General features: G+C 39.6%; 70 protein-coding genes and 1 tRNA gene (2 of these 71 cut by a window edge). 19 read left to right on the top strand and 52 right to left on the bottom strand.

Going from position 1 to position 56134, the window contains the following annotated elements; genetic code table 11:
• Both T491_RS15650 and T491_RS16935 read right to left on the bottom strand, forming a co-directional pair.
• Positions 1–142 carry the start of a 5-fold beta-flower protein gene (locus T491_RS15650; RefSeq protein WP_051522959.1) on the bottom strand. 170 nt of this gene lie to the left of the window's left edge, so 142 of the gene's 312 nt are visible here — the first part of the coding sequence; its start codon is at positions 140–142; the stop codon falls past the left edge of the window.
• A 1-nt stretch (position 143) separates the two neighbouring features.
• The gene (locus T491_RS16935) at positions 144–989 is read right to left on the bottom strand and encodes a hypothetical protein (protein ID WP_051522958.1); all 846 of its coding nucleotides are present in this window, start codon (positions 987–989) and stop codon (positions 144–146) included.
• Between the two features lie 155 nt (positions 990–1144).
• Here T491_RS16935 and T491_RS0104225 point away from each other — a divergent pair, with 155 nt between their 5' ends.
• Positions 1145–1525 (top strand): hypothetical protein, encoded by a 381-nt coding sequence (locus T491_RS0104225; RefSeq protein ID WP_028902780.1) that lies wholly within the window; start codon positions 1145–1147, stop codon positions 1523–1525.
• A gap of 137 nt (positions 1526–1662) precedes the next feature.
• On the opposite strand, the gene T491_RS0104220 is transcribed toward T491_RS0104225, so the two are convergent.
• From T491_RS0104220 to T491_RS0104170, 10 genes are all read right to left on the bottom strand, one after another.
• Positions 1663–1989 (bottom strand): hypothetical protein, encoded by a 327-nt coding sequence (locus T491_RS0104220; RefSeq protein WP_028902779.1) that lies wholly within the window; start codon positions 1987–1989, stop codon positions 1663–1665.
• Positions 1990–2014: 25 nt separating this feature from the next.
• Entirely contained in the window at positions 2015–2455 is a 441-nt protein-coding gene (locus T491_RS0104215; RefSeq protein ID WP_028902778.1) for a zinc-ribbon domain-containing protein, read from the bottom strand.
• Between the two features lie 7 nt (positions 2456–2462).
• Positions 2463–3407 carry an RDD family protein gene (locus T491_RS0104210; RefSeq protein WP_028902777.1) on the bottom strand — a complete coding sequence of 315 codons (945 nt, stop codon included), beginning with the start codon at positions 3405–3407 and terminating at the stop codon, positions 2463–2465.
• A gap of 8 nt (positions 3408–3415) precedes the next feature.
• Entirely contained in the window at positions 3416–4702 is a 1287-nt protein-coding gene (locus T491_RS0104205; protein WP_155950027.1) for a zinc ribbon domain-containing protein, read from the bottom strand.
• Positions 4703–4733: 31 nt separating this feature from the next.
• The gene (locus T491_RS0104195; protein WP_155950026.1) at positions 4734–5180 is read right to left on the bottom strand and encodes a hypothetical protein; all 447 of its coding nucleotides are present in this window, start codon (positions 5178–5180) and stop codon (positions 4734–4736) included.
• A gap of 19 nt (positions 5181–5199) precedes the next feature.
• Entirely contained in the window at positions 5200–5685 is a 486-nt protein-coding gene (locus T491_RS0104190) for a hypothetical protein (protein WP_028902773.1), read from the bottom strand.
• Positions 5682–6782, bottom strand: coding sequence for an RDD family protein (locus T491_RS0104185; protein WP_028902772.1), 1101 nt, complete (start codon positions 6780–6782; stop codon positions 5682–5684). The genes T491_RS0104190 and T491_RS0104185 overlap by 4 nt, the downstream gene beginning before the upstream one ends.
• A gap of 85 nt (positions 6783–6867) precedes the next feature.
• Positions 6868–7914: a hypothetical protein gene (locus T491_RS0104180; protein WP_028902771.1), complete on the bottom strand. Its 1047-nt coding sequence runs from the start codon at positions 7912–7914 to the stop codon at positions 6868–6870.
• A 4-nt stretch (positions 7915–7918) separates the two neighbouring features.
• Positions 7919–8551 carry a hypothetical protein gene (locus T491_RS0104175; RefSeq protein ID WP_155950025.1) on the bottom strand — a complete coding sequence of 211 codons (633 nt, stop codon included), beginning with the start codon at positions 8549–8551 and terminating at the stop codon, positions 7919–7921.
• A gap of 41 nt (positions 8552–8592) precedes the next feature.
• Positions 8593–9126: a hypothetical protein gene (locus tag T491_RS0104170; protein ID WP_028902769.1), complete on the bottom strand. Its 534-nt coding sequence runs from the start codon at positions 9124–9126 to the stop codon at positions 8593–8595.
• A gap of 1099 nt (positions 9127–10225) precedes the next feature.
• Between T491_RS0104170 and T491_RS0104155 the strand changes: the two genes are divergently transcribed.
• Positions 10226–10549 (top strand): hypothetical protein, encoded by a 324-nt coding sequence (locus T491_RS0104155; RefSeq protein ID WP_028902766.1) that lies wholly within the window; start codon positions 10226–10228, stop codon positions 10547–10549.
• 371 nt (positions 10550–10920) lie between these two features.
• Here the strand turns inward: T491_RS0104155 and T491_RS0104150 are convergent, their stop codons facing one another.
• From T491_RS0104150 to T491_RS0104105, 10 genes are all read right to left on the bottom strand, one after another.
• The gene (locus T491_RS0104150; protein ID WP_028902765.1) at positions 10921–11250 is read right to left on the bottom strand and encodes a hypothetical protein; all 330 of its coding nucleotides are present in this window, start codon (positions 11248–11250) and stop codon (positions 10921–10923) included.
• Positions 11251–11374: 124 nt separating this feature from the next.
• Complete coding sequence (locus T491_RS0104145; RefSeq protein WP_028902764.1) at positions 11375–12487, bottom strand: phospholipase D-like domain-containing protein; 1113 nt, start codon at positions 12485–12487, stop codon at positions 11375–11377.
• A 49-nt stretch (positions 12488–12536) separates the two neighbouring features.
• The gene (locus T491_RS0104140; RefSeq protein WP_028902763.1) at positions 12537–13133 is read right to left on the bottom strand and encodes a hypothetical protein; all 597 of its coding nucleotides are present in this window, start codon (positions 13131–13133) and stop codon (positions 12537–12539) included.
• Between the two features lie 22 nt (positions 13134–13155).
• Positions 13156–13536, bottom strand: coding sequence for a hypothetical protein (locus T491_RS0104135; RefSeq protein WP_155950024.1), 381 nt, complete (start codon positions 13534–13536; stop codon positions 13156–13158).
• Positions 13537–13669: 133 nt separating this feature from the next.
• Entirely contained in the window at positions 13670–14452 is a 783-nt protein-coding gene (locus tag T491_RS0104130) for a WYL domain-containing protein (RefSeq protein WP_028902761.1), read from the bottom strand.
• Positions 14453–14475: 23 nt separating this feature from the next.
• A complete protein-coding gene (locus T491_RS0104125; RefSeq protein ID WP_231480175.1) occupies positions 14476–15825 on the bottom strand; it encodes an ADP-ribosylglycohydrolase family protein in 1350 nt (449 codons plus the stop codon).
• Between the two features lie 21 nt (positions 15826–15846).
• The gene (locus T491_RS15640; protein WP_197018792.1) at positions 15847–17049 is read right to left on the bottom strand and encodes an exodeoxyribonuclease VII large subunit; all 1203 of its coding nucleotides are present in this window, start codon (positions 17047–17049) and stop codon (positions 15847–15849) included.
• A gap of 186 nt (positions 17050–17235) precedes the next feature.
• Entirely contained in the window at positions 17236–18189 is a 954-nt protein-coding gene (locus T491_RS0104115; RefSeq protein WP_028902759.1) for a hypothetical protein, read from the bottom strand.
• A 53-nt stretch (positions 18190–18242) separates the two neighbouring features.
• Positions 18243–20072, bottom strand: coding sequence for a hypothetical protein (locus tag T491_RS0104110; RefSeq protein ID WP_028902758.1), 1830 nt, complete (start codon positions 20070–20072; stop codon positions 18243–18245).
• Between the two features lie 36 nt (positions 20073–20108).
• Positions 20109–20999 (bottom strand): hypothetical protein, encoded by an 891-nt coding sequence (locus tag T491_RS0104105; protein ID WP_028902757.1) that lies wholly within the window; start codon positions 20997–20999, stop codon positions 20109–20111.
• 178 nt (positions 21000–21177) lie between these two features.
• Here T491_RS0104105 and T491_RS0104100 point away from each other — a divergent pair, with 178 nt between their 5' ends.
• Entirely contained in the window at positions 21178–21468 is a 291-nt protein-coding gene (locus tag T491_RS0104100) for a hypothetical protein (RefSeq protein WP_028902756.1), read from the top strand.
• A gap of 74 nt (positions 21469–21542) precedes the next feature.
• Here T491_RS0104100 and T491_RS17610 read toward each other — a convergent pair whose 3' ends face one another.
• Complete coding sequence (locus T491_RS17610; RefSeq protein ID WP_155950023.1) at positions 21543–21812, bottom strand: hypothetical protein; 270 nt, start codon at positions 21810–21812, stop codon at positions 21543–21545.
• A 240-nt stretch (positions 21813–22052) separates the two neighbouring features.
• Positions 22053–22496 (bottom strand): very short patch repair endonuclease, encoded by a 444-nt coding sequence (locus T491_RS15635; protein WP_051522956.1) that lies wholly within the window; start codon positions 22494–22496, stop codon positions 22053–22055.
• A 139-nt stretch (positions 22497–22635) separates the two neighbouring features.
• On the opposite strand from T491_RS15635, the gene T491_RS0104085 reads away from it, so the two are divergent.
• From T491_RS0104085 to T491_RS0104060, 6 genes are all read left to right on the top strand, one after another.
• The gene (locus T491_RS0104085; RefSeq protein ID WP_028902754.1) at positions 22636–23706 is read left to right on the top strand and encodes a DNA cytosine methyltransferase; all 1071 of its coding nucleotides are present in this window, start codon (positions 22636–22638) and stop codon (positions 23704–23706) included.
• A gap of 2 nt (positions 23707–23708) precedes the next feature.
• Entirely contained in the window at positions 23709–24941 is a 1233-nt protein-coding gene (locus tag T491_RS0104080; RefSeq protein ID WP_028902753.1) for a DNA cytosine methyltransferase, read from the top strand.
• Between the two features lie 142 nt (positions 24942–25083).
• Positions 25084–25989 carry an HNH endonuclease gene (locus tag T491_RS15630; protein WP_197018791.1) on the top strand — a complete coding sequence of 302 codons (906 nt, stop codon included), beginning with the start codon at positions 25084–25086 and terminating at the stop codon, positions 25987–25989.
• Between the two features lie 2 nt (positions 25990–25991).
• Positions 25992–26789: a GIY-YIG nuclease family protein gene (locus tag T491_RS16930; protein WP_051522954.1), complete on the top strand. Its 798-nt coding sequence runs from the start codon at positions 25992–25994 to the stop codon at positions 26787–26789.
• Between the two features lie 319 nt (positions 26790–27108).
• Positions 27109–27300 (top strand): helix-turn-helix transcriptional regulator, encoded by a 192-nt coding sequence (locus tag T491_RS0104065; protein WP_028902752.1) that lies wholly within the window; start codon positions 27109–27111, stop codon positions 27298–27300.
• Positions 27301–27331: 31 nt separating this feature from the next.
• Positions 27332–27553, top strand: coding sequence for a hypothetical protein (locus tag T491_RS0104060; protein ID WP_155950022.1), 222 nt, complete (start codon positions 27332–27334; stop codon positions 27551–27553).
• A gap of 31 nt (positions 27554–27584) precedes the next feature.
• Here the strand turns inward: T491_RS0104060 and T491_RS0104055 are convergent, their stop codons facing one another.
• The 7 genes from T491_RS0104055 to T491_RS0104025 all read right to left on the bottom strand — a co-directional run bounded on the left by T491_RS0104055 (position 27585) and on the right by T491_RS0104025 (position 30485).
• A complete protein-coding gene (locus T491_RS0104055; protein WP_028902750.1) occupies positions 27585–27860 on the bottom strand; it encodes a hypothetical protein in 276 nt (91 codons plus the stop codon).
• A 40-nt stretch (positions 27861–27900) separates the two neighbouring features.
• Complete coding sequence (locus T491_RS0104050) at positions 27901–28254, bottom strand: hypothetical protein (protein WP_028902749.1); 354 nt, start codon at positions 28252–28254, stop codon at positions 27901–27903.
• A gap of 11 nt (positions 28255–28265) precedes the next feature.
• On the bottom strand, positions 28266–28559 hold the full coding sequence (locus tag T491_RS0104045; RefSeq protein WP_028902748.1) for a hypothetical protein: 294 nt from the start codon (positions 28557–28559) through the stop codon (positions 28266–28268).
• A gap of 41 nt (positions 28560–28600) precedes the next feature.
• On the bottom strand, positions 28601–29272 hold the full coding sequence (locus tag T491_RS0104040; RefSeq protein ID WP_028902747.1) for a recombinase family protein: 672 nt from the start codon (positions 29270–29272) through the stop codon (positions 28601–28603).
• 182 nt (positions 29273–29454) lie between these two features.
• Positions 29455–29718 (bottom strand): hypothetical protein, encoded by a 264-nt coding sequence (locus T491_RS0104035; protein ID WP_155950021.1) that lies wholly within the window; start codon positions 29716–29718, stop codon positions 29455–29457.
• Between the two features lie 62 nt (positions 29719–29780).
• Positions 29781–30098 carry a hypothetical protein gene (locus tag T491_RS0104030; RefSeq protein WP_155950020.1) on the bottom strand — a complete coding sequence of 106 codons (318 nt, stop codon included), beginning with the start codon at positions 30096–30098 and terminating at the stop codon, positions 29781–29783.
• Positions 30099–30122: 24 nt separating this feature from the next.
• Positions 30123–30485, bottom strand: coding sequence for an SH3 beta-barrel fold-containing protein (locus T491_RS0104025; protein ID WP_155950019.1), 363 nt, complete (start codon positions 30483–30485; stop codon positions 30123–30125).
• A gap of 269 nt (positions 30486–30754) precedes the next feature.
• On the opposite strand from T491_RS0104025, the gene T491_RS0104015 reads away from it, so the two are divergent.
• Entirely contained in the window at positions 30755–31123 is a 369-nt protein-coding gene (locus T491_RS0104015) for a hypothetical protein (protein WP_028902743.1), read from the top strand.
• 82 nt (positions 31124–31205) lie between these two features.
• Here T491_RS0104015 and T491_RS0104010 read toward each other — a convergent pair whose 3' ends face one another.
• From T491_RS0104010 to T491_RS17605, 3 genes are all read right to left on the bottom strand, one after another.
• A complete protein-coding gene (locus tag T491_RS0104010; protein WP_028902742.1) occupies positions 31206–31442 on the bottom strand; it encodes a hypothetical protein in 237 nt (78 codons plus the stop codon).
• A 351-nt stretch (positions 31443–31793) separates the two neighbouring features.
• Positions 31794–32627, bottom strand: coding sequence for a hypothetical protein (locus T491_RS0104005; RefSeq protein ID WP_028902741.1), 834 nt, complete (start codon positions 32625–32627; stop codon positions 31794–31796).
• Between the two features lies 1 nt (position 32628).
• A complete protein-coding gene (locus tag T491_RS17605; RefSeq protein ID WP_155950018.1) occupies positions 32629–32826 on the bottom strand; it encodes a hypothetical protein in 198 nt (65 codons plus the stop codon).
• Here T491_RS17605 and T491_RS17850 point away from each other — a divergent pair, their 5' ends adjacent.
• Positions 32827–32985: a hypothetical protein gene (locus T491_RS17850; protein WP_197018790.1), complete on the top strand. Its 159-nt coding sequence runs from the start codon at positions 32827–32829 to the stop codon at positions 32983–32985.
• Between the two features lie 211 nt (positions 32986–33196).
• Here T491_RS17850 and T491_RS0104000 read toward each other — a convergent pair whose 3' ends face one another.
• Positions 33197–33664, bottom strand: coding sequence for a hypothetical protein (locus tag T491_RS0104000; RefSeq protein WP_155950017.1), 468 nt, complete (start codon positions 33662–33664; stop codon positions 33197–33199).
• 146 nt (positions 33665–33810) lie between these two features.
• Entirely contained in the window at positions 33811–34389 is a 579-nt protein-coding gene (locus T491_RS0103995; protein WP_028902739.1) for an HNH endonuclease signature motif containing protein, read from the bottom strand.
• Between the two features lie 297 nt (positions 34390–34686).
• On the opposite strand from T491_RS0103995, the gene T491_RS17845 reads away from it, so the two are divergent.
• From T491_RS17845 to T491_RS0103960, 7 genes are all read left to right on the top strand, one after another.
• Positions 34687–35550, top strand: a complete 864-nt coding sequence (locus T491_RS17845; protein ID WP_028902738.1) for a hypothetical protein — start codon at positions 34687–34689, stop codon at positions 35548–35550.
• 54 nt (positions 35551–35604) lie between these two features.
• Entirely contained in the window at positions 35605–36111 is a 507-nt protein-coding gene (locus tag T491_RS0103985; protein ID WP_028902737.1) for a hypothetical protein, read from the top strand.
• Positions 36112–36562: 451 nt separating this feature from the next.
• Complete coding sequence (locus tag T491_RS0103980; RefSeq protein ID WP_028902736.1) at positions 36563–36823, top strand: hypothetical protein; 261 nt, start codon at positions 36563–36565, stop codon at positions 36821–36823.
• A 32-nt stretch (positions 36824–36855) separates the two neighbouring features.
• On the top strand, positions 36856–37167 hold the full coding sequence (locus tag T491_RS0103975; RefSeq protein ID WP_155950016.1) for a hypothetical protein: 312 nt from the start codon (positions 36856–36858) through the stop codon (positions 37165–37167).
• Complete coding sequence (locus T491_RS0103970; RefSeq protein WP_028902734.1) at positions 37164–37472, top strand: hypothetical protein; 309 nt, start codon at positions 37164–37166, stop codon at positions 37470–37472. Before T491_RS0103975 ends, T491_RS0103970 begins: the two co-directional genes overlap by 4 nt.
• A 24-nt stretch (positions 37473–37496) precedes the next feature.
• Complete coding sequence (locus tag T491_RS0103965; protein ID WP_028902733.1) at positions 37497–37775, top strand: hypothetical protein; 279 nt, start codon at positions 37497–37499, stop codon at positions 37773–37775.
• Positions 37776–38100: 325 nt separating this feature from the next.
• Positions 38101–38382, top strand: coding sequence for a hypothetical protein (locus T491_RS0103960; RefSeq protein ID WP_028902732.1), 282 nt, complete (start codon positions 38101–38103; stop codon positions 38380–38382).
• A gap of 86 nt (positions 38383–38468) precedes the next feature.
• On the opposite strand, the gene T491_RS16925 is transcribed toward T491_RS0103960, so the two are convergent.
• The 12 genes from T491_RS16925 to prmC form a co-directional block, all read right to left on the bottom strand.
• On the bottom strand, positions 38469–40823 hold the full coding sequence (locus T491_RS16925; protein WP_081773230.1) for a recombinase family protein: 2355 nt from the start codon (positions 40821–40823) through the stop codon (positions 38469–38471).
• On the bottom strand, positions 40771–42048 hold the full coding sequence (locus tag T491_RS15615) for a YifB family Mg chelatase-like AAA ATPase (protein WP_231480174.1): 1278 nt from the start codon (positions 42046–42048) through the stop codon (positions 40771–40773). Before T491_RS15615 ends, T491_RS16925 begins: the two co-directional genes overlap by 53 nt.
• Before the next feature lie 4 nt (positions 42049–42052).
• A complete protein-coding gene (locus tag T491_RS0103945; RefSeq protein WP_028902731.1) occupies positions 42053–43054 on the bottom strand; it encodes a DUF4369 domain-containing protein in 1002 nt (333 codons plus the stop codon).
• Between the two features lie 4 nt (positions 43055–43058).
• Positions 43059–44720, bottom strand: coding sequence for a tetratricopeptide repeat protein (locus T491_RS0103940; RefSeq protein WP_028902730.1), 1662 nt, complete (start codon positions 44718–44720; stop codon positions 43059–43061).
• A 23-nt stretch (positions 44721–44743) separates the two neighbouring features.
• A tRNA-Leu gene (locus T491_RS0103935) sits at positions 44744–44829 on the bottom strand.
• Positions 44830–44910: 81 nt separating this feature from the next.
• Positions 44911–45459, bottom strand: a complete 549-nt coding sequence (locus T491_RS16920) for a hypothetical protein (RefSeq protein WP_155950015.1) — start codon at positions 45457–45459, stop codon at positions 44911–44913.
• The gene (argH, locus tag T491_RS0103925; protein ID WP_028902729.1) at positions 45456–46787 is read right to left on the bottom strand and encodes an argininosuccinate lyase; all 1332 of its coding nucleotides are present in this window, start codon (positions 46785–46787) and stop codon (positions 45456–45458) included. Before argH ends, T491_RS16920 begins: the two co-directional genes overlap by 4 nt.
• 42 nt (positions 46788–46829) lie before the next feature.
• Entirely contained in the window at positions 46830–47261 is a 432-nt protein-coding gene (locus T491_RS0103920) for a polyketide cyclase (protein WP_033147425.1), read from the bottom strand.
• A gap of 34 nt (positions 47262–47295) precedes the next feature.
• Positions 47296–47928 (bottom strand): orotate phosphoribosyltransferase, encoded by a 633-nt coding sequence (pyrE, locus tag T491_RS0103915; RefSeq protein WP_028902727.1) that lies wholly within the window; start codon positions 47926–47928, stop codon positions 47296–47298.
• Positions 47929–48002: 74 nt separating this feature from the next.
• The gene (locus T491_RS0103910) at positions 48003–48542 is read right to left on the bottom strand and encodes a ComF family protein (protein ID WP_369699737.1); all 540 of its coding nucleotides are present in this window, start codon (positions 48540–48542) and stop codon (positions 48003–48005) included.
• A gap of 148 nt (positions 48543–48690) precedes the next feature.
• Positions 48691–49182, bottom strand: a complete 492-nt coding sequence (locus T491_RS0103905; RefSeq protein ID WP_028902725.1) for a regulatory protein RecX — start codon at positions 49180–49182, stop codon at positions 48691–48693.
• Positions 49179–50042 carry a peptide chain release factor N(5)-glutamine methyltransferase gene (gene prmC / locus T491_RS0103900; RefSeq protein WP_028902724.1) on the bottom strand — a complete coding sequence of 288 codons (864 nt, stop codon included), beginning with the start codon at positions 50040–50042 and terminating at the stop codon, positions 49179–49181. The genes T491_RS0103905 and prmC overlap by 4 nt, the downstream gene beginning before the upstream one ends.
• 54 nt (positions 50043–50096) lie before the next feature.
• Between prmC and ribD the strand changes: the two genes are divergently transcribed.
• A complete protein-coding gene (ribD, locus tag T491_RS0103895) occupies positions 50097–51008 on the top strand; it encodes a bifunctional diaminohydroxyphosphoribosylaminopyrimidine deaminase/5-amino-6-(5-phosphoribosylamino)uracil reductase RibD (protein ID WP_036915239.1) in 912 nt (303 codons plus the stop codon).
• Between the two features lie 67 nt (positions 51009–51075).
• On the opposite strand, the gene T491_RS0103890 is transcribed toward ribD, so the two are convergent.
• The 4 genes from T491_RS0103890 to argS form a co-directional block, all read right to left on the bottom strand.
• On the bottom strand, positions 51076–51876 hold the full coding sequence (locus tag T491_RS0103890) for a hypothetical protein (RefSeq protein WP_028902722.1): 801 nt from the start codon (positions 51874–51876) through the stop codon (positions 51076–51078).
• A gap of 30 nt (positions 51877–51906) precedes the next feature.
• Positions 51907–54816 (bottom strand): ATP-binding cassette domain-containing protein, encoded by a 2910-nt coding sequence (locus T491_RS0103885; protein ID WP_028902721.1) that lies wholly within the window; start codon positions 54814–54816, stop codon positions 51907–51909.
• A 115-nt stretch (positions 54817–54931) separates the two neighbouring features.
• Positions 54932–55399 (bottom strand): reverse transcriptase-like protein, encoded by a 468-nt coding sequence (locus T491_RS0103880; RefSeq protein WP_028902720.1) that lies wholly within the window; start codon positions 55397–55399, stop codon positions 54932–54934.
• 2 nt (positions 55400–55401) lie between these two features.
• A protein-coding gene (gene argS / locus T491_RS0103875) for an arginine--tRNA ligase (RefSeq protein ID WP_028902719.1) crosses the window boundary here: on the bottom strand, positions 55402–56134 show its 3' end. 1052 nt of this gene lie beyond the right edge of the window; 733 of the gene's 1785 nt are visible here — the last part of the coding sequence; its start codon lies beyond the right edge, outside the window; it ends in the stop codon at positions 55402–55404.

Below are 56134 nucleotides of genomic sequence, written 5' to 3'. Positions count from 1 at the left end.
TCATGTTTGAGGCATTACGTACAATTCCATCGGATTCTATCTTTCCAATGGTCATATTATTCTTGTCTCTGCATGTCTGAGCAAGGCTAACAGTAGCCATACACAGAACCATGAGGAAAAACAATATTAACCGCTTCATCATTTCATTTCACGATTTTAACGTTATCAATGACAGTGACCCCTAGCATATCACTGTAATACTTGTTATGCTCTGACAATGTGCCACCAAGTACCAATATGCTTGAATTAGATGCCTCAGAACGATGAACCTTGTCCTCTGCATCCATGATAGCCTTGTATTTGACACATTGAAATATTCCACGTAAAATGTCTGCCTCTGTTGATTTGTGAGACTTCACTTCAACAGCGACACATGAACCATCAGCCAACTTAAACCATACATCAATGCGGTCTGCCGACAATAAGATACGCTCTGTTCCTTTCTCTGTGTATTCCTCGATTCCTATGACATTGGGATTGTTAAAGATGTATTCTTTAAGCTCTTTGTGAGAATCACCCTCACCGCCATAGCCAAAGGATTGACCAGAACGTATCTGTTCTTCAACCTTATCACCGCAAACCTTAACATGGGTAGAACCATTGAATACGGTTTCTATATAGGCAAACATTTCTGGCTTGTTGTATAGAGGACGCCTTTTGCTTTGACCTCCTTTAAAACCGTACCGTCTTAAATCTTCTTCGGACAACTTATCACCAAAGTATTCTTTCCTTAATTCAAGTCTGTAGGTAGGAAATGAATCTATATTATTCTTATCAACCCAATAATCACCATCTTTACGCTTACAGTTTTGGGCAACAACCTCAGTCTTAAACTTTATACCATCTTCATTTGTGGGATAGATATAAACAATGTCACCGACTGAAAAGTTGTTATACTCCATAGTCCAATCTATAAAGTGCAGCTTTTCTAGTGCTTCTCTGTGATGGCACTTTTCCCTTCTAGCAAAAACCAACCAATTCTTTTTCATCAAGTCACATCTTTATTTGGGTACAAAAATACTCATTTTCCCTCATATTCATTTCAAGTGGTTGATTTTTTTATGCTTATTTGTGAATCCAGTTGCAGGATTCATTCTTTTCTAGTAACTTTGCGCCATCATTAATATAATAATGTACGTGCGCAATGAATGTGATTTTATCCATCCGACCAACCTTCTGTCAATCCATATTTGAAAGCAAGAAGGTGTATGAGTACCGCAAAAGGGTATTCAAGCGCACTGACATAGACAAGGTGTATATCTACGCCTCGAAGCCAATTTGCAAGGTTATCGGCTACTTTACCGTCAAACGTATCATAAATGATACCCCATCGATGATATGGAATCAGACCCATGAGCATGGTGGCATCACCAAGAAACTGTACCAAGAGTATTTTAAGGGGCATACAAAGGCTTATGCCATCGAGATTGATAAAGTGGTTAAGATTGACCCAATCGACCCCAAGAAAGCCCTACAAGGCTTCACAGCACCGCAGAACTTCATGTACCTTGATGAAGACCTATAAAACTTTCATTTAGCTTCACCCATAAAGGTAAGAAACATATCCGTCAGGATTTGATATATAGGAAATCGTCTGAAATGCTAATAAATAAAGGCACTCCAGACGATTTTATAAATTTCACTTCTGTACTAAGTGAACGTTTAAACGTGATATACAAATAAACAATATAAACGAATAATAGCTGTAATGACAAAGCAGATTACAAAGAAGAAGAATGTATCGAATTTGAACAAATCTTTGAAGTCTGGTTCACTTTTACGCTTTATCGCTTCAAAAATTAAGAAGGAAATAAAATATAGTGACACAATGAATATTACAACTTTTGCTATAATACCGAAAACTTCTCCAACAATAATGGCAGCAACTGGCAACAACACAAATAAGACGTATTTAAATACATCCCAAATTAGACTAATTATATACCCAAGAGTTTCCCTTAGTCTTCTATACTTCTTCTCTTTCTCCATCCATTTAAATGTGTTATGTAATCTATTACTTCTTATTGCCTTTAATTTTTCTAATTAATGGCTTATGGCAATATTGGAAGTAAAAATACATAGCAAGAGGTATTAGTAAGACATACACCAAGAATTCTGTGCTATCATAATAATCTACGTCAAAATAGTTATTATCATAACTGTTCTGCGTAAAAGGATAGAATTTTGATTGAGGAGAGAACCCAAAAGCACCAGGTTTAAAAGGAAGACCAAACATCCAACAAACACAATGAAGTATAGTCCAGATAGCGTACAGTACCACATATTTCTTCTTTTCCTTACTCAATAATGTCGAAGAACTATCAGCATTATTGTTAGACGTGTTTTTAACGACATCTCTATCTTCAATTGCTGATGGGGCATCTTGCTTACCACCACAAAACTGACAAAAGAGTGAATCGTCAGTTATTTGCTTACCACAATGCTTGCAATACATAATCTTATTATTCTTTTGATTGTTTCTTCTTAACTAAAATATCTGGCTCACCATACTTACCCTTCAAATCCTTTTTGGTAATTACATCGGCATACCTTGTTCCTGTACAAATATCGATGAAAGAACGCTTATTCACGAACAAAGTGTAATCCATGATAATGAAGAAAAAGGCTGTTACAGAGTAATAACTCAGGTCACATCCATAACGGAATAACAACACCAAGAGATAAGCTAACACACCCAATATAATACTTCTAAAGGGGACTCTCCATAAACTAAGCTTATTACTATTTTTATCAAGCAATTTTCCACCTAGCATCGCCTTTCCAGGCGATGAACGCAACGTCAATTCAAACAAAATGAAGTAGATGACATTAACGATAATGAAGATTGAGCACATTCTCATATCAAAATCTTTAGTATATCCTATATAGGGAACATCACTTTCTTCTCTAGCCTTCATTTGGTATTCAATGTCTATCCCAGAATAAACATTACCATAAGAGTCAATTTCAATTTTATCAATATATTCGAAATTGCTTGGCTTCGCATTCATTAATCCAATAAAACTTCCAATATCCCCAGGACCAGCATAGGGTTTACATGCGATATATCCAAGCACCGCTATTATAAGGATAAACACCTTGTCAATCAAGCTTCCAAAGAATCTACGGACCAAAGGTAGTTCCCCATTTTTGATAGGTTCGGACATCTCTTCTACAATAGCTTCCTTTTCTACTATTGGTTCAGAACTAACAGAATGCTCAGTATTATCAGACACCACCTTTATCACGTTATCATTGGAAGATTCAACCGTCTCTGCTTTGGTTTCAATACTTTGAGAGACATTGGGGGTGTCTTCTACAAGACTTACATCAACAAGATTTGTCCCACAATACCTACAGAATTTGGAGTCATCTGCAATTACTTTTCCACAATGTTTACAATACATACGCTATTCTATTTATTATATTCATCTTGACTACATGTTTGAGAAGCGCAAGCCCATTTTTGCCATCTTTTATATGTTATATACATAAAAAGTGGAAGCGAATAAATAATAATAATAAAAGCTCCAAAAGGTAATAAAGAAAGAATCATCATAGGATAACACACCCACTTAATAAAACTTCTTTTTGATTTATTACCCAACATATTATTGTAAAAGTCGCTTTTTAAAAAGGAGGGGACTAAATAATAGCTATCCCATTTCATTTTAGATGCTCTAAAATAAAAAGTACTCAAATAAAGTGATGACAAAATGGCTGTTATGTCTGCACCAATCAGAATGATTATTTGCCATGTATAGGAAACCATGTCATCAAGTTTGTTTGAAATTACAATTGCAATAATAGCATTAATGACTATAGAACATACACTCACAATAAATAAGCTGAACGCATATCTGTTTAAAATAGGCAATTTAATATATTTGTTCGTATTTACTGCAAAAAATAAAATACATAAGATACCAATCAGACATCCCAAAATCAAGAAAATGGTTATATAAGACTTAATATTTGGATAATAGGTAAAGTCAAATAAAGAGAATAACCAATCTGAACGATATTCAAGGTTCTTTTCAGATTGAGCCGCAATTATGTAGAGTCTTTCGTTTGCACAAAGACCTAAATACTTTGTTGGGACACTACCCTTTCCATACCATGTTATTGCCTTAATATTGCCATTTGTTATTGAGATTTCCTTAGCATTTGTTATTTGTGCCAACCGAGACAAACACCGTTCGTATACTTTGTCATTATTCCCCAAAATAGATGTAAGATTACTAATATCATATGTATTAATATAACATTGATAATAATACATGTAAGTGTAATCTATAACTTTATCTTGAAAACCCAATGTTGATATATAACTCCCAAATATGTTACTCGAAATCATTAATTCTTTTACCTCACTAGATTCCTCATAACTTGACAAATTGTAACCACATCCAGCAAAGCGCTCAATATCATGATATATAGGACTATAATTATGCTGTCCAACTGTATAATAGTTCTTGTAATTTGCATAAGAAATTGAATAATGAACATGCATAGAGATAAGAATAACAAATATAATAAAGAAGACCATATTAAGTTTGTTACTTCTTTGACCATTTTCATTACTTGATTGCGTTTGTTCATGCCTTTTGGCATTTGCAGAACCCAAATCTTGACTTGCTCCACAACTAGAACAAAAAATGGAATCATCGGCAATTTGCTCACCACAGTACTTGCAATACATATTATATATCTTTTTTGAGTTAATACTAATTCTAGACCGTTTCTTCACTATCTGCCTTTGACTTCTTATACAGCAGCATAATCGGATTGTATAGCGGAACCAAAATCCACCATGCCCTAATCCCCATGTTCTTGCACCGCTTGTAACAAAAGTAATGATGCAAAAGAATTACTAGAGCTAAGACCAATGGTAAAAGGTCATATACCCAGAATGAAATATCAAAACCAATCCTCTCTGCTACAAATTCTGATGCGTAATCTTTAATCCATAGAGACTTGTCATGGAAATAAAGCCACAACTCTCTACCTTTCCATCCTAATATCATGCAAACCAATGCAATGCCAAATATATTTGAAAACATCACAGCCATGATGACCATTGATAATATCAAATCAATGAAGCTATAGTGGCTATAAGCTAGTGGCCACTGCAAGAGAGAGAATATGGCGAACCATATCGCAAAGTTCCTTCTAGTCATAACCTACTTGTATTATCGATTAATCACTTCCTTTCACCAAATACAGCCCACTTTTCTTATCTTCTAGGTAGTAGTGGGTTCTATTACATCTATAATGTATTGTTCCATTGAACACATTGCCATCCCATCCGTCATCCGCAACCATTGTAACTACTCTAGCCTTGTTTACATCGGCTTCACCGATTTTGAACGTACCCTTCTTTACCACATCAATGATGGTGGTGTCATTCTCAACAATGTAGTATTTGAACTCAAATCTGCCGTTCTTATGAAAGAATATGTTCACATCACATGCCTCATGTGGTTTGAACCAATAGCCGTACAAGATGGAATCATCGTATATCTCTGTAGAATCAAGTTCCTCAAGCAGTTGATGGTATATTGGACTGCTTACAATATCAGCGGAATCCACTTCCACTTCTTGAGACACGACATTCTGTGTCCCATTCTTGCAAGCAGTGAGAGAAAGAACTGCGATTATTATATGAAATAGTTTTCTTATCACTGATTTGAGGTATTTCGAGGGTTAAATAACAGATATAGTTTTATCATAGCAAACAAAACCAAGGGAACTGCTATAGTATAAACTATGAACTCAGAAAAATCATAGTTATTAACATAATAGCTTTCAAATGGAAAAAAGGAACTTGTATCTTTATGAGGTACGCGGACTGTTTCAAACCAATCACCCATGGTTGTGGTATAATAACAGTGTGGGTTTGCCAAAGCATAAACTAATGCTGTAATGTTTACTGCAAGCCAAATTAGATAAATATAAATTAGAGCTTTCTTCACTTTGGAGTAGTCTCTTGTCCTTGAAAATGAGAAAAAAGGGATATTAAAAGTTAACTTTGACCTTTTCTTAATGTCATTAGCTGTCTCTAGCATCTTTTCTTGTAGAGTAGGAAGGTCTTTTCCAAACTCTTTTACCACAATGCTTTCATTAACGACTTCCCCATCAGTAACCTTACTTGATTGCTTTTCTAATCCCACGTAAGTTACTTTAGAAAGTATATCAATGAGAGACCTACGCTTGAAGAATATAGGGATGTCAATAATGAGGAAAAACGCCACTATAACTATCGTATAACTTACATCAAAAACAAAACGTAGCCAGACAGCCAAGAACATCAAAAGACCCAATATTATTGCTCTCTTAAATGCATCTGTAACTGTTATCCTTTCACCAAGCAAAGCTTCTACAGCACGGCCTTTCATTATATATTTTCCTACCGATGCACTAAGAAATATTTCAAAAAGAAGATAATATAGGATATTCAAGACAATAAATGAGGATGTTATTGTCAAATCGAATGACCTAACCATCCCAACATAATCAGTATTCGAATACCTTTCTAGAAGCTCTTGTTCTGACTTAGAACTATATTTAACAGGAAAGCCAATGTCGATTATGTATAAGCAGTCTAAGGTCGCATATTCATACATAGATGGAGAATTGTTCCCTATTGAAAGATATGTCAGACCTCTATCTATACTTTTATTTCCTTCTATTGCCGCAAAGCCCAGGAGAAAGATGATAAGTATTAATAACTTATCTATTAAGCCTCCGATAAAACGTCTGAATAATGACATTGATTTCATATCTTATATTGTTTTAAGTTTCTAATCTGCTGCAAATTTAGAGATTATTCTCCAAAAGTCCAAGAGGATAAACAAAAAACATGGGTTATCCATGCTCAATGCACTTCAAACCCATGCGATTAGTGAGGGATGCTTGCTGTTTATTTGATACTATTATGAGGATAATAAGGAATATGCCCCATATAATACCAAGACCACCACACACTATTATGCCGTATTCTTTTATAGATTCTCTCTCCTTTTTTATGTATTCATCCTTTAGGTAGTTCACATGCTCTTCTTGTAACACAAGCTCATATTTTTTTATTCCTAAAGCCCTAATAAAGACGTAAGAAAACTCATCAATAATATAGTGAGAGTAGGCTGGACTCTCTGTAATTGTTGTTCTTGGGATAAATTGGTCTACTTTTTTCGGCAATAAACAATAGTAATCGTTATGTATAAGTGGCTCATATACAAAGTTGTTGATGTCAGGAACTATGTTCCCCTTAAAATCAGACTGAGGACTATCTGTGAGGAATTTGTATGCTGATTCCAACGAACTTTCTATAGTAAGATAATCACCCAAGATTCCATAGTTTTGCTTACGGAAAGAAACAGCGTAAGGGATAATGATATATTGTATAATACCATCCCCCCAACGCTCATTGACTCCCAAAGCCCAACCAGATTGCCAAATGCCTTTCCAATCAACTTGTATACCACCTTTCTTTTCTTTATTTGTGTTCTTTAATTTAATCTCCATCTTAATTCCCTCTACAATATCTTTCCCAATTCTATAACCAGGATTCTCAGGGGCAAAATGGTAAGTTGATATAATGTCTTTTGGCAATCTATCTTCGTATTTTGTGGGATAAAGGATTTCACGAAATGAAGTTCCTGAGTTTACCCATGGATTTCCTTCCACGTATCTTGGTTTACAATTGAAATATATAGGATAGATGTTGGTGTCTCCATTAACAAACAAGCTATCCACTTGTTTGTTGGCTAAAGAAAGCATTTCTTTCTTGTTATTCTCAAACAGTTTAGTAGCTTCATCTGGAATCTTATTGAAAAGATTCCTAAACACAATACCAACTGCTAGGATGGAAATCGTTAGAACGACAACTATGACAAGGGAGACTTTCTTCATATTATTATTTGTATTTGTTATAAAAGGTAAAGCTCTTAATTATATTGCTATGAATACTATTCCAAAGTTCACGTTCGGATTCTCGATAAGAAAACGTTAGTGTAACACTCTCGTACTTATTGAAGATTCTATAAACGTTTACTATCACAGGCGGTTGCTTCCCTTCCCATCCTTTACGCTTGTAAGAGAAATAAAGAGTGGGGAAGCCATTAATCGTTAGCGGCTCGACGGATATGACTTTAATAAGCGGAGTCTTTGATGCCTTACAGTTTGCTTCTGCTGCCTCGTTTACGGCATAGAGTACATCCTTGTTTACTACGACCTTATCCCCTATGCCATAAGTAGGGTCTTGTCTATCTTCCTCAAAATACTCAACAATGACACGCACGTACTTGTTATACGCCTCCTTTGTATTGCTGTTTAGTCCCTTTTGTTGGAAGGTTATGTGACCAGATAGGGTCTTTATGCCAACCTGTGAGGCTGCCAATCTCTTGACACTATTTAGTTCAGACGATTGTAGTTCAAGCTTATTGGGTAATGTTATCTTATACTTGCTGTTGCATGTGTATAGGGTATTCTGAGCAGCGCAATAAAATACTGCCATTAACATCCACAAAATGCTTATTAATCGCTTCATAACTAAGGGATTTGTATGTAGATAGCTTCAAATAATATCAGTTATAAATCATCGTAGTTCTTCATAAAAGACTTTTCCATTAGCTTTCTGTCAGTATATTCAATGGAAAACATATAATGTCCTTGATAATACCCCCTCCTTAACGAGATACTTACAGAAGAATCACTAAATTCCTTTGTGTCTTTATTACTCTTTGAACTCTTAAAATAGGAGCCGTACTTGCGTTTTAATGATAAAAACAAGCTGTTGAATTCTAAATCTATCTCTTCTTTTGTTATTGTAAGACCAGAACCACTCATTTTTGTATATATAACTTGAAAAACAATATTATTGTACAAGACGTAATCATTGAATTGCCATGAAACACCACCAAATGCTCTTCCATCTTTACTACTTACAGCATTGTAAGTACCAATTTTAGAAAATGAGTATGGAATCCCTTTATTTCTAAAATAATCAACCACCTCTTGTTTAGTCGTTTTACCCAATGTCACACCATCAAGATTTCTTCTAATCTGTCCGAACGAGATTAGAGGGAGTATGCTCAAAAGCAGAATACAAATATTCTTCTTCATAACTTATTAGTTTTAGTTCTTAATCTGCTGCAAATTTAGGAAATCCTTTTCAAAGTTCCAACAATAAACATGAAAAATACTATTTTAATCATCAAATCTTTGGCTAATCCACCTATTATGTCTACCTTTGCACCACTTATGGAGATTAAGGGTGTCCCCCATGCATCTGATGCATTCCTAGCTAGCAACATCCTTGTTCTCCTTTACCATAAGAGGATGCCCCATATCGTAAGACTGGGGAGAATAATAAGACGAAGCATTATGGTAACGTAATGTATTTGTACGAAATACCGCGACATCCTCTTTGTTATATGTGAGGGTATGCCATCAAGAGCATATCCTCATTTTTTGTGCCTTGAGAGCATGATACAAATTGATATGACCACACGTATCAAATCTTGACGGACTGCTTTGGTGCTTAGAATCGGTGCAAGTCGAGAAATTTTCACCGCTTATATTATGCACCATTTAAAGCTCTAATACACCTTGAACTGTTATGAATCCTTAAATCTTTACCCCTTCAAGCCTTAAAATTTGGGAATTAAAATAAATCGCTATATCTCTGCAATATGAGAGAAATTAATACTAAGACAAACATCCAAATTCATTAACTATATGTCAAACACAACATTTAAAGATTTTATCATTGCCTTTCAGAATCAAGCAAATGAAACACAGAAACGAAATCTGATAGAGACGCACAGAATGTTATTAGAATTCTACGTTAGCAACTACTTCTTCAAGAAGAAAGACGAATCTAGTAACCTACTTAAATTCCTCAATAACAACAATGTGTATCTTAATGAAACGGCAATAGGACTTGGTTATGGTGACAATGACGATTTCACCACAAGACTATGTAACGAACACAAGAAGCCTATGTCTGACTTAGACTTTTTATTAGCACCAAACGATAGAATATAGGACATGACACAAGAATTATTTCAAGAATGGATGTTGCTCAATATCCTTAGAAATCGATTAAACGATAGCGAGCTTAAACGCTTGCATAATTTGGAGAACAAAACGCCAATTAGACCTTTAATAATTGATTATAAGATAGTTGATAACTATCTGCCTTTTTAAACAAATTACAAATATGGTAGACTTTATTTATTTCGACATGGTGGCTGATTACCTAGCCCAAGCCTCAGAAGAGGAAAAGAGGAACTTTATTAATTCGCACCGTTCATTTGAGTATTTCTATCTCAAGAACGGTTATTTTGACCACAAAAAAGACTATCAGAACTCTGTGGGCGAATACCTAGCAGAGCTAAGTGGTAAGCTTAATGAAACGGCAAAGGAGGTCGGCTTAGAGGATGCCGAAACCTATTATCCAAGGATTACTGCGGAATTGAGTGCTAAACACAGAGAGCTTGAGGAAAGACAGAAGGTGGCAGAGGTGAACGTGCCCATTGGGTAAAAATGAAGGTGGAGATTGGTTTCTCCACCTTTTTTTGCTAAGACAGCAGAAGAGAAATCCACTGAATCATATCCACAATGTCGCTAGCATGCTCTAGCAGCCAATACAGTACCTCATAGTTCTCAACCATGAAGAACCTCACTCTTGTTATGAATGTAGAATTATCCATAACAATCGCTTAAAAATGCGTCTGAGGTTTACCAGAGTTTAGAAGGTGTTTTTGGCTAATCTATTGATAATGAAGTAATTAGCAAAAATGCCAATACTATGCATACCTATCCAAAGCATGCAGAGTTACAAATAATTAACTGAATTCACAGATTTTTAGAGATATGTTATCTGTTTTACGCTATAACCGAAACACTATCTTTTTACTCGTACATAGGTCTTGCGAAATAGATGGTGGTATCACCAAGCCATGCTGTATCAACTGTTATCACAATACGCAATGATGCACCCTTTATATTGTCAACGATGGGTTGGTACTTGTTATGCTGTTTTGCTCTAGGGTTTGCTTCAATGAAGCCATCGAACTTGGTTTTGAAGTTCTTAACACTGTCAATAGTTACCGATGGCAGAGTCTTGGACTCCACATAATAGGTCTCCATTATTGGGAACTCATCAACCAAGACTTGCTCACAAGATGGGAACAGAACACCGATTCCCATCATCAACAGTAGATATATAGCGGCTTTCTTCATAAGTTAATTAATTCTGGAGTGCAAAGGTAACGGAATCCACTGAAAACACCAAACGTTGAACGGAAAAATTGACATTATAAGTGTTTCTGTTATTTACTTCGTTATGTAATAGGATTCATACGATTCACTCTCTATTAAGATTCATCTGTATTCCAAAGGCATTCCAATGGTCTTTCTTCTTTTCACCATTTTTCCCTTCTATGAGGTCAATCATTCCGTTTATTAGTTCTGTATTATCCACGATAAAATAAACATCACATGTCAGAATACTGTTATTGGGAATATTGACATATTGTACAGGTAATGTATGGTAATTCTTGTCCATCCTCTGTCCTTCTTCACGGAAAATATAGATAGTACCTTTCTGAATTTCAGTAACAGCTATCTCACTGTTAATATAGACATCCCTAATTGCATAACACTCGGAAAACACGCTATTATCCTTGGTTGAGCGTATAAACCAAGCATTGACTGTACCTGGTGCCCACAACTCATTGCCATGTGATATTGTTGTCTTAAAAGTAACTACGACTCTATTGCCTCTGACTTCTATTTTGTCTATATAGTAGTAATCCTTCCATTGCTCATAGATAACATTCTTGATAACAAAATACTCGTTTCTCTCTTTGTTTGCAACAACTTCACTTCCCTTCTTCAACTCATATGGCTCAAAAGGTATTCTTGATTGACCATTGTGTTCGGATTGGATGGAAATGTCTTTAAGTGCATAATTGTTATATGAGAGCATATCAATGGCTGGTGGAAATACACTTAGGTATTCGTCTACATTCGTGACTTGGGGTTTCTTCTCTACCAATAGATTGAAATTGTCAGTATATGATTCAACGATGTCGCTATTCCCATCGATGCGCACAATGTTCTCTTCATTAAGTGTTTCGGCATAATATGTGTAGTTATAAGAGCCAGTAATCACTATGCTTGAGTCAACGACCATGTACTTGTTATGCATGGGAATATTCTTTTCTGCGAAATACAATACGCCACCAACAGAAACGAACCTATCAAAGTCTAGACCACCAATTCGATGGTTGATATTATCATTGATGATGATTAGCTTGGCTGTATAATCATGATTTTCATTCAATTTGTCAATAATTGCATCGTAGATTTTGTGGTTGGTAAACCAAGCCACTGCTATCAACAACTCTTTCTTTGATGCCTTTATGTCATTAATGATAACCTCTTCAATATCCTCAAAAAACGGTCTTATATCCATTACAAATACTTTTATTCATTATTACACATGATTCATCAAGTTGTATCACTTATATAAGAGCTTCCCCTTCTCGCAATCTCAACTTCTCAACCCTTATCTCCAACTCGTTCTGAGTCCTGAAGAGCATGCCAATCATGGCTCTGAGATATTCGTTAATCCTTGGAATATCAGAAGTGAATATGAAGTGCTTCCTAATATGAATGCCTCTTTCTTCTACATCTTTATACTCTTGATAGAAAAGGGCACAACCGCTTAAATCATTCAATTCATTAAGCACTCTGCGCACTCTCGAAAACTCTTCAATGTCAAGCAAAGAAACACGATGACACCAAGGCCAGATTATGCTTGCGAATCTACCTTCATTGGTAGCTTCTGCCAAGAACGTAACCCCTTGATATTGGAACCTTATCCTATCATCTTCATCTACTTCAGGCTGACAATCCATTTCCTCTAGAATTTTTATGAGCAAGGTTCTTGTGGGGATGTCCTTTATTTCTTCCTTCTCCTTTTTAATTTGGTCTTTTTCCTCTTGCAAAGTCTTTAACCTCTGCATTTCCTCATCCTTTTCCTTGCTCTCTTGCTGCTCCTTGTACAACTGATAAAGCAGAAAAAGGAAAATGAATCCAATGACTATTATAATCTCCATAACCTTGTGTTTATTGAGTCCCTTACCACATATAACGTATAAAAGTAGCCGTTCCCTTGTCAGGACGGATAATGAGAGAATCACTCAGCTCGCTCTCAGGGGCGATAGAGTTGAATATGTACTCTCCGCTTCTCTTCGTCCACTTGTCACTTGCATTGCATAAGCTGTCTAGAGTAGTTTTCATCGATTTGATGCTAGCATCCTCAAACACCATCTGATAGATGTCTCTGAAATCATCAGCTATAACATGCTCATTCTTGTACTCGGTTATCTCATAGGACGGTAACGTTATCTCAACTCCTATACGTTTCAAGCGGTTATCCATGTTGGAAGTGCTGTAGGTTTCATGGTGGATGGCAGCATAGACAAAGCCGATGAACGCTAGAGGGAGACCAATTGACATAAGTATTCTATACAGCAACTTTATCTTTCCCTTCAATATCCATTTGTTCACAATCCATAGAATCAGCAACAGAATTGGAACTGCCACAACAAGCAACATAATTGCTTGAACTGTAAAATATAACAACTGTATATCACTCATCGCCTAATATTTCTTCTATTAATCCCCTCTTTCTAGCCAAAGCCCAATGATTTGCATGGTTAAGCTCTGTATATTTTGAGCAGTAGTTGTATGCTAGAATATTGACGTTTTCACCCATTCTAAATTTGTCAAATGGTACATGGATAAAATCCATAGCATAATGAATTCCATTTACTGTCGTTTTATTCAGTAGATATTGCGTGGGGAAGTATTGTGTACTCATCCGAGTTTCCCAATCCAAGTCATCCCAATCATCTTCTACCTCTTGTCCCTCTATTGTGTATGCGAAAGTATATAAACCTCTCTTTACATCCTTATATTCTTTATCAAAAGGAATCCATATCTTATTATCCGCTTCCGTATAATAAGGGATATAGTGATAAGACAACAGATTATACTCGTAATAAGGGCTTTCTACACCATCTTCGTTTTTATATAAAGCAATCATGTCCTCTCCCTTATTGTATTTCCTTAGTTCATATTCCATGTGATTGTCACTTCTACAAGTCACAAGGTACACCCCATCTTGTTTTACAATATACTCTGGAGGTAACACATCAAGCCATTCTATATCCGCATCTATGATTTTGTCAATCTTAAAGGTAAGCTCTGAATCATATTCAGTGCTATAGCCAACTAGATAGTCATTACCATATTTCGGAGAGTATGACAGTCTAATCAAGTGGAACTCTCTAGGAATCCCTCCATCCTTTGAATAGGTAATAGTTATACTTCTATCATAATAAATCGCTTGGTCTATAAGTTCTCTTATCATAATGCTACTGTTATTTGAAGTCCTTAAAAATTCGAGATACCATCCGCAATTCTGTCTAGCACATCCCTATGAAGCAAGCCATCAATGTACTCTTGAGGGATGGCACTATAGCCGTATTTTGCTCCTAGAATGGCACAAGCCACTGCTGCATTGGTATCTGCATCACCGCCAGCATTAACCACTGCAAGCAACCCTTCCTTGAATGAAGATGTGTTCCAATAAGCCCATAAAGCCACAGAGAGGGTCTTAAGGGTATAACCCATCGATTGCTCGTCTTGTAGCTCCAACGCCTTTATATCAGCTTCTCTAGACAGTGAAATGTACCTCTTGATACGTTCATCATACCTATCCGCAATCTCAATCATCTGCTGATATGTAATGGGTTGTGAGTCGTATATGAGCGAATGTATAAGCTCTGAGACTATCACGCATGAACCAACACATCTAGGGTCATAATGTGTCAGTCTGCAAATGTCGGCTGCTGCCTTTTCCACTTTATTTGGCAAAGTTCCGACAATGGATGTACGCATCAAACCACCATTTGCAGCGGATTTCCCTCTGCTCATTTCCCAGACAAGCTTCGATACTTCTTGTGGCTTATCCACGTAGTCACCAATCATCAGTACCTTATAGGTATGCTGTCCGATACCCATTGGTTCGCCCTCTGCCCATTGCTTGAAGTTCCTAGCGATATGGGACAAATCAACCCCTTTATTCTCTATTAGTGCATTGGCGATACATAGCATCATATCCGTGTCATCCGTCCATTCTCCAACTTTCCATCTGCTCCTATGAGCATCTTGATAGATGTCGCTATAGTCACTTACTCCATTAGGACATTTTTGAGCCATTTCTGCATCATCCATGAACTCCGTTCCTAAACCAAGAGCATCTCCAATAGCTTGCCCAAATATAACCCCCTTGAGCTTATCAATTCTTTCATTCATATAGATTGTTCCATCAAGACAATCCAAAACAATTTCTTTCCAATTGTTATATAATAGGCTTTCTTTTATTTGTTCTTCCTTTTGTTTCATGCCAATTTGAAATGGGGCATAAATAGACTCTTTGATATAAAGATGATTACCCCATCCCAAATATATGTATTCCCATCCTTGAGGATTCTTAATACGCTCAGAGAATTTAGATTCTATTTCTAGAAGAATAGGACATACAGACAATAATTGTTCCATAGAGATGCTATCATAAGATGGATTCGCATAAAACACTTTTCCTTTAGATGTTATAATCACAATTGCACCTGGGTCTCCCATTGCACCACCTGATGCAATAGATATTGCAACTACATCAAGTAAATCATAGTCAGTATAATTATCCTTGGTAATCGTTATTGTTTGATAACTAGTATTCATTGTTTATTTATCAATTGTTGACTATCTAGATGCTAAGAGTATTACAATTATCACAATGGCAATGAGCAACACTGTAAAGAACACGCCTTTGCTGATTCCACCACTCTCTGCCAACTGCCGTTTCAACTCGGAAATCTCACTATTTGCATTGGTAAGTTTCTTGTTTGTCTCGGTATTCTCAGTTGTCAGTTTGGTAATGGTTTCATTCATTTTTGCTAGAGCTGCATTGTTCTTATTGATGCTATTGGTCTGTTCACCAAGCTTCTTTTGAAGGTCAGTGTTCTGTTTATTAGCATCTTTCAACTGTTTCTTCATCAGCTTCTGGCCATCCTCTGAGGTCTTTGTAATTGCTGCTACCTTCTTCTGTAGTTCGGTATTCAGCTTGTTGGCATCCTCAATCTGCTTCTTATGAATCTTCTGGCCTTCATCATAAGATTTCTTAAGCTCAGTTAGTTGCTTGTTCAAGTCTTGGTTCTGCTTGGTTTGCTTGTCAATCTGAGCTTGGAACTCCTTTCTTACTTGTTCTCTTGCATGAGCCAACGAATCATTTAGATACTTATCCACCCTTTCAATAACCTCTCTGAAATAGTTTCCAAGGTCTGTTGGTGAAATAACGGTCTTATCGGCAATGCGTTTGATAAAAATCTTCTCATCCTCATGACCAATGGCACTTATAAACGGTGTCTTGAGGTTGGTTACAGCCTCTAACACATTCAAATCATCTAGGGCTTCCAAGCCACTGCCACCACCTCTAACCAATGCAATCGCTGTGAAGTTGATTGCATCAATCTGCTTCAACATTGTAGCTAGCTCCATGCCTTTACTGAATGTCACACGATACTCCCTAAAGTCAAAGTGACTAGATGCAGCTCTTTTTGCCGTATCAAAGTCTGAGAGAGCAATAGAACCAGTAGGAAGAACAAGTGCAATGGTTGGTCTAGCTTTCTTATAAAGCACATCCTCGATGGTCTTATCCACGTTCTTGAACTTCTGACTCTTTATCTTCCAAAGCTCACTTTGCTTCATTTCAAGTTCCGTAACCACTTGATGCTGCACGATGTTTACACGGCTTACTACAAGTGTTATCTGTATGTAACCTTGAGGGCTTAGACTACGTTCAATGGTTCCAGCTACATCAACAAGATTGTCATTCGTCAGCTCATTGCGTTGGTTCAATGCAATCTTGATGGTTAACTCAAAACCACCATCCCCTTCATCTTTCAATTTATCAAAGAAGTAGCCACCATAGGGTTTGGCATTTTGAGTTTGCTTATATATACCCCTTAAGTAGACAAGTTTTGCACTTGCATTGCTTCTTGCAAGGAAATCGTTGAATATACGCAGTATCTCCGATGGTTTGAAATACTCAATCGGAGCTAGACTGCTTTGATTGTTATTGTCTGTAGGCATCTATCTTTTGTTTTGTGGTAAATAACTAGCTATTTCTGAAAGTCTCTTTTCCCATTTGGGATATTCTAGGGTTATCTCTTGAAGAATGTTGTTGTATTTAGAATTCATCTCCAACTCTTCCTTCTTAAGGTCTAATAACTCATTTTCTAATGAGACTATCTTGTCTTGAAGAGCTTCGTTACCATTATGGGCTTGAGCATCAGTATTCTTTTTCTTACCACGATACAGCATTACCAATAAACCTATCGATATAGCAAAAACAATAATACCGCCTTTAGTTGCTTCAAAATCCTTTGTGACAACCGTCATTATGAGCATAAACAGTATAAAGACCGTTACTATGCACATGGTAATGAAGCATCCCTTGTATGACTTGGCATTTAGCTTGTCATCTTTGCGCTTCTTATCTTTTTCCTCTATTGCTAATTGAAGTTCCTTTTCCTTATTCGGTATGTCTACTGTTGACAAGTTGTTGATTCTCTCTTGTAAGGGCAGCATTTGTACCCATGATGTACTCTGATAATCTGCTTGAAGAGCTTTGTCTTGCTCGGATAAGCTAATGCACTTTTGAACAATGTCGTTTGCATATTCCTTATCTGCAATTTCTTCAAGTCCTTGAGTCGCTTCTTTTGCCATTTCTTGAATAATTGGAAGAAATAGACCGCAAGCAAAAATGCGGAAGTTGGTACTTTCCTCATTTTCTAGCAATCCCATAGCATGTGAGAGATTGAAAGCAAGATTCTTATAGTAACGGCACTTCTCTTGCCTCTCTATCTCTTTAATTTGATTCTTTAGTATCTGCTGAGTAACACTATTGGATTTAGCTAACTCCTTATTAAGCTTGCTCAGTTGCTCATTCTGTGCGTAAAGTGCTATCAAATTCTGTTTATTCAAAGCACTTATCTTCGCCAACGAATAGGACTGATAAATATTCAATAACGTATCGGCTTTCATATTCTTTCAATCTTTATTTAGTAACACAACGTTGAATCTCTATACTTGTGTAGTTATTTCTTGACCTCCTGAGAGGTTTTAGTTCCCTTGGCTACAGTTACCTTGTTTTTCGCTAGTTTGGGCTTCAGGGACTCCAGGATTGCGTTCTGTGGCTTGTCTTGTGCATCAGTGGGCTTCGCCTCCGATATAATTGCCGTTTTACTTGGTTTTTCAGTAGTTATCCATATAATAACACCATTCTTGAACTTATACTTGAACTCCTTCATCTGTATGAAACTAACTGCCATTTCAAGATTCTTTCGCTTACTGCTAATATTCATCTTAGATAAGATTTCTTCTGCTGTCAATGTGGGGTCGTTATCGTATATCTTCCTAAACCTTTCAAAACGACTTCTGTAGGTGGCAATATTCTCCCTCAGTACCTTTACTGTGGGATGCTCTGCGCCCATCACAGCCTTCCCTTCCTTTGGTTTTATGTCCTTTGCCTCTTTGGAAAGGTACTGCTTCACGGTGTTCTCAGACATTTTCACTGTCCTAGCAATTGAGGCGATAGATTGTTCTGAGTCTATGATATACTGCTTCCATACCACATTATACATGCGCATACTTTCGTCATAACGTCTATCAATATTATGCTCCTTGATATACTTCCTTATGGTAGCCTTAGACACATCCTTTTTCAGCCTATTCTTATTAATCTTAACAAGCTCTTCAAACGTTTTGTTTGGGTCATAGAAGATATTCCACCTTCTATCCACACCAGCCATTGTGCCTTTTGTCCCTTGTAGATTATCCTTGTTAAGTGCCCCCATTTTCAACAGTCCCTTGAACTCTGTCTCTCTTGGGAATCTCTTATCAATCACGCTTGGGTTAGTAGGGTCACATGGTTCATCATTAAATGCCTTTGCAATCTCATTAAAGCATACTTGCATCTTTATCATAAGGTCAATCGATGCAAGTGGTGAATCTAGCTCCGTCTCAATCTTGATGATTGGTGTGTGCTTGGGGAACACATCTTCCCTATCTATCCATGTAACACTCTCTAAAATCAAATCTTTGGCAAACTGCTGCTCTCTCGGTGTAAGGAAAAGGACAAAGGCAGAGTCCTCAATGTGCTTGGACATGAATATGAACCTTCCATGAGTAAAATTCCTATAATCACAGAGCTGAACGCTAGCAAAGCCACCTTCAATCATCTTGCACTCAAAATCCGTTGCTACTGGCTTGCTCCAACCATTGTACAACACTATATAGTTCTTGATGTCTTGCAATTGTGGAATATCCCCTTCAACCCTAGGGCTGTAGGTAAAACAATGGCTTGGTGTTAGGTCGATGTCAAGCTTGCTGCGAATATCACCATCATTGGTGAAAGCTTTATAGAAGAGTCCGAACTTGCACATCGTCTCAACTGTTGCAATGAATGAACCTTTCTGTGTAAGCCAATTATAAACAAACCAATTGTTTGTAACCTTCTTTAAGGTCTTGACAACAAAGTTATCCACACCGCTATCTCTGACAATGGCACATGTTCCTTGGGGATTAACTAATGAAGCCCTTTTCGATGTATATTTCTCATCACAACCGTCACCATCACCTGTAACAATGAGAATCTTTGACCTCTTTAGAGCTTCATCAGAAATTGAAGCCATCATAAGGGGGGTAAGAGCTTTGGACATTCCTTGATTGGTCTCATAAAGCAATGAAGCATATTCCAATGCGCTAGATGCTCCACCACTGCTAAAACAGTATAAGGGGATATTGGCATTCTCAATAAAGAACCGCCTTAATCTAACCACATTCTGCTTCTCTGCCCATTCTAAAGCTTCAGGAATCCTCAATAGGCTTTCATTGAACTCCCCACGATAACCAACATTCTTTGCCATGTCAAATACTGTTATTTTTAGTGCCGTATATTCATATCAATCATTTATGATAACCCCCTCACCTCCGCATTTGAAGCAGATTCCATGTTCAACGTGACTGTATTGAGGCAGATAACCACTTCCACCGCATCTATCACAAGTAACCAAATGTCCTATAAGACGATTCTCGTGGTCATAGTATGGAACTTGTGATGTCTCATGCCTCTTCTTATGGCATTCCTTACAAAGTGTTACAAGTGCATCATCCTTATACTCCCAAGGCTTATATCCTTTGATATAGTAAGTATGATGGATGTTTAACCCCTTCATGGGGAAAGACCACGGATTATAACGTATCACAAGTACCCTTGTGCCAGATGTAACGTTGATAGTTATCCTATCATAGCATTTGGAATCAATGATAAAAGGTATCGAATACTCAATGTTCACATAAATGTCTTTTGAGATAGCGCATGGAAACTCAAATAGATATCCCCAACCAGCGGCATCCAAAGAATCCGTGTGCCTTGATAAGTCTTTAAAATAGTAGGTTGTTGCGTCCAAACAGTCTATCTTCTTTTCCGAGACAACCATGACTTTGTCTGGAACTGATAATATGTTTTTAAAAAGAGTGTTTTTTCTAAAGAGTTCGCTTAAATGATATACTGTCAAGGGACCTTCACTACAATCCTCCTTAAAAAGGATATTGGCTGTAGGATAAGGTTCATTATAAGGGATGTCTACCCAAAACTTTGAAAATATGGTTCCGTTGAAAAGCCAACCTTTTAGAATGACGTCCATTTCCTCAATGCGGTTAAGCTTAATAAAGCTACCTCCATTATGAAAACCAACGCTCCCACAATCCTTACAAGTGTAATGGTCTCTTTGCAGAATCTCATTGCACTTGCTCCACCATTCCTTCTGATTCAATAGCTCGTTATAGGTCATTCAATTATGTGATAAATCTGTTCAAAGGCAATATATTGGATTTTGATGGCAAAGATAGCAATTTTAAACCAGATGTAACTAGTCAAATAGCACTTTTTATCAAAAATTCGCTGTTTCTATCAATTATCTGAGTATTTTTCGTTATATTTGCCCTCAAATCTGCAAAAGAAATTCGATTATGGTTGCACATAAGGACTTTGAGAGTAATTGCAAGAGGATTGCTAAACAAATAATGAAGGATTGCCAAGACCCTACAAGTGATGCTATGTTTTTTGGTACTACTAGCGTTGATGTATCAAGCAGTTTGATTGATGATTTCAACAAAGTTGGAGCCAAATCTTACATAAAAGGCATTAATAAGTATCTCAATGGATGTAGCGTGACATTTAAAACAATTGGGACTGATGACAATTGGTGTCTATGTTTCAATGTTGAGTTTGATGACGTTGATGCTGAATTTGAAGATTGATAAATACATATCAAAGAGCGTTTCATATACCTTTCGTCTCCTTCGCTTCAACGCTTCTTATTCATTCCTCTTGTTTAGTCATTATCCATATCCATTGATGCAATAAAGTCATCATAAGCGGCTTGCTCTTCTTTGTAAGCCCTATATCTCTCATAGTCAGAATCATCATCGTCATGGTGGTATGATGAAGCATAACCACCCATAGGTTTTGTTGAAGTCATATTGGTTTTAGTTTTGTTGTTTTGGGGCTTTGTGTCAGTCTTGGACTGCTTGTTTTGTTCTGCTTCAGCTTCAGCTTTCTTCTTTTCTTCAATCTCCCTCTTTACTCTCTCCAAGTTCTTCATGGGTCTTGGTGATTCTCTTCGTATTCTAAAAAGAGCATTCTCTCCCAAAAAGAAGTTATAAAAGAAAATACTGCCAATTAGCAAAAGTACTATCCACCATGGAGCAATGCTACACATGATGACTATAATGAAAACCAATAATATGAGCCAACAGATACAAGCCAACATAACCAAATTACAGTATTTTTAGTTATTATTCCGTGACAAAGGTAGGAATTATAATTGGAACATCCAAACTTTTTATTCATTTTCGTATGGTATGGTATGGTCTTGCAGATAGATTCTGTTAAGCGTAAAAGCAAGTGATTCCAGTGTTTTCTCTCTAGCAGATGGCTTAAGTTCACACTCCCAAATGACGATGGTATGCCACCCCATATTTGCTAGTTCCTTCTGATTTTCGATGTCTCGCTCTTTGTTCCTTCTAATCTTAGCCTCCCAAAACTCTCGGTTGGTGCTTGGAAGCTTGCTGCATTCATGCCCATGCCAAAAGCATCCGTTCACAAAGATGCATGTCCTATATTTCCTCAGAACAATGTCTGGTCGACCTGGCAATCGCTTATGATTTAGCCTATATCTGAATCCACGCTTCCACAGTCCTTTCCGCACAATTAGCTCTGGCTTCGTGTCCTTTGCTCGGATTGCTGCCATATTCTTATGTCGTTGCTCTGGGGTAAGTTTATCCATTTGTATTTCTTTATGTGTGGCAAAGATAGCAATTAAAAATAATATAGCATTATTAATTTCACTTTTAATATAAAAAAACCTTTTCGATGGCCTTTTCTGGATTTTTTTCGTTACCTTTGCCCCAAATTTAAAAATAGCAATGGACAAAAAGCAATATAACGTATTAGATTTATTCTGTGGATGTGGTGGACTGTCAAAAGGCTTTGAGATGGCAGGCTATAATATCGTTCTTGGTGTTGATTTTAATGAGCCTGCTTTAAAGACCTATGCAAGAAACCATAAAGGCAGCAAAACACTATGTGGTGATTTGTCTGCTCCTGAAACATTTGACAAAATAGACGAATTATTAGGTAAGCATACTATTGATGTTATAATTGGTGGCCCTCCTTGTCAAGGATTTAGTTTGACAGGACCACGTAATTTTGATGATGAAAGAAATAAGTTATACCTAGCAATGATTGAAACTGTCAAAAGATACTCTCCAAGAGCCTTTATGATAGAAAATGTGCCAGGTATGGCTACCCTATATAATGGCGAGGTAAAGAACGAGGTTCTAAAACGCTTCAAAAAAATGGGATATAAAGTTACATGTAAAATACTTTGTGCTGCTGACTATGGTGTACCTCAAATACGCAAAAGGCTTGTATTTGTAGGATTAAGAGATGGGAAAGACATGTTCCAATTCCCTGAACCTACTCATACTCCTGAAACATACATCACTTGCGAACAAGCAATTAGCGATTTACCAAGTCTAGAGAGTGTGTTGGGGGCTGACGTGTCTGAGTATGAGAATGAGCCAACCACTGAGTATCAGAAGCTTATGCGTGGAGATTGTAATGTTCTTTATAATCATAAAGCGATTGACCACAAGCAATTTGTTAAAGACACGATAGCACTTGTTCCTGATGGAGGAAATTATAAAGACTTGCCTAAAGGGGTTGGCGAAAGCCGTACCTTCCACATGGCTTGGACAAGATATAGAAGCGACAAGCCCTCAAGAACTATAGACACAGGACATCGCAACAATTTCCACTACAAGTGGAATAGATGCCCTACAGTAAGAGAGAGTGCAAGATTACAGTCATTCCCTGATGATTTTGTTTTCCTAGGTACAAAAACTCAGCAAGATAGACAAGTAGGTAATGCAGTGCCGTGCCTTTTGGCAAAAGCAATTGGTTTACAGCTAGAGAACTATTTGAAAGAAGAATAAGCATGAAAGGGAAAATCAATACAATAGATTTGTTCGCTGGCTGCGGAGGCTTGTTGGATGGATTCCTTCAAGAAGGAAGTTACAATTCATTGGCTTGCGTAGAGTGGGAACTATATCCTTGCCAAACGTTAGCCAACCGCTTGAAAAATAAATGGGGACATATAAATGCAGCCAATGAAGTTATCCGATTTGATATTCAACGTACAGAAGAGTTGTTCAATGGCTTCGATGATGAAGAATACGGTAAGCATAAGGGGCTTGATTCGGTGGTTGGAAAGAAAAGGGTTGATGTTATAATTGGTGGCCCTCCTTGTCAAGCATACTCTCTTGCAGGTAGAATTAGGGATGCAAATGGAATGCGTGATGACTACAGAAACTATCTGTTTGAAAGTTATCTAAAAGTTGTTTCTCACTTTAAACCTAAGTTTTTTGTATTTGAGAATGTTATTGGTATGTTGAGTGCCGCTCCTGACGGTACTCCGATTGTTGACAAGATTAGAAAGGCATTTAATGAGGCAGGATATATAGTTACTGATGATTTCAAAAATGCTCTCTTTGATGTTGCCGATTTCGGAATACCGCAACACCGAAACAGGGTCATTATATTGGGAGTAAGGAAAGATGCCTTTCAAACAACCGAGGTTATCAACAGTATTCTGAGTGATTTCTACAATGTGTTTATGCCAAAGTATATGGGAAAGACCAGAACTGTTAGGGATGCTATTTCAGATTTACCCCCAATATTTCCTAGCAAAGACATAATAAGGAGTGGAGGACGTAAGTATTCTCACACCCCCATTTCAAATGACAGTGTACTCAATCACTCTCCTAGATTCCACAGTGAGAGAGACCAACAAGTATTTGCAATGTTGGCGGAAGATATTGAGTCTGGAGCCAATAGATACACAAGCATTGAAACACTTAAAGCATTATACACTAAAGTAACAGGAAAAGTAAGCAATATCCATAAGTTCTATGTACTTAGATGGGATGAACCAAGCAATACGATTCCTGCTCACTTGTATAAAGACGGATTAAGACATATACATCCAGATTCAAAACAAGCAAGGTCTATCACCGTCAGAGAGGCTGCTAGATTGCAGACTTTCGCAGATGATTTTGAGTTCCTTGGGCCACAAATGGCACAATACAAAATGATTGGCAATGCCGTTCCCTCTCAATTTGCTAAAATTATAGCTGCTTCATTACATTCATTAATTAAGAAATACTGTTAGTATGTCATTGTATTTTATTCACAAGCTACAACATCAAGAGATGGGGTCTAAAAAAAAATTAGACGACAAATCAAGTAGGGGAAGGTATATCTATATCTCAAAGAAGTGTTTAGATTACTTTCCGCACATTTCTTCGGTAGTGATGAATGATAAGATTATTCTTCCGATTATTCCTATGAGAGAAGGTGAGAATGAGCGGAAAGTGTATTGTACAATGGATTACCACAATCAGAAATTTGCAGTATTCAATTACTCAGGGAAACATCCAAGAAACGAATATCGTATCTATATGAATGAAGATATAGACCCTAATCGGAATTTCTTTGTAGAAGGTGATTTTGCAGTATTTGAGAAATTTGAGGTGAAAGGAGAAACTATATACAGTCTTACACGCATTTCTCCTGTTCACGAAGAATATGAGCAAATTCGAGAACTAGTTGAAGCTAATGACCCTCATTATAAATCGACAGTAATAGCAGAGACTGAATTTGACTTTATTTTGAAGCCAAATTTTGAGAACATAATGGATGTGGTATTTACGAAAGATGCTAAAGAAGTTATAAAAAATGAGTCGGCATCTGTACTAGACAAGGAATCAGAAGAAAGAACAGAAGAAAAAGAATCTGATTTCGAGGATGATATGGGTAGTTCATTCTTTAACTCAGTTATTTTCCGAGATTTGGTTATGAATGCTTATCAGTACAAGTGTGCTATAACAGGTAAAGCAATCCGATATAAGGATTTGTTAAACTTGGAAACTGCCCATATAAAAGCAAAAGCGCATCAAGGCACATATCTTCCTTGTAATGGAATTGCAATGTCTAGAGATATGCACTTTGCATTTGACAAAGGGTTCTTCACCATTACTGATGATTATAAGGTGATGGTTTCCGAGAATTTGAAGGATGATTGGTTTTATAAAGAGTACAATGGAAAAGAGATATTTGTACCCAAAGAAGATTTCTTTAAACCCAATAAGGAATATCTAGCACATCATAGAAGAGAGGTATTTAACACATTCAAGCAAATAAGACAATTACCCAAATAACTATGTTTCCTTCATCTACACTATTCCATTTTCCTATTCTTGCGCTTTTAGCAGATGGGAATGTCCATACTTCCAAAGAAATAAGAGAGTATGAGATTAAATCATTATCGATTACTGCCGAGCAAGCATCAGAAATGACCAAAGGAGGTGAGAAATCAACACCTAAAAACAAATTATATATATGGACTGATAGGGCTATTTCTGATTTAAGAAGTGCCGCTTTTTTAGAGCATAAAGGAGATGGTTATGTTATTACAGAAGACGGAAAAGCTTTTCTTAAGAAACACAAGAAGGGTTTTAAAGCTGGAGATTTGAAAGAGAGCACGCCTTACCGCAAATACAAAAGGATGGGTGAGTTCAATCGGTCAAAGAAATCAAAAACCACAAAAGAAGTAACCACATCCATTATTAACGAAACAAGCAAGGGACCAACTAAGGAGCAAACATTCATAGAAGATGGAGTTGTTTACATTCTTACAAATCCTGCGTTCAAGACATTCTACATTAAAATAGGCTACACGACTAATATAGATGATAGACTGAAAGAGTTATATAATACTTCTGTACCTCTTCCATTTAGCGTATATGCTCTTCTTGAAACCAAGAAATACAAACAAGCAGAAAAGATGTTGCATTCGGCATTTAAGGCTTCAAGAATTGGTAAAGACAGAGAGTTTTTCATGCTTAATCCTGAAGAAGCCCTAGGACAGATGAAAATCGTTGCAGAGGGACTAGACGCTATTGTTAAGGTGTTTGATGATGAAGGGAAAGTGAAAAAAGTATTTGATTATAGTAAATAAATCACTCTGTTATATCAGTTTTTGAAAAATGCTATCTTTAGACGGTTGTGAGAATCCTGGATTATACCTAACTTTGCACCGTGAAACCAAACTTAGGTGGAACAAAGGGATTCTGCACGAAATTCGTCTGCTAACGTGCGCACAATCTAGCAGTCCTATGCGAATAGCTAATTCCTCCATCTACTTGATTGACAAGTGCTGCGAGCTGCACGATTCTTGGCTATAATGTCCTCTGTAAATCCGCAAGGTCTTAGGTGAACGCCCCTGTACGAACACTCTCTCAGCCTTGTCAATGGTTTCGTTTTAAACCCCTTAAAAAATGGATATAGCATCATCAATCACAAAGTTACGTACAAGCAGACTCCACACTAGGAAAACCCTTGCAGAGAAAGCAGATATTGACCTCAGACACCTTATAGCTGTTGAAGAGGGAAGAGAAATGGCTACAGACCATGACATAGAGGCAATAAGCCGTGTATTCCATGTAAAACCTCAAGATTGGCTTAAGTGATATGGATAGGTACTGCTTAAGAACAAAGCTTGTGGAAAAGCCTAGCGTTTGCTTGTATTTCAAGGGTTTTGAAGGTGATAACAGCATTCCTAAAGCCCTTGATGTGGTGGTTGCATTTGCCCCTGCAGATGCCCAAGATTTCTGTGATGATGAAGCGGCCAAGCTTTGCAAAAAGCTCAATGAGGATAGGGAAACATTGATTGCTCACGGATTCCGTGAGTTTGAAGTAATAAAGAAAGCCAATAGCGATTAAACTATTGGCTTTACTGTCTCTAGATTGCAAATCATTTATTAGCCTTTCGGCTTATAGCTTCCATAATCCCTTCATACTTCTGAGGATTATCCTCTTTCCACTTAAGGATGGCATCATTCATTGTCTCATAATCAGCATCCGCAAGCAGTGCAACTTCACCGCTTGAATACTCGATTCTGACGGTTTCTTCCGCATCGTTGAACACCTTCTTCACCTTGTCGGTGTTGATGTCGATACTGCCATTGTTAGCGTCTACCAACTCAATCAGCAAGTACAATGCTGCATGTCTCTTTACTCTTTCTTCCATAATCCTTAATTTGTTTGCAAAGTTAATATATAAAATTGAATTATCCGTGTTTTATCAATAAAATAGTGGTTATTTCGTTCTCTATGCCAGTCAGATAGGAGTAGAGGTAACAATCATCACCATAGCCTTTATATGGTCTCCATACGTCATCTACAGTGGATTCTTCCAACAGATGCTTGATGCCATTGGGATGCTTGAGGTCTAGCTTTTCCAACTCTCTCTGGGCTTCATCCATGATTTTGTAGCACATCTGCTTGGTCAGAGAGTCAACCGATGCACCATAGAACTTCCATTCAAAAAAGGGCTTGTAGATAGGATTGGTTATTATAAGACCTCTCTCATAGTCCTCTTTCATGCGTTTGTGGTATATATCTTGAATGATGAAGTAATCCATATCATATATGATTAGATGCAGTCTCCGTTTTCAATCATCGCATAAATCCCTTCAAGTAAAGGCGCATTGCTATTGTAGGGAATCCATGAGAGTTTTTCTGCCCTTGGTAGATTGGTGAAGAACACCACACAGCCGATTGTCGCAATCTGAATGCGGATGTCAGTACCGAACAGCTTCATTGTCTCTTCATCAATGTCCTCTTCACGCTTCAAGATGAACTCATAGACGTACTCACTCTCGATGGTGAAGGGCTTGTCGAAAGTAACCTCATACGACTCGCCCTTGTAGTTTATCTTTGTTTTCATAACTTGGTCCAATAATGTACACGTACCTATTATATAATGAGTTATATAGCATCCCTTATGAATTCATTCTTTAATTTCTGAACTGTCGCTTGACTAATATTGGTGAGCTTTGCTGTAGCACGGATGCTGTAGCCTCGATGGAGGTACACTAAAACCTCATGATACTCTTTCTCCTTTTGTTCTTTAGTCTTGACAGAACCTTTCTTCCTACCTAGTTTTCCACCATTCCTAACGTATTGCGCTCTTCCTGAGTTTAGTCTAAACGAAATACTATCCCTCTCTAATTGGGCACATGTGGACAGTGTTGCTATCATTATAGGCGCAAACATCGTTGGCTTACCATCATCACCAAGCAAAGTAAACTGCTCCTTTTGCATGTATAGGTTGATGCCATTGTCAATCAAATCTTTTACAGTCTCTAGAACCTCAAAGGCATTTCTACCAATTCTATCGAGAGAATTTACAAGACAGAAGGCTATCTTCTCCTGCTTGCAGAACTCAATCGCCTCTTGCAAGATTGGTCTCTCATTATTCTTCTTTCCACCACTGATATGTTCCTCAAAGATTCTGACCACTTCTAGGTTGGAATAAGATGCGTATGCTTCCAAGTCAGAAACTTGTCTAGAGGTGTCCTGTCTGCCAATTAAGTAACCGCTTGATGAACATCTAACGAAGATGATTGCAGTCTGTTTGCATTTGTTTACCTTTGTCATATTATTAATCTTTGATATATTCTATTGCCTATTAACTTGGTTTGAAAATTCCTCGAATCTGCCTAATATAGACTTTTCGTCATTTCTTTATAACACTGAGATTTATCGTCATTTTTTTATAACAGCCTACTCGGTTTTGTCTATCAACTGCTCCAAAACGTCATTTTAAGAGTTTTACTTAATTAAGTACATAAGTACATATCTATGAGGAAATCCAGTACCAAAGGTGACTGACCCACATTGTCGCTTAATGTCTCTACTAAATCATACTCGTTAATACCAATCTGCTCCTTGATATCCCCACCACAGCTAGGAATGTAACGGATGTTGTACTTGTCCTCAAGGTTGTCATATCTTACCTTTACCAAGCCCTTGAATCTATTTCCTATCACATTGAACATGATGCCTTGGTTCTTGGGAAGTGGTCTAATGTTTGTTATACCCATAGCTGTAACTGTTATGCTGCCCTTTTCAAACAACTTGATTATTTGCTTTGCCCTATCCATACTCATTTAAGTACATGTTTCTGATTACCGTATATCCTACGTATCTTGTTCCAAGAGTCACTGCCATCAATGTTAGCATTCAGTACTGTAAGCAGTTCTTCTTCACTTACATGGTCAACCATCTTCACTTGTTCACAATGGAAATTATGGAAGTACACCGTGAAGTAGTCGTTGGTTCCATGCTGTCTAATCGTTACGATGCCTCTGAAAGCAACGCCTCGCACCTTGAATCCAAATCCATCTGGCTTCTTGAATGGAGCATAAAAGCCCCATTCGTAAGCCAACAGCACCTTGGACTTGAGTAGCAAGTATATCTTCACATCTATTGTCATGCTCTTAACCTCCTACACTTCAAATACCTTAATAAGTGACTCCCAACGGAAGGAACGGTACTCACCTTTTTCTACGTCAAACACGACCTTGGTTCCAAAATGTTCACGTCTCAAGCCTTTAACGAGCTTGCTATTTAGACTTGGATTTGAAACGCAGAACATTTCTCTCAAAGACCCATCACGTTTTACAAAGAGAATGTGGCAGCACTGATTTGAAGCGAGCTTTGCTTCCAACTGCTCGATAAGCAATGCTTTTGCGAGACCTACCTCAATAGAACCAGTACGCTCGGCTATTACGTTTGCTCTAGTGATGGTCTTATCACTTAATGCCACTGTCATGTTTGCTAATGCAACTGTTGAAACTACTTGTGCCATAATCTACACCTTTTTTATTATTAATACTAATCTATGTAAGTTCCTGATTGTTAGGTTCTTAACTTTGATGCAAAGGTACAAAAAGAAATTGAATCCAGTATAACTTTAATCAATCTTTTAACTGGGTTTATACCAGGAGTAAGTCCTGACAGGCTTAGTTAACATCCAGACCTTGTTTGATTATGGTTATACTAAAACATGTTAACGTTTCGTTGAAGTTATACCAAAATCAAAAAACATTTCATACCTTTGCCGAAAATTAAGTTGTTATGGCAGAAGAAACTAAATCAAAGAGAGGTGGCTTACGTCCCAACTCTGGGCGAAAACCTAGTCCACGAAGCAAGTCTCAGATAGCATTGAAGCTAGATGGTGACTTAAATGAGGTGTTCAATTCTCCGAATTTTGAAGGGAACAGAGGTAGATATATCAATGATGCAGTTAGGGCAAAGATGCTTTCTGACGGTTATATTAAAGAGGTAAAGATGCTTGAAACAGTAGTTGTCAAAGGTGTTGAGTACGTAAGGAATGAGCGAAATAACCGTTCTTCATGTGCCCAATGCGACTTGGGTTCTGAGTGTTGGGACTTATGGCACTATGGTACACCTTGTTACGGTGGCTTCTACAAGAAGAAAAAATGAGGTTGGACTGCATCAGTGACAATCCAACCCCATTGATGGAAGTAATATAAAGAATGATACCTATAAATAATAAGGAAAGTTGTTAATTCCAATAAGCCTCGCATGTATAGCATTCTTCAATGCCATTCCAATATTTTTCAAATCTGATTGTATGCGGAACTATTTCATCTTCGCCACCAAACTTTCTACCAAGAATCTCATCGACCTCGTCTATGTGGGCTTCCATATATTCTTTCTGTTCATTAGTAACCTCAAAATAGAGGACTCCATCATTTAACTGTGCTATTTCTGCTGATTGATACCAAAATTCTGCATTCATTTTATTAATTTATTAATGGCTTGTACCCTAACTCTCAGCCACGTTAATACCAAACACCCCTAGTTAGGAGGGATGCAAAATATACTTTACAGTATTTTCCTGATTCTAAAGATTCGAAATCCTTGAGAATTCTCTATTTGCGCTTAGGAGAATTTCAAACCTCACAAAGCAAAGATATAGTTTTTATTTTACAACTCCAAATTCCAGACCAACTTTTTTAAAAATAATCTCAAAAAGGGCATAAAATTGGGGCATAGTCGTCATCTTCAACCGTAGCCTTTTCTCATGACAGCCTAGAGAAATGACTATACCATTAATACATACGAATGGATTACACATATCATATCTTGATTAAGAGGTATCTCGATATTCACGGCTCACTATACCTACAATATGCCCTAATGAAACATCCGTAAAGCCCATGTGAAGACTATAGGAGGCTGTCCGTGCTATGACTCCAGAGCTACACACTGCATCAGAACAGCTTGCAGAGGCTTCGGAATGCCGCATTGAGATGAGTTTGGCCCCAGATTTGGTACATCGCCTTGCACCGCGAACATTATCATCTATGATAACAATGCTTGCCCTTCTATCCCTCAGAACAGCAACCTTCTCAAACAGCTCCGAATATCCGTGTAAAGCCTTTCCTTCAAAGCGTTTGCGCCACATAAAGCCTCCCTTTCGATTGCGATGAGTGGCATCATCGCCATAGTACTTGCGCTCCTTTTGGTCGAAGGTAGTGCCTATCCAACACTGACTAGAGTTAAGCCTAAGCCCAAACTTCTTGTCTGCTGTATTGATGAAGAGTATCTGACCAACGGATGCCAACATTGCTCCCACGGCATCTAGGATTGGTACTGCCAACCCTCTGTGTTGGAACTGAGGTAAAACCACGATACGGCTGACAATCACGGCGTTCGGATATGACCTTGAGGGATTGTTCAACAGTCCAACGAAAGCAACGTTACGTCCCTTCTTATCTGTGAAGAGCAAGCACTTTGCACCACTATTCATCGGCTCTTTCATATAGTGAAGCTTATTCAGACCAAGCTTCTCGTACACACTCTGCTCAACCCTCTGCACATATAAGGGCATATGCTTATTGCCTACAGTCACCTTCACGAACTGCTTTAAGGTCAAGATGTCCTCGTGGGACACCTTCTTATATAAGGCTGTTCTGACCATATTACTTCCCTTCTCTATTACGACACATCTGACGATTCACCCATACAGCAACGGCAATGGCAATATCCTCTTCACTCAGATTCAGCGAGAAACCAATCTTCTTCTCATACTCGCTTATCCGATGGGGATTCAGTTCACCCCTACGTAGTTGGGAGGTGATTTTTGATACTAGAACAGATGATATATTTGAAGTCGCCATATGTATCTACTTTGTTGTTATATACTAGGCACACGATTCCCCTACAGCGGTGTTTATCCGCTGCCACTCCCTATGTGCCATAAGGCTGATTTAGAGGGGTTTACACCTATTCTGCTATGGTGCAGAGAGGTGCTGCCGATAGCTCCAGAGCGTAGTTGAGAGGGATAGGTACTACGTATTACCTACCTTGAACTAGTATAATCCCCAACCAGTCTGTTGCCCATGTAAAGAAAAGCTCTCGTAATCTTGGAAACTCTATCTGCTCTGAGAGCTTGGTCGCAAATGGTTTCCTTGATTTTCTCTACGATGCAAAGTTACGAAATTATCCTGAGATAGCCAAACGGTTTTTGGTTAAAGCGAGTTAAATAACCTAGCTCAACAGCCCTTCTCGGTACTCCTTTCGGCACTGCATCATGCTCCTGCCACAGATGTTCCCTCCTGTAAAAACCCCCTTGTCATCATCCCTATAAGTTCCGAAGGTGTCAATGCGCTTATCGTAAATCCAATAGCACCATTCGACAATGTCCTTGTCCCCACTGTTAATGATGATGTCTCGGAACGGCTTGAACTGCTCGAACTTGACTTGGTGACAGAGGTGAATGATACGGTATTCATCCATGAGTCTTTGTTTCTCCCTCTTCTCATACTCTTCATCACTCTCGTTCTTGCCCTTCTTTTCCTTCTTGTCCATAACATAGGTGTTGTACACCTCTTTGCACTCAAAGGCGTTCTTGCATGCCTTGGTTTTGTCAATGAGCATGCGGTAAAGAAGCACATGGAACATTTCCTCTACACTACGGAACACTTCACCCTTGTACTCAAGCCTACATGGGTACATGTTGCTTAGAACCTTCTCTCCATACTTGCTGTTGAAGTAGATGCTGTCCTCAATTCTATACTCTCTCTTAATATTTTTCATACTATCAAATTTTTGATTTTAGCAAAGATATGGAAAAGAATTGGGAAAAACAAATTTGGGAACACCTAATTGTTAGATGCCCCCAAATTTTTAAGGTTTCCTTGCATTTCACCGATAACCTTCAAAGCTGTGTAATAGTTGCAATGAGCCGTTTTGATGAACTCCATGACTGATACACCACCTTTTTCTTCAAGCAGTATCATATACGTATCTTTCAGCCTCTGCTTGTTCTCCTTGCTCTTGGCTTGAATCATTCGCTCACGGTTGAATTTTCCCTTGGATAAGGCATTTGCAGCCTTGTATCGCTTTATGGACTCTGGATTTCGACAGTTCTGAGCATGCGAGTGAGTTGATAGGTTGGAGAGCTTGCAGTTAAGTCTATTGCAGTCCTCATGGCACACCTCGATGCCTTTTGGTATCTCTCCATTGAAGGCAATCCACACCAAGCGGTGCAAGTACCAAAAGACCCTATTCCCATGTACATCATGCAGATGCACTATATAGTACTTGTTCTTGCCAATGTACGGTGTTATCTTGGTTCTCTTTAGTCTGTAGCCATTGAAGCTTGTGTGTTCTCTCCTTATGACGGTTCCATCCTCGTATATCTCGTAATGAGGGAAACTTGGTAGTATTCTGAATTCCATTCATAGTAGTATTAGTCTAGTTATTTTCCAATCAGCAGTGCTGCAAGTTTGCTTATATATGCTGCAACTGTATATATAAATATCTGTTAGGTTGAAAAAAGTTACTTCTGACGAAAAAAGTTGGCTTCAGGACTTGATTTTTCTCCGAAAAACCTTATATTTTAAATAGATACAGATGTTACTTCTGTAGCTGAACAACAGGTAGGAAGGTTTTCTTCAAGTGGTTTTATTCGCCTTCCTACCTCTTTATCAAAAACCACTTGAGACGAAGAAAATAAGGAATAAAACTTGAACCACATGAAGGAAAAGACAAAGTTTGAGGAAATGATGGATAGGCTTCCATCAAACATTAGGGACACTGATGTCCTAAGATACCAATCAAAGAAGGTATTGGCTGCATTGTTGGAACTGTACTTGCACAGTAGGGCTAGGGAAACCAAGTTGGTGATAGTGACAAACACCGTGCTAAGAAAGGTAAGCGGAGTTAAGTCCAACGACCTAGTGCCATCGCTGAATCAGTTGATTGACCATGAGCTGATTTCTAGAACGGTTGGTGATAGGGAAGGTGGAAGGGCATCGGAGTACACCATACACTTCCATAACCTAAAACAACCATTGAAGGAAAGGACATTTGATGAACTATTTGCAGATGAGCTTGAAGAGGTCGAATCCTCTGGAACCTCGATGGGTACTACAACTACAATTACAACTACAATTACAAGTACAACTACTAATACAATTACAACTCCAACTCCAACTCCAACTACAACAACAACCACAACGGCAACTACAGACAATGAGTATAAGAACCTAGATACGTCAGAACCTATGGATATGGATAATAATATATTAAATAATAAAAATAATTTATATAATATTGATAATAATATAATATTAAAAGATAATATATTAATTAAAGAAAATAATAATATATTACAGAAAGAAAAAGAAAGAATGAACAATAACAGTAAGAACCTTGAAGAAAAAGAAGGTTCTGACACGAAGGCAAACAACCACTCCAACTGGATTGACAACCTCTTCCTAGACCCAAAAGACTACGAGGAAGACACGGAGTTCATAGAAGACTTGGAGAAAAGGATTGCCTATCACAGATGGGACATGGAAGATGAAGAGACTGCGGACTCGGAAATCCCTTTTTGAGAGGATTTCCTTGCAGTCTCAACTAAGAAAATAAGATTCAAAACACCAAAGGAAATGGAAGCAAAAACAATTCTAGACACCTACAAGAGATACCTACAGACTCTCAAGTCCAAGGACTCTGAACTATTCACCAACTACAGCAAGATTAAGGACTTCATAGACAAGCATTGCGATGACCAAGAGCTGTTTGGTCTACTGTACAGACACTGCATAGGCAGCAACATAAGGGAAATAAGGCATAGGAACTTCAAGATTAAAGACCTTTGCACGGAGGGTTGGTCTAGTGCCGCTGTAAAGGAAGGTTACGAACTGCTCAAGAACCTCAAGAGGTACGAGTTCCCACTTGAAGAGAAAGCCTACGCCATCAACTTCAAGAAGTTCGCAGAATTGGCAGACAACCAAAACGCTCACGTTGAACTGTACCTATGGTACTGCTTCTCCAATGAATGCGGAGACAGTCTCTTTAGAGTAACGATGCAAGAGATAGAGGAAGCTGCATACCAAGCTCTCAAGGCAGAAAAAGAGGCTTCAACGGAGATTGAGACACCGACAGAGGCATGACTAGGGCACACAAATGGGGCTTCAAAGTAATTAAACTTTACAGGAAGCCCCACAAGCCTTTCACACGACCTCGCCTTGATAGTTATCCATCCCAACCGTCAAAACGTCTCAGAACGTCAGGAAATGACTGGATTTCAAATCCTAGCATCTAGGGGCTAGACAAGACAAGAGCAACTTAGACGAAAACGTTTGGTAGAAGCGGTTGTTTTCATGCCAAGTATCTAGGGAAGTGGTGGCCCCCTATGGTGGCCTCTATGTCCTCCCCCCTATGGGGAATGTTTTAAGGCCATTTTTTTGAGCCATCTGTTAGGTCTCTGGAATTCCTGAGAAAAAATTTTTGAAAAATATAGAACTAACCTTGATATTTTTCGGAATTGCTTTATATTTATATTAAAGTAACTTCTAGAAATACATAAACAATTGATATAAATAATCAAAATCAAATGTAACAATGACAAAGATATTAAGATTAACCGAACAAGAACTGAAAAACATAGTCAATAACAGTGCAAAGAGACTAGTCCAAGAGCACATTGACATGGACAAAGAGATAAGATTCGCACAGAAAGATGTCTACGCTATGGGAAAATACTTATCATCTGTAGGACTTAGACTGAATGGAACGGAATTTGAACCACTCTTCCAATGGATGAAAGATGCTGTGATTAGATTGAATAATGCACTTATCAAGAAAATAAGAGGGGAAAAATGAGTTACTTCTGTATAGATACTACCCATCAAGAAATGACAAATGAAGAAAAGGGAAACGGAACAATGGAACCAGGACAGAATACACTAGAAAAGAAGAAAAGAGACCACCGTGGAGAGCTTAATCCTCATTGGGGACATATAATGACTCAAGAGAGTAGGGATAAGATTTCAAGCACTCAGAAACAACGCTATGAAATGATTCAGAAGCTTGTCCGCAAAGGAATGGCTCAACCAATTGATGAAGAGAGGGTAAGGCAAATCTGTGACGAGGTCTGTGACAATTACTTCAAGAGGATAATCATGGAGAATCAAAATAATAACAAACCAATGAATATTAATCTATGAAGAGAAATACTAATGAGATTAAGAGATTAAAGATAGAGAATGACTTTTTGAAAAAGGGCATTAAAAATAGAGAGGATGCCTACGAAAGCATCTTCAACGAAAAGGAAACCCAAGTGAAACTACTCAAGGAATTGGCATATATGTTGCTCCATATGGAGGTTATTGAGGATTTGGTCAAGAATGACCATAACCACACCTCAATGATTGTGAAGAAGGCATTTGCCGAACTAAAGCAACGACTTGTAAATGGCTTCTATGCTGATGGGAAGATGACTAAGACAAACGATACATCCCATGATGAATAACTACTATAATCAAACAGATACGATATGGAAAACACAGCTGATATAATGAAGAGACTAGGACTCAAATATGGCAACTTCGATGAAATGGAGAAAATCAGAATCTACCTTGAATATCATCCAGAGGTGTTTACCGAAGATTTCATGGAACTGTTAGCGGATAGGTACTTAAACTATCTAACAGTCAGAAAGAGGATAAAGGAGATGTGGCCAGAGCTGTGCCGACAAAATATTAATAACTTCAATATAATACCTAACGATTATGAGAAAATCAAAGAAAAAGTGTTCAAGAATAGAAAACCATGATAGGAGGGGCTTTGCATGTACTAGCGAGCCATTATATAACCAAGGAGACTTCCTATATTACTTCGAGAATCGCTTGCAGCAGATGATAAGCAATGAGTTTGATGCTCATTTCCGTGAGAGCTTCTATAATATGCCGTTTTAAGCGGTTCATTCACACGCATTCTAAAAAAGTCTTATGATTTAAAACCTATTGGTTTTGGGGCTGAAACAACCCAAAAACTATTTATTTATCAACGTTTCAGCCCATTTCATCGAATAATACGAGTGATATGAAGCGGTCGAAAAAACGCATTCATCTTCACCAAGCGATATAAATTTTGAAAAAATGAAGAGAGTTAAGATAACAGAATCCCAATATGATGGGTTCTTAAAGCAGTTCGAGCATAATGACAACCTCACTGACGATGATAAGATTCAAATCGATAATCAGTTCCTTAACATAGAGCTTACGAATGTGAAGCAGACTGCAAGGGACATGATTACCAAGGCATTTGAACTAGGCAAGAAATACGCCATTCACCCCAAAGACCTTCACCTACGCAGTGAGATTAAGCAAGAGCTAGACAAGATGGTTCAAGCTGTTGATGGAGACCAGATACACGTATAATTTCATTTATATATAAAATCATGTTTTTCTGTTTAAAGGAGGGTAGACCGATGTGATATTGGTCTACCCTCTTGTGTATATTCTACTTAATCGCTTGGTTTACCAAAGAAATCCTCTGCAATCTTGGGGTCAATGTAATAGTAATGTTGATAGACTACAGAAGGACATTCACCGCTTCTAACCTTTTTCAAAACGGATTTATAACTTACATGGTACTTCTTGGCGACTGTACTTGCAGGCATCATGTCACCCATAACATAGTTTCTTCTATTGTCTGAAGTGAAGTATTTTTCTGCATCTTGGGGGCTTACAACATACTTTCCATTAATATACTCAGAAGGTAACACACCTTTTTTTACAAGACTAAGAACATTGCTATAAGCGACACTGTATTTCTTTACAATGTCAAGCAATGAAATTCTATCTCCAATTGCATCTTTAATCGCTTTGTCTCTTGCTAGCATTGCTTCCACCTCTTCTAAGTGAAGATAGTGCTTTCCATTGACAACAACACTTGCAACCTCGCCTCTGCTGATTCTACCGTATAGTGTAGTATAATTATAGTTTAACCTATTAGCAATATCTCGCAAAGGCAACATGTCTCCAATTAATTCATGGTCTCTCTCTTTCTTTAGACTCCTTTTCTTTTTCTTTGGAACGTCTCTATATCGAATCATAAGAATACTCGGAGCAATATCATCATAGTAATAATTAATATTGTCTTCATAACTATAGAAAGTAGGGTTCAAAAGTTCATCCACCTCATCAGGAGCGATGTCAAGTATCATTGGGCCATTCCCTCCATTTGAGATAGTGTAGAATATATCTACCCCTTCTGTCACTCCCATTTCTATCTGCGTAATAGAAAGTGTATTTGAATGAACAATAACTTTTCTAGCTAGTACATCTTTTTCTCCTATTCCGAATGGGAATCTAATTTTAGCAGGACTAATTTCTACTGACTTAATTTGTCTTTTAATTATTTTATATCGCTCTGCGTCATCTTTAATCTGCTTGATTTTGTGTTTGAGCATCAAGTGTTCAATAGGATATTTTGATTCTATAGAATCTTTTCTTCCGCTAAGGAAATCTACAACATCTTCAACAGATATGGGTCTTGACAACCTTATCTCATTCAAATTTTCGATAGTCTCTTCAATATGCCTTAATTCGTCTTTATATCTTATTCTCTCGGACATTATGGCTTTGATTTTTTCCGTTATTTCCCTACTCTTCTTGTCGTAGGTCTCTTTCTTCATGCCATCAACATACATTTCCCTAAGACGCTCTTTCTTTGCGTCAAGTTCATCAATTCTAGGCTGTATGTTAGCAAGTTTGGCTTCTATGTTCTCAGCTTCTTGTTTATAACTGTCTATCTTTTCTTGGCTTGCTTGCTCTATATAATACGCCTCTTTTTCAATGGCAACATGCCACAATATGCTATCTAGTATATTGATACTGAAACTTGTCTTGTTGGCACACTTCTCTTTCTTATGATGCTCATATTTCCAAACACTCATAGCTTTACATGCAACAGGACAATGATAAGATGCCTTACTGCCTCCAGCAGACCAATACGCACCACATGTGGGACATTTGACAAGATGTTTGGCAAAATATATATTCTTTGCTTTGTTAATGGTCGAATTATTGGTTTCTGCAATCTGCCTACACCTCTGATATTGTTCCACTGTTATAATAGGTGGATAGGCTCTTTCATAAGAAGCCATCTTGGATTTTCTCTTTACACCGCAATAGCTCTCATTATTCAATATGTTGTTTATCATTGAGATTGTCACGTCTGCATGGCCAGTTTCGGCCATTTCCTTAGCTAACTTGGGCTGTGAGAATCCGCTTTCGTACATATCGAATATCATTTTGACTATCTTACTATCTTCATCATCAATGACAATAAGATTATCTTGTTCTGTATCTATCCTATAGCCAAAGGGGATTGCTCCACCGTTGTATTTACCTTCATCTGCCTTACGTCTCTTTCCCCTCGCAAATCTCTCTTTCTTCTCCAACATTTCTTGCTCGGCTAATGCACCGAACAATGAGAATATGATATTTGCGGTAGCATCGTACTTCGTTCTATCCTCGGTAAGAAGTGTAAATTGAGGGTGTAAACACTTTAATTGAATCCGCTTTTGCAACAATTGCTCTCGGATAGAATAAAGGATTTGTGGACGTCTTGACAATCTGCTCAGCTCCGATATGTAAATTTGAGACACATCTTCTGATTCAATAACCCTTTTTAGGTCATTAAGTCCTTCACGTTCTTCCTCGCTTAACTTAATGGCACTTTCTTTATTACTAATGATAATGAAATCAGATTCATTATGACCATCTGCTAAAGCTGCACGTCTTAATGAATCCTCTTGAGATTCAAGCTGCTGACCTAACGTTGAAACTCGGACAAATAGAACGATACGACCCATAATCTTCTGATTTTGGGTACAAAGTTACAAAAAATTTCTGAACCACAAAATAAAATTGGTGAAATTCCATTCGATCGAGTAACGGACCAGAGATGCGGTTCATATAGCGCTGTATCTGACCAGGTGTACAGACACAATGATGCGTGGGATCGCCGAAATAACCACAAGGACAGGGATTCATCGAGGCTACGAACATGAAAGAGCAAGGATACTCGATGGTGTATTTGGCACGACTGATGGTAATTTTACGGTCTTCGAGCGGTTGGCGTAGCACTTCGAGGGTAGTACGACTAAATTCTGGCAATTCATCGCAGAAAAGCACGCCATTATGAGCTAATGATACCTCGCCTGGTTGTGCCTTCTGAGTACCACCCGTCATTGCCACCTGTGAAATGGTATGGTGCGGGCTACGGAAAGGGCGCTGCGATATGAGAGAGGTTCCACTCGGCAAGATACCAGCCACAGAGTGGATCTGTGTTGTCTCCAAACTCTCAGCCAACGACAGGGGTGGCAGGATGCTTGGTAATCGCTTAGCCATCATTGACTTGCCACTACCTGGTGGACCTATCAGTATGACATTATGCCCACCAGCAGCAGCCACCTCAAGAGCGCGTTTTACACCTTCTTGTCCGCGTACATCTGCAAAGTCGAGATCGAAGGCATACTGATGTTGATAGAACTCTTTACGTGTGTCTACGATAGTTGGCTCGCATCCTACAGAACCATTCAGGAATCCGATGACATCTGCCAAATTGTCCATGGCCAATACGTCAAGTTGATTAACAACAGCAGCCTCGCGAGCATTCTCTTTAGGAACTATCAGGCCTTTGAACTTTTCCTTACGCGCCCTAATTGCCACAGAAAGCACACCACTAACGGGTTTTAACTTGCCATCAAGTCCCAGTTCACCTACCATCATATATTGCGACAGCAAATCCTCTGCCACTTTTCCATAAGACGATAGGATACCAATAGCCAACGGCAAGTCGTAGCCACTACCCTCTTTACGGATGTCGGCGGGACTCATATTAATTGTCAAATCGGCTGTTGGCGTTTTAAAACCTATATTTTCGACAGCAGCACGTATGCGATCGTAACTCTCCTTAACAGCTGTATCAGCTAATCCAGACAAGTGGAACATGGTACCTCTTGCCAAATTCACCTCGATGGTTATGGTGGTTGCTTCAAGTGCTGTAACGGCTGCGGAATAGGTTTTAACAAGCATCGGTTTATTTGATTAATTCTTCTATTTTCTTATTCAAATCTTGATAGTTTAGCGTACGTGCAAGAATCTTACCTTGACTGTCGACGATGATATTATCAGGCAGATAGGTCATGCCCACCTTTTGGAGGACGGGCGTTTCCCACATGCTGCCATCACAAATAGTACTCCATCTGACGGAGTCGCGCTCCACAACCCTCTGGCAGTCTTTCACACTACCATCAATACTGATACTCAGCACTTTCAGATCGCCAGAATGTTGCTTCTGTAATCTCATAAGGAGATTCTGAATGTTAATACTCTCATAATTCCACGAAGCCCATAACGTGATGACATTCACCTTAGCATTCAAATCAGACGATGAGACACTCTCGCCTTTCATCCCCTTAGCACTGAACACTGGTAATCGTTGCCCCACCTTCAACATCTGAAAGCTCTCCAGTTGTTTACACAATACAGCTACCTGCTTCTGGTTGGGCATAGCTTTCAGAATGCCCTTTGCCAATTCCTGCGCCTTGACAAAATCAGGCTCAGCAGTCTGAATAAAATGACGGCTGAGCAGATAAAGACTAATTGGTGACTCAGGGTGCTCATGAATAAATTTCTCAGCCTCACTGAGCACTTGTGGAGGGGTCATGTTACAGGTTCTTAGACGGAAGTCTGTCATACTCTTATTGATTTCCGAACCTTTCACTTCGGTCTCCCTCAGATGCGAGGCATCGCCCTTCATCCTGATGCTTATACCTGGTTCAGCAAAGACAGGAAGTTCAGAGTAGTTAGGAAAAACCACAATCAGTGTGGTTGGCTCAGTGATAGCAGCCTGATAAGTGAATTCTCCCCTGCTAACACCAACAGTGTCAAGCTTGTGAGAGCCATTCACACCATAAATATACAGTTCTCCTTGGTTGAATCCCTTGAAACTGCCCTCTATTTTGAAACTCTTTTGGCCATCGCCACAAGAGGACAGTAAAAGTAAAAGGATACAACCAAGGAGACCCGACTTTTTCATTTGATTACTTCTGTACCTTTTCGAGTTCGATATCGTTGTTAGCGTACTTAGCAAAGGCAGGATCCTTCTTAATGGCCTCCTTCAATGCCTCTGAAGCATCGCTATTGTTACCCATACGAGCACTCATCAAAGCACGCAGATACTCTGTCATAGCATCAGGATTCTTGATGTACTTCAGTGTAACAGCAGCCGATACATAGTCGCGGTTCAGGATCTGAGCCAGTGCAGCGCTATTTGAGTAAACCTCAGAGAAGTTTTCCTCAGCCTCAGCATAGTTACCCTTGGCCAGATTCAGGTTACCCATAATCTCTGACAGACCATTAGCACCAGTAGCACCAGCGATATACTGTTCAGCACCAGCTACATCACCATCCTTCAGAGCCAGCAGACCGAGGTTGGCATTTGCCTCAGGCAGGTTCTTTACCTGCTGCAGGCACTGCTTGGCAGCTTCGTAGTTACCCTGCTCATACTCGATAGTTGCAATATTGTTATATGCACGATAGTCGTTAGGATATACCTTTGTAGCAGTCTGGTAAACAGCCTTCTGCTCTGCAGGAGTAGACTTCAGAGTAGCAGCATACAGAATCTCCTCGATGCTCAGCTTGGTAGCATCATCGTTGAGCTGCTCCAGAATCTGCTCGTCGCTGCGACCAATAGTCTCGTAGTTGATGGTAAGACGTGCACGACGCAACTCTGGCAGAATGCCATCAGCCAACTCACGGAATGCAGAAGAGATGTTTTTAATCTGCTGCTCACGCTCCTGGGGATCCTTATACATAGAGAGAACGCGCAGGATGAGCTCCTTATCTTGAATGTTGCTTGCGCTTACCAATTCCTGGAAGCCTTCCCAGTCCTGAGCAGTATACTTAGCATCTACAGGTGCATTGAACTTTATCTTCTTCAACTCCTGATTAACATACTTCTCAGAAACCTTCTGACGCTCGCCAGCCAGTTTATCATTGATTTTGAAACCACCATCAGGAGAAGCATATGCAGAAACCTCGATATTCTCCAAATTCAGCTTCTCGCGATCGTTATTGATCTGCTTCAGCATCTTAACGAATTCCTGAACAGAGTTATTCTTCAACTCGCTCTTGCGGAGATTAGCCTGCTGGATCAGGAACTTAATGTTTGCATCCAGCTTCTTTTTGTTGATACGCTGGTAAGCATCTGGAGCTACAGCAGCCTGAGTAGAAAGAACAGTCTGTTTGTAGAGTTCAGATGTAGCAACAACACCATCGGCAACTTTAACGGCAGGAACATCGAACTGCTTATTACCAATACGGGCATCGAAGGTCAAGAACATCTCAGCCTTGTTGTCACCAGCATAAGCAAAACTTGTCTTCATTGTATAGTTACCACCCATCTTGTAGTTGACGGTCTGGTCATTACCACGCACTTTCTCGCCCTGGAAAGTAGCAGGAGTACCCTTCTCTACTACACCATTAGAATAGCGCAACTCAGGCATAACGGTTACCACAGCCTTCTTCTTCATATACTTCTCGGGGAAATGCCCGTTGATAGTAGCTGGAACCACACCTTTCTGCGTTTCAAGAGGATTTGGAGTTACTGTGAAATTATCCGCAGATAATTCTCCTAGTTTAGAACACGATGTAAAAATCATCAGCGTAGCTGCTGACATAGTTAAAATTGATACTTTCTTCATAACAAAACTTTTATGATTATTTGTGCCGCGAGCGGGACTCGAACCCGCACGACCGTTTTATGGTCAAGGGATTTTAAGTCCCTCGTGTCTACCATTCCACCATCGCGGCTCCGTTTTTGCGGTGCAAAGGTAATTTTATTTATTGGAATAGCCAAACTTTTTATGGAATCGCCAAACTTTTTATCTTTTTTTAATTCCAAACCCTTAGAATTGTACCATCAAAAGCAACTTTATAGCGATAAAGTTCTATTCCAGAGGCGCCATCGGTTACAACACCATTATTGACATTATAGGTCCGTTTGCACTTGTCGCAGTGAAGAAAAGTACCATTGTTTTGCCAAGTCAAAGGATATTTTCTGCCTCCTAACTCCTTTAAGCAGTTGGAGCATTGGCCCTCATAAGCCACTAACACATTGTCATAACTGCTTATGCCTACGATGATACAATTATTGGCACCAAATGCATAATTCCGGTTTTTCTCCGAAGCGGTCGTCAAAGAGATGTCCTCAGTAGCATTATCGGAATTGCGAATGGTTTTCAGATGGCGCACGCCCTGCTCCATTTGAGTCTCTACCTTCACAAATTGTCCGTTGGTACTTAACGTTGCCGTCAACTGACAAGGCAACGGATGTAACGACGTTTCAAACACAAAGTAACACTCATACTCGCGATAGATATTCTCTTCGCCCACACACGCCATCAGCAAGGTGCAAAGTAAGAGTGTTAATCTGCGTTTCATGCCAGCAGTTTCTTTTCAGCCTCAGTCATACGCTCAAAATTGAAGCCCTTGAGTGTCTGCTCCATCAAAGCCTGAATCTGGTCGTTGCACAGATTGCCGATGCTCCCCTCGTGGGTATGATGGATATCATGACTGGCCTTAAACTGACCTGCCTCAATATCAAGCCCCACCTTTTTATAGGCATCACGGAATGGCATGCCATTGGCTGCCAAGCGATTCACCTCCTCAACCGAGAACATCGGATCATACATGGGATTATCGAGGATATGCTCGTTAACCTCTATCTTATTAATAATGTATGCGCACATTTGCAGACAGTCCTTCAGTTCGCCAAAGGCTGGCAGGAACACCTCTTTGATAATCTGCAAGTCACGGAAATAGCCCACAGGTAGGTTGTTCATCATGAGCATAATCTGCTGGGGCAGCGACTGCAGCTTGTTGGATTTGGCACGAATGAGCTCAAACACATCAGGATTCTTTTTGTGAGGCATGATACTTGAACCAGTAGTACACTCCTTAGGCAACTTCACGAACGAGAAGTTCTGCGAGTTGAACAAGCAGGCATCGAATGCCATCTTAGCGATGGTGCCAGCGATGGTTGCGATGGCAAAGCCCACATTACGCTCCATCTTTCCGCGTCCCATCTGGGCATAAACCACATTATAATCCATCGAATCGAAACCCAACAGATTGGTAGTCATCGTACGGTTCAATGGGAACGAACTGCCATAGCCAGCGGCACTACCCAAGGGGTTGCGGTTAGTCATCTTATAGGCAGCCTGCAGGAACAGCATATCATCAGCCAAACTCTCGGCATACGCACCAAACCACAAGCCAAAGCTTGATGGCATGGCAATCTGTAGATGGGTATAACCTGGCATCAGCACATCCTTGTACTGATAGCTCTTCTGGATGAGCTCATCGAAAAGACTTTTTACCTCATCGGCAATCTCCATCAACTCATGACGCGTAAACAACTTCAAGTCTACCAGCACTTGATCGTTACGCGAGCGACCTGAGTGAATCTTCTTACCCATATCACCCAACTTACGTGTCAGCAGCATTTCAACCTGCGAGTGTACATCCTCTACATCGTCTTCAATCACAAACTCACCCCGCTCGGCCAGGTGGTAGATATTCTTTAACTCAGCCAGCAACTGGGTCAGTTCATCCTTCTCCAATAGTCCGATGCTTTCCAACATAGTAATGTGAGCCATAGAGCCCAACACGTCGTACTTTGCCAGATAGAGGTCCATCTCGCGGTCACGACCAACGGTAAAACGCTCTATCTCCTTGTTGACTTCAAAATTCTTTTCCCAGAGTTTCATCTTTCACTCTTTACTAATCACTAAACACTATTCACTCAGAACTTACACATAGTGCACTTGTGCTAGGGCATCGGCAATCTTCTCAACGCCTTCCTGCAAAGGTTTCTCTACCATGCTTTTGATAAATGGATTCAATTCGGCCTTAACCGTCACCTTCATTTTCGATGAGTTCTCATCTACAGGCAGTACCTGTACCCATACGTTGAAGGGAACGGGACTCTGAACCGTTTCGAACTTTACGCACTTAGGCTCTTCGCGATCGCAGATACGCAGTTTCAGTTCGCCCACAGGAGCCACATTAATACTCACGGTGTCGGCATCAAAACTAAATCCCTGCACCTTATCCTCTGGCACACGGTCGCGTACCTTTTCCAGATTGGTCAGATCACTGATATTGTTGTAAACAGCCTGCTGCGAGTAAGGAACCAGCTTAACACTGCTCTCAAACTTACTTTCTCCTCCAAATAATCCCATATTACTTTGAACTTTGAGGTTTGACCTTTGAACTTTAATCCTGTTTCCAGGTATCAGGACTCTTACGCCACTCGGCCAGAACGGCTTTGTCCTCTTCCTTAATATAACCAGTCTTGGCAGCCTCTTCAATTACTGCCTCATAGTTACTCAAAGTAATCAACTTTACACCAGCCTCATCAAAAGCCTTCTCTGCTACAGGGAATCCATATGTGAACGAAGCTACCATACCAATAACTTCCACACCATAGTCGCGCAATGCTTGAACAGCCTTCAGACTACTACCTCCTGTAGAGATCAGATCTTCAACCACAATTACCTTGGCGCCTTTCTTAATCTCGCCTTCTACCTGGTTTCCCATACCATGATCTTTTGGCTTTGGACGAACATAGCTATAAGGGAGTCCCAGTTCCTCGGCAACTAAGGCTCCTTGAGCAATAGCCCCTGTAGCGACACCTGCAACAGCCTCAGCTTCTGGAAAGTATTCCTGAATTGCATGACAAAGTTCCAGTTTCACAAACGAACGGAGACGAGGAAAAGACAATGTCTTGCGGTTATCGGTATAAATAGGTGATTTCCAACCTGAAGCCCATGTAAACGGGGCGTTTGGCTGTAACTTGATGGCCTCAATCTCCATCAGTTTCTGGGCAAATTGATTCTTGATATCCATAACACTATTTGATAATTTGGGTGCAAAGATACGAATAAGTGAGTGAAATGCAAAACAAATCACCATTTATTTTCCTAACTTTTTGTAAAGCAGAGCGACAGAATACTGATCTTAATGGCTTTGTTTTCAACCAATTGGTGTGAACACGCTATCATAGTTGCGCCTGTAGTCACCACATCGTCAATAATCAGAAGATGGCGAACATGAGGAGGTAACTGCTGATGGAGTTTAAACACTTGCTCAACATTCTCCTTACGATCCCAACGGCTTTTTCTTGTCTGGCTAGCATTAAAAACAGTCCTCACAACCAGATGTTCATAGACAGGCAGACCTGTTATCTCACTGACACCTTTAGCAATCTCCATACTCTGGTTATAGCCACGCGACCTAAATCGGTTTTTGGTTAGTGGCACAGGCACAATTCCATCTATACCATCAAAGAAACCAGCAAACTGAAATTCCTTTGCCATCATACGTCCCATTACCAGACCTATCTCCGGATGCCCCTTGTATTTAAGCTGATAGATGATGTTAGCCATCTCTGCATGACTTTCATAATAAAAGAATGCTGCTGCCCGTTCAATAGGCAACTGTCCCCAGAACAATTTAGCCATCTCATTCTCATAGGCATTCCGTGCGAACCCTGTCCTTGGCAAATGAAAATTACACTTATTGCAAATCACGTTCTCTGTGACAGAAAGTCTTCTGCCGCACACCACACACAAGCGTGGCGAAATCAAATCTAATAATCTATGCCAAAAACTAATCGGTTTCATCGAGTTCTTCCATATCGTCATCAACCTCTAAGCATTGACGAATGATATTAAAGTCAAATCCTCTACCCAATGCAAAGCGCACCAGTTTCTGGTTAAGCTCGTAGTCACTTTTGGCTTTGATGGTCTTGCGTTTCTGCTTTAACAATGGCACTAGTACATCGAGATAGTCGCTATCATCGATTTCGTCAAGTATCCGCTGCTGAATATCACCTGCTATATGCTTCATCCAAAGAGCCTGCATTACTTTGCGTCTCCCCCACTTGTTATACCGTATCTTGTCTTTCACAAAAGCACGGGCATAGCGCTCATTATCAATGTAGCGTTCATTGACCAATCTTGCAATAACACGATTTTGAGCATCTGGCTCCATACCCCAACGTTTCATCTTATCGCGCATTTCCTGCTCGCAGTGTTCTGCTTGGGCACATATTGCAGCTAATTGCAGATACGCATCTTGTTCAGTTCTCTCCTTGTTCATTTCTTGCTGGCTTTAATAAATCTGGCTTTGCCATATTGATCGTTGACACTCGTCACATCCACAAATCCAAGTTGCTGCAAGTTATTTACAATGGAATCAGCATAAAGCGGATTGATTTCAAAATACAACCTGCCATCAGGCCTAAGAGCAGATACGGCATAGTTCATGATATGACGATAAAACAACAACGGATCATCATCAGGTACGAAAAGAGCCATATCAGGTTCGTATCTTAAGACATTAGCTTCCATTTCGTTTGCCTCTTTCTGACATATATAAGGCGGATTACTCACAATAACATCCCATCGGCTGGCCTCTGAATTCAACGCCAACGCATCACAATGTTCAAACCTCACATCAGCTCCTAAGGACACAGCATTACCTTTGGCAATAGCAAGTGCATCGTCAGAAATATCCCAGGCCGTCACCCAAGCTTTTGGTATATCGAGCGATAAAGTTACAGCTATACAACCACTTCCCGTACCAACATCCAATATGGTATAATGCCTGTTTTCTTCTCTTTGACAATTCTCTGATATGCCACGTACTTCTTCGCCTATTATTTGGCACAATTCCGCAGTTTCCGGCCTTGGAATCAGTACTCCTGGTGCCACATGAAACTGACGACCGCAGAAGTCGGCTACACCCAGAACATATTGCACTGGTTCAGATTTTTCAAGCTTCTGCATAATTTGTTCAAGTTCTGCTTGGTCGTTTGGGGATAATTGCGTAACTTTGCCACAATAAATATCGGTCATCGATAATCCAAAACGGACATCGAGCACCCAACGGACGATGGCTTTTGCTTCGCCAGTATCATAAATACTGCTAAGTCTTTGGCAAAGTTGTTCGTAATTCATGGTGCAAAAATACAAAAAAGAAGCGAATTGTGAATAGTGAATAATAAAAATAATATGTTAGACGACGAAAAATTCATACGGCGCTGTATTCAGCTGGCCAAAAACGGGCAACAAGATGCGAAACCCAATCCTATGGTTGGAGCTGTCATTGTACACAACAACCGAATCATTGGCGAGGGCTACCACATACGCTGTGGTCAGGCTCATGCCGAAGTGAACGCCTTTGCCTCAGTAAAAGAGGAAGATGAGGTTCTACTACCCGAATCAACTATCTACGTCTCGTTGGAGCCTTGTTCGCACTATGGCAAAACGCCACCTTGCGCTGATTTGATTATTAAAAAGAGGGTTCGGCGCGTGGTAGTTGGTTGCATCGATGAATTCGCTGAAGTTCAGGGACGTGGCATCAAAAAGCTACGCGATGCAGGCATTGAGGTAAAAGTAGGTGTTCTCGAAACAGAATGTAAGCAACTGAACCGTCGATTTTTCACTTTCCATCGTGAACAAAGACCTTATATTATCCTAAAATGGGCACAGACAGCCAACGGTTTCATAGACAACCATTTCCAACCTATGCAGATTTCATCTGATTTCACCAAGATGCTTTCTCACAAACTCCGTGCTGAGGAGGATGCGATACTTATAGGGCGCGTGACCGATGAACGTGATCAACCACAATTGAACGTACGCGAATGGTATGGTCCATATCCCAAGCGATTAGTAATCGATCACACACACCCTTTGAACCTTCAGAGTCTGCATGCCCACAACATCCAGTCCCTGATTGTGGAAGGTGGAGCCATCACACTTAAATCATTTCTGGAACAGGATTTATGGGATGAGATCCGGGTAGAGACTTCCGAGCAGACTGTCAGCGATGGTACGCGCGCTCCTCAGATTCCTCCGCATGCGGTAATTTGGAAATCAGAGACATACGACAGAAACAGGATTATCATATTCCGCCGATAAGGTATATAAAAAAAACATCCCCCCGTTAATGAACGAGGGGATGTATTATACATAAGAGTACTATTACTTACTTAACAAGAGCCTGACGGGCTGCTTCAATCTTATCCTTAGCCTCTACCAGCTGCTTCTTCAGCTCATCAACGGTTGTAGCGTTAAGAACATCCAGAGGTGCGAGAGCGTCGGCTACTGGCTTAATATCTGGGTCATACTGTGCCAGACGATTCAGAGCGTCAAGAATCAGAATAACACGGAATGTACTGTTAGCTGCTGCATCATCATCAAAAGCTACCAGGAACTTATCTGCATTCTGATTGATGAGATAGAGCTGCTCAACGAGAGAAGCGGCAGCTGACTGCCAGAAGTAGTTGATACGACCATTCTCGTTCATAGCATTGTATAAAGCTTCTGTTGCCTCAGCCACGGGAGCACCTTCCTCGAAAGCCTTGAAAGAAGGATCATCAATATCAGCAGCTAACTTTGTGATAGCCTTCTCATAATCTTCAACAGGCATCTCATAAAGCTTAGCTGTAGACTTGTCTACCTGAAGGGCAGCCAACAAACGATACTTTTCTGCCAAAGTGGTAGCGTTCTCTGCTACAGATGGAGTCAGAAGATAGTCTGGCTTAACCTTCAGTTCATCAGCAGTCAGCTTAATGGTACCATCGGCCTGCAGAATTGGCAACTGCTTCAGCTTGCCAATCTCACTGGCAAGGCTGTCTACATGCATCTTGATACTTGCCTCAATCTGCTCCTGCTCAAAACTCTTAGTAGAGTCAGCTGACTCTACATTCTGTGCACTTTTGTTTCCTCCACATGCTGCGAAGGCAATTGCTGCAAATGCTACAGCGAAAATTGATAATTTCTTCATTGTTTTAATAATTTAATAATAATACTATTGTTATTGTTCACTTTTTCTAATATATCTTCCAGGCCAATCTGTAAATAGGAACAGGGCCACCACGAAACACATGAGTAACATTACACTCAAATTGAACCAAAGGGTTTTGATATGCCACGAGCCAACAATCTTCTCGCTGCTGTAGAAGGGCGCACAACCAAAATGGCTCCTTGGTGTAAGGAAAATGATACTGGTACGAGGCACAATGACATGATTGACCACATCTAACATGCGCGCATTGTCGGCACCTACAACAAACTCTTCCAAACGGATATTATAGTTATCTCGCTTGATATTAAGCACGTTTTCCCTTCCATGCTCGCGGATCAGCTCTGACATCTTACTATCGGCAGCTAATGTAGCCTTGTTGCTCCGTTTAGAGAGTTCCGTCTCTATGCTTGCCAAATACTCTTTCAACGAGGCGTACGAATAGTCCCCACTATACGATTCCTTACCGCTGACAGATGTCAGCAGAGGTAGATTGGTCTTGATGATCTCCAGATGGGTTGGGTTCACTTCCTTGCCACGTATAACTTCGTCATTCATGGTCTCCAACTGTGACTGCAACTCGTAGAGGTAGCCCATATTATAGAACTGTGTTTCGTACTTCACCTTATGCAAATCAAAAAAAGGTTTCTCGTATGCGTTATCTGTATAAGAGGTAACGGCGAGTGCCTCGTAGGCCCAGCGCGAAGGGATGATATTGCCAATAGCTGGCACGTTGCCTGTAGTGCTCTTAGGTGTCAGGTCCGAAAAACTGACCACCAGTCCACAAAGCAGTATCTGTGGAATGAGCAATAATGGAATGCTGATATAGATAGCTACCACCGAACTAAGACACTGCGAGAGCAGCAATCCTGTTAAATTCGAAAGCAAAGATGTTACAAAAAGGATAAGCCACCATATATCAAACAATCCATGCAGTCCCATGATAGAGTTACCAATCGCAATGAACAAGAACGTCTGCAATAGCGACACGACAGCCATATAAACAATCTTCGACCAGATGTAGCTACTATGCGAAAGACTAAGGAATCTCTCGCGTTTCAACAACGCACGATCCTTAATTATCTCCTCGGCGCTACCACTCATACCAATGAAAGTGGCCACGATAACAGACATGAAGAAATAGCTCACAAGATTCTTGTTGTCCATCACACTATATCCCTCAGAAGGTGCAAAACGAGTAAGCAAAGCGCAGACTACAGCAAGTAAAGGTGCCTCCAATAATGTAATACAGAGGTACTGTAAGTTGGTGATTTTTGTTCTGATATTGCGTCGGAGAAAAATCAAGAACTGTTTGAAAGCACTAGGTTTCTTCTGATCCGATGGTGGTATATTGCCATGCTTAAGAGCCTTCTGCTTTGGTCGATTTTTCAAATATAGCTCATGCCACTCCTGAGGCGACATCTTTCGTTCATCAGATACTTCACCACTACTATTAAGGGCTTTCTCATCAATGATATTCAAGACTATCTCTGGATTGACGTTACCGCAAGTAGGACATGCACTTGTAGTAGCATCAGCATAGTTAGCCGCATTCTTGAAATAGGTAATAGCGTCAATGGGATTTCCATCAAATACCGGATATCCCCCCTTATCCAAAAGCCACAAACGGTCGAAGAGTTTATAGACATCGCTGGATGGCTGGTGAATGTTTACTACAATAAGCTTACCTTTATAGGTCTGCTCTTTCAGAAGGTTAATCACCTTCTCTGTATCGGCAGAGGAGAGTCCGGACGTAGGTTCATCAAGAAATAGGACAGCCGGCTCACGGATGAGCTCCAAAGCGATATTTAGTCGTTTGCGTTGTCCGCCAGAGATATACTTGTTGATTGCAGAACCAACTTTAAGATCCTTGGCTGCATCAAGCCCAAGATCCTTCAGCGTTTTCATCACACGATTCTCAATCTCCTCCTCGCTCATCCCCTCAAAACAGAGTTTAGCAGTAAACCAAAGGTTCTGGTAAACTGTCAGCTCTTCAATCAGCAGGTCATCCTGTGGAACAAATCCTATCAGGTTTTTAACCCTGGGCTCTGTGATGCTATGCCCATTGATCGTGATAGTTCCCTCCTGAGGAACCAGTGAACCATTGAGAATAGAAAGTAATGTTGACTTACCTGTACCTGACCCTCCCATGATAGCCAAAAGCTCACCATGATGCAGAGTAAAGCTCAGGTTGTGCATACCATTATCGCTATTGGGGAAACGGAAGTTGATGTCACGTCCACAGAACTCAATTTTCGATATGACATCCTGAGTCTCATTGTTACGAGCTGTGTATTTATCTACGATAGTAGAGAAATAGATTGGTTTACCACTCTTTCCTTTGATAACACTACTTTGCAACCAAACCTGAAAGGCACCTGACAATACTGGCACATCGTTACAAAGTACTGTATCTTTACCCGTATAAGTAAAGAGTAACAAACCTAACGACGGACAGGCAAGGGTTTTAAGCTCTCCATCTGTATCATCCAGATGATGCACCATCACCTGACTATTCTCCCTATTTTCAACAAAATCCGAGAAATCCTGATATAGTTTATCCGAGATTTTAAAGATCTTCGCCATAGTCTTAAACATACCTATGGCCTGAAGCAAAACGCCGTCATCAGCACAAAACTCCATCAGTCGCAGCAGCAATAGCGACTCTTCTTTGATAGTTATTTTTCCATGGAGATTAGAACAGATGCTCTTTACCGTCTCTGTTGTATCCAAGTTATCAGATATTTCGTAAGCCCCTCGTATATCTGTATACAAATCAAGATAAGCTGTGGTATTTCTGATTCCCAAATGACGCCGCAAATAGTTTGTGAGCATGGTTTTTGCCCATACTTCATCAACCTGTTCTTCCTTGCCAAACAAAGCAAACAAGCTAAGAAAACTCGATAAGATGATGTCGGTCATCTCTCTTGGCGTTTATAATATTATAGTCTTAACTAATTAACTTAAATTGGTTGCAAATATATGAAAAAAAAAAGAGTAGCTATCAGTTCTATTAGTTAAAAAGTATTAAAGTCCCTTATTTGCGTCCGAAATCAGCAGGAACTTCACCCCATTTTTTTGTTTCCCATTTAATTATAGGGTTTCGGTAGTTGTGTGTATTAAGCCAGTTTTCAGCTCTGGCAATAATCTGAAATAGCTGTTCTGTCTGGGGAGTTCGTTCCAAAGCCGTCTTACATTTACCTTTGGAAACCCAGAGAATAGCATTATATGAATCGGAATAAATCGCCTTATTATGTAGTCCTTTCTGCCAACAAAGCGCCAAGGCATGCACAATCGCTAAGAATTCACCTATATTATTTGTCCCATGTACAGGACCATAGTGGAACACCTGATATCCCGTCTGCAAATCGATAGCCTGATATTCCATAGGACCAGGATTACCAGAGCATGCAGCATCAACCGCCCACGCATCTGCCCTCACCTCTAAAGGCAAGGGCAGAACTGTATCTTGACGGTTTGTAGGCGGATTGATGAGTTTGACCATGATTACATACGCTCAGGCACCTCAATACCCAGCAGACTCATACCATTCTTGATAATCTTGGCCACATTCTTAGCCAGCATCAGACGTACAGCCTTCTTCTGCTCATCGGGTTCGTTCAGAATGCTGTAATCGTGATAGAACTGATTGAACACCTTGGTAAGCTCATAGCAGTAGTTAGCGATACCGCTTGGCGAGTAATCCTTACCAGCCTGCTCTACAGCAGCACCAAACTCGTTCATCTTCTGAACCAGCTCTACTTCCTTCTCAGCCAGATCTACCTGAGCATTAGCAGGCTTCAAGCCCTCAGCCTCGGCCTTACGCAGGATAGAACGGATACGAGCATAGGTGTACTGGATGAAAGGACCGGTATTACCGTTGAAATCGATACTTTCCTCAGGGTTGAACAGCATGTTCTTACGTGCATCAACCTTCAGGATAAAGTACTTCAGGGCACCCATACCTACCACGCGGGCAATCTCACGGCGCTCCTCTTCGGTCATATCATCGAATTTACCCAGTTCCATCGAGGTCTTGTAGGCATCCTCAACCATCAATGCCATCAGATCGTCGGCATCAACAACCGTTCCCTCACGACTCTTCATCTTACCGTTTGGCAACTCTACCATACCGTAAGAGAAGTGTGTAAGTTCCTTACCCCACTTGAATCCAAGACGGTCAAGCAGGATAGAGAGTACCTGGAAGTGATAGTTCTGCTCGTTACCTACCACGTATATC

Origin of the sequence: Prevotella sp. P6B4 (assembly GCF_000619985.1) — a bacterium.
GTDB lineage: Bacteria > Bacteroidota > Bacteroidia > Bacteroidales > Bacteroidaceae > Prevotella.
Note: the sequence above shows the minus strand (reverse complement) of the source record. Positions and strands in the feature narration are given on the sequence as shown.

Bases quoted from the DNA above. Each gene is read 5' to 3' on its own strand.
- T491_RS16935 (WP_051522958.1), bottom strand. From the start codon at position 989: ATGAAAAAGAATTGGTTGGTTTTTGCTAGAAGGGAAAAGTGCCATCAC.
- T491_RS0104225 (WP_028902780.1), top strand. From the start codon at position 1,145: ATGAATGTGATTTTATCCATCCGACCAACCTTCTGTCAATCCATATTT.
- T491_RS0104220 (WP_028902779.1), bottom strand. From the start codon at position 1,989: ATGGAGAAAGAGAAGAAGTATAGAAGACTAAGGGAAACTCTTGGGTAT.
- T491_RS0104215 (WP_028902778.1), bottom strand. From the start codon at position 2,455: ATGTATTGCAAGCATTGTGGTAAGCAAATAACTGACGATTCACTCTTT.
- T491_RS0104210 (WP_028902777.1), bottom strand. From the start codon at position 3,407: ATGTATTGTAAACATTGTGGAAAAGTAATTGCAGATGACTCCAAATTC.
- T491_RS0104205 (WP_155950027.1), bottom strand. From the start codon at position 4,702: ATGTATTGCAAGTACTGTGGTGAGCAAATTGCCGATGATTCCATTTTT.
- T491_RS0104195 (WP_155950026.1), bottom strand. From the start codon at position 5,180: ATGACTAGAAGGAACTTTGCGATATGGTTCGCCATATTCTCTCTCTTG.
- T491_RS0104185 (WP_028902772.1), bottom strand. From the start codon at position 6,782: ATGAAATCAATGTCATTATTCAGACGTTTTATCGGAGGCTTAATAGAT.
- T491_RS0104180 (WP_028902771.1), bottom strand. From the start codon at position 7,914: ATGAAGAAAGTCTCCCTTGTCATAGTTGTCGTTCTAACGATTTCCATC.
- T491_RS0104175 (WP_155950025.1), bottom strand. From the start codon at position 8,551: ATGAAGCGATTAATAAGCATTTTGTGGATGTTAATGGCAGTATTTTAT.
- T491_RS0104170 (WP_028902769.1), bottom strand. From the start codon at position 9,126: ATGAAGAAGAATATTTGTATTCTGCTTTTGAGCATACTCCCTCTAATC.
- T491_RS0104155 (WP_028902766.1), top strand. From the start codon at position 10,226: ATGGTAGACTTTATTTATTTCGACATGGTGGCTGATTACCTAGCCCAA.
- T491_RS0104150 (WP_028902765.1), bottom strand. From the start codon at position 11,250: ATGAAGAAAGCCGCTATATATCTACTGTTGATGATGGGAATCGGTGTT.
- T491_RS0104145 (WP_028902764.1), bottom strand. From the start codon at position 12,487: ATGGATATAAGACCGTTTTTTGAGGATATTGAAGAGGTTATCATTAAT.
- T491_RS0104140 (WP_028902763.1), bottom strand. From the start codon at position 13,133: ATGGAGATTATAATAGTCATTGGATTCATTTTCCTTTTTCTGCTTTAT.
- T491_RS0104135 (WP_155950024.1), bottom strand. From the start codon at position 13,536: ATGTCAATTGGTCTCCCTCTAGCGTTCATCGGCTTTGTCTATGCTGCC.
- T491_RS0104130 (WP_028902761.1), bottom strand. From the start codon at position 14,452: ATGATAAGAGAACTTATAGACCAAGCGATTTATTATGATAGAAGTATA.
- T491_RS0104125 (WP_231480175.1), bottom strand. From the start codon at position 15,825: ATGAATACTAGTTATCAAACAATAACGATTACCAAGGATAATTATACT.
- T491_RS0104115 (WP_028902759.1), bottom strand. From the start codon at position 18,189: ATGAAAGCCGATACGTTATTGAATATTTATCAGTCCTATTCGTTGGCG.
- T491_RS0104110 (WP_028902758.1), bottom strand. From the start codon at position 20,072: ATGGCAAAGAATGTTGGTTATCGTGGGGAGTTCAATGAAAGCCTATTG.
- T491_RS0104105 (WP_028902757.1), bottom strand. From the start codon at position 20,999: ATGACCTATAACGAGCTATTGAATCAGAAGGAATGGTGGAGCAAGTGC.
- T491_RS0104100 (WP_028902756.1), top strand. From the start codon at position 21,178: ATGGTTGCACATAAGGACTTTGAGAGTAATTGCAAGAGGATTGCTAAA.
- T491_RS17610 (WP_155950023.1), bottom strand. From the start codon at position 21,812: ATGAAGAACTTGGAGAGAGTAAAGAGGGAGATTGAAGAAAAGAAGAAA.
- T491_RS15635 (WP_051522956.1), bottom strand. From the start codon at position 22,496: ATGGATAAACTTACCCCAGAGCAACGACATAAGAATATGGCAGCAATC.
- T491_RS0104085 (WP_028902754.1), top strand. From the start codon at position 22,636: ATGGACAAAAAGCAATATAACGTATTAGATTTATTCTGTGGATGTGGT.
- T491_RS0104080 (WP_028902753.1), top strand. From the start codon at position 23,709: ATGAAAGGGAAAATCAATACAATAGATTTGTTCGCTGGCTGCGGAGGC.
- T491_RS15630 (WP_197018791.1), top strand. From the start codon at position 25,084: ATGAATGATAAGATTATTCTTCCGATTATTCCTATGAGAGAAGGTGAG.
- T491_RS16930 (WP_051522954.1), top strand. From the start codon at position 25,992: ATGTTTCCTTCATCTACACTATTCCATTTTCCTATTCTTGCGCTTTTA.
- T491_RS0104065 (WP_028902752.1), top strand. From the start codon at position 27,109: ATGGATATAGCATCATCAATCACAAAGTTACGTACAAGCAGACTCCAC.
- T491_RS0104055 (WP_028902750.1), bottom strand. From the start codon at position 27,860: ATGGAAGAAAGAGTAAAGAGACATGCAGCATTGTACTTGCTGATTGAG.
- T491_RS0104050 (WP_028902749.1), bottom strand. From the start codon at position 28,254: ATGGATTACTTCATCATTCAAGATATATACCACAAACGCATGAAAGAG.
- T491_RS0104045 (WP_028902748.1), bottom strand. From the start codon at position 28,559: ATGAAAACAAAGATAAACTACAAGGGCGAGTCGTATGAGGTTACTTTC.
- T491_RS0104040 (WP_028902747.1), bottom strand. From the start codon at position 29,272: ATGACAAAGGTAAACAAATGCAAACAGACTGCAATCATCTTCGTTAGA.
- T491_RS0104035 (WP_155950021.1), bottom strand. From the start codon at position 29,718: ATGGGTATAACAAACATTAGACCACTTCCCAAGAACCAAGGCATCATG.
- T491_RS0104025 (WP_155950019.1), bottom strand. From the start codon at position 30,485: ATGGCACAAGTAGTTTCAACAGTTGCATTAGCAAACATGACAGTGGCA.
- T491_RS0104015 (WP_028902743.1), top strand. From the start codon at position 30,755: ATGGCAGAAGAAACTAAATCAAAGAGAGGTGGCTTACGTCCCAACTCT.
- T491_RS0104010 (WP_028902742.1), bottom strand. From the start codon at position 31,442: ATGAATGCAGAATTTTGGTATCAATCAGCAGAAATAGCACAGTTAAAT.
- T491_RS0104005 (WP_028902741.1), bottom strand. From the start codon at position 32,627: ATGGTCAGAACAGCCTTATATAAGAAGGTGTCCCACGAGGACATCTTG.
- T491_RS17605 (WP_155950018.1), bottom strand. From the start codon at position 32,826: ATGGCGACTTCAAATATATCATCTGTTCTAGTATCAAAAATCACCTCC.
- T491_RS17850 (WP_197018790.1), top strand. From the start codon at position 32,827: ATGTATCTACTTTGTTGTTATATACTAGGCACACGATTCCCCTACAGC.
- T491_RS0104000 (WP_155950017.1), bottom strand. From the start codon at position 33,664: ATGTACCCATGTAGGCTTGAGTACAAGGGTGAAGTGTTCCGTAGTGTA.
- T491_RS0103995 (WP_028902739.1), bottom strand. From the start codon at position 34,389: ATGGAATTCAGAATACTACCAAGTTTCCCTCATTACGAGATATACGAG.
- T491_RS17845 (WP_028902738.1), top strand. From the start codon at position 34,687: ATGAAGGAAAAGACAAAGTTTGAGGAAATGATGGATAGGCTTCCATCA.
- T491_RS0103985 (WP_028902737.1), top strand. From the start codon at position 35,605: ATGGAAGCAAAAACAATTCTAGACACCTACAAGAGATACCTACAGACT.
- T491_RS0103980 (WP_028902736.1), top strand. From the start codon at position 36,563: ATGACAAAGATATTAAGATTAACCGAACAAGAACTGAAAAACATAGTC.
- T491_RS0103975 (WP_155950016.1), top strand. From the start codon at position 36,856: ATGACAAATGAAGAAAAGGGAAACGGAACAATGGAACCAGGACAGAAT.
- T491_RS0103970 (WP_028902734.1), top strand. From the start codon at position 37,164: ATGAAGAGAAATACTAATGAGATTAAGAGATTAAAGATAGAGAATGAC.
- T491_RS0103965 (WP_028902733.1), top strand. From the start codon at position 37,497: ATGGAAAACACAGCTGATATAATGAAGAGACTAGGACTCAAATATGGC.
- T491_RS0103960 (WP_028902732.1), top strand. From the start codon at position 38,101: ATGAAGAGAGTTAAGATAACAGAATCCCAATATGATGGGTTCTTAAAG.
- T491_RS16925 (WP_081773230.1), bottom strand. From the start codon at position 40,823: ATGGGTCGTATCGTTCTATTTGTCCGAGTTTCAACGTTAGGTCAGCAG.
- T491_RS15615 (WP_231480174.1), bottom strand. From the start codon at position 42,048: ATGCTTGTTAAAACCTATTCCGCAGCCGTTACAGCACTTGAAGCAACC.
- T491_RS0103945 (WP_028902731.1), bottom strand. From the start codon at position 43,054: ATGAAAAAGTCGGGTCTCCTTGGTTGTATCCTTTTACTTTTACTGTCC.
- T491_RS0103940 (WP_028902730.1), bottom strand. From the start codon at position 44,720: ATGAAGAAAGTATCAATTTTAACTATGTCAGCAGCTACGCTGATGATT.
- T491_RS16920 (WP_155950015.1), bottom strand. From the start codon at position 45,459: ATGAAACGCAGATTAACACTCTTACTTTGCACCTTGCTGATGGCGTGT.
- argH (WP_028902729.1), bottom strand. From the start codon at position 46,787: ATGAAACTCTGGGAAAAGAATTTTGAAGTCAACAAGGAGATAGAGCGT.
- T491_RS0103920 (WP_033147425.1), bottom strand. From the start codon at position 47,261: ATGGGATTATTTGGAGGAGAAAGTAAGTTTGAGAGCAGTGTTAAGCTG.
- pyrE (WP_028902727.1), bottom strand. From the start codon at position 47,928: ATGGATATCAAGAATCAATTTGCCCAGAAACTGATGGAGATTGAGGCC.
- T491_RS0103910 (WP_369699737.1), bottom strand. From the start codon at position 48,542: ATGGCTAAATTGTTCTGGGGACAGTTGCCTATTGAACGGGCAGCAGCA.
- T491_RS0103905 (WP_028902725.1), bottom strand. From the start codon at position 49,182: ATGAACAAGGAGAGAACTGAACAAGATGCGTATCTGCAATTAGCTGCA.
- prmC (WP_028902724.1), bottom strand. From the start codon at position 50,042: ATGAATTACGAACAACTTTGCCAAAGACTTAGCAGTATTTATGATACT.
- ribD (WP_036915239.1), top strand. From the start codon at position 50,097: ATGTTAGACGACGAAAAATTCATACGGCGCTGTATTCAGCTGGCCAAA.
- T491_RS0103890 (WP_028902722.1), bottom strand. From the start codon at position 51,876: ATGAAGAAATTATCAATTTTCGCTGTAGCATTTGCAGCAATTGCCTTC.
- T491_RS0103885 (WP_028902721.1), bottom strand. From the start codon at position 54,816: ATGACCGACATCATCTTATCGAGTTTTCTTAGCTTGTTTGCTTTGTTT.
- T491_RS0103880 (WP_028902720.1), bottom strand. From the start codon at position 55,399: ATGGTCAAACTCATCAATCCGCCTACAAACCGTCAAGATACAGTTCTG.